Below are 53800 nucleotides of genomic sequence, written 5' to 3' on the forward strand. Positions count from 1 at the left end.
TCCAGCCGCCCAGGCTGGACCCACTCTGGCCAACCACCGATCATCCCCGCCTGCACCGAACGAGAGCCTAGATATTTGCGGGACAGGACACTAGCCGCGCGGCGGCCGCGGCCGGTTCTTCTGCCAGATCGCCAGCAGGATCAGGCCGTAGGCCACGATCCGCAGGCCGTAGATCGCCGGGCTGTCCTCCGACGCGGGCGCCATGACGCCCAGCGCGATGCGGTCGGCCGCCTCCAGCCAGAAGGACAGCGCGAACCACAGGAAGAAGCGGTCGCGCGTCTGCCGCCAGAAGCGGAAGAAGAACAGGCCCGCCACGAGCCAGCCGGTGGCGATCGCGCCCGTCAGCATCTGCTCCATGGTCAGTCTTCCTCCCAGATGAGGCCGAACAGCAGCAGCAGCACCGCGATCAGCGCCGCGACCAGCCGCGGCATGCCGAGGTCGACCTCGACCGGGAACACCACCCGGTCGAGCACCAGCAGCACGTTGTTGACGCTGAGCGCGCCGAAGCACAGCGCGCTCCAGAACAGCAGCCGGGCACCGCTGGCGCGCCAGCTGCGCCACAGCAGCACCAGGCACATGATCGACGTGAACGCGCAAAGCGAATAGATCACCGTGGCCATGCCGGCTATTCCTTCCGGAAGCGGAACGCATCGGCGAACTGCTGCGCGCGCCGGTCGATGCGGGAGTGGATGAGCCGTGTGACGGCGACGAGGTCGTGCGCGTACGCGGCGGCGAGCTGGTCGACCAGGTCGCGCAGCTCGGCCGCCGGCGCATAGCGGATCGCGCCGGGCCGCTCGGCCGCGGTCGCGATGCCGCTGGCGCGCAGCAGGGCCAGCAGTTCCGCGCCGCTCTGCTCGGCCACGTACAGCCGCCGGGCGAGTTGCGAAGCGCCCCAGGCCTCCTCGGGGTCCGCGCGCAGGAGCAGGACCGCCTCGAGGTAAGGCACCGAGGGAATGCTGGTGAGGATGAACCGGCGCAGCTCGGCCGGCAGCTCGCTGGAAGTCATTGTTGTTGCCTGCTCAGGCGCCGCCGCGCTGGTTTTCCCCCTTGCACCTTGTGCGCGCCCCTGTACATTGGCCGTGAATGTAGCGCCTGCCGCGCGTCGACGCTGCTCAGCAGGGATGATTTCACGAGCGTTGGAGCCCTTCGGGGCTCGCTTTTTTGGACGATGCGGCCGAAATGACTACGCCGCCACTGCCTCCCCTGCGCCTGTTCCTCGCCCTCTGGCCGCCGCCCGAAGTGGCCGCCGCCTTGCGGACACGGGCGCAGGCCTGGCACTGGCCCGCCAGCGCGCGGCGCACCCCGCCGGAGCGCCTGCACATCACGCTGCATTTCATCGGAGCGGTGCCCGCGGCGGACGTCCTGGCGCTGCAGGAGGCCCTGGACGTGCCGTGGACGGGTTGCGAACTGCTGCTGGACCGGGCCGAGGTCTGGCCGGGCGGGATCGCGGTGCTGGAAGCGACGCACGTTCCGCAAGCGCTGGGCGCGCTCCATGAAGCCCTGGGAGACCGGCTGCGCGAACGCGGCCTGCCGGTGGAATCACGCCGCTATCGGCCCCACGTGACCTTCGCGCGCAAGGCAACGGGCGCGCGACCGCCGGCGGAGCTCGCGCCCCTGCGCTGGACCGCCGGGCCCGCTTACCTGCTGATGCAATCGCTGCCGGGCGGCGAGGGCTACGTGCCGCTTCAGCGGTTCGGCTGACCCGAAGCGCGGCGCGCGCCCTCGATGGCACTGCGCGCGGCGATCTCGGCGCCGAGCGCCTGGTCGAGAGGCGAGCGGCACAGGCCGGCGTGCTGGTAGTGCAGGTTCTCGTAGAGCTCGGCGGTCGCCGGCGAAGCCTGGAGCACCGCTTCCAGGGCAGCGTCGTAGGGGACGGCGCGCAGCACCTCGGCCAGGTGTTCCACCACCCCCCGGTACTGCTGCGGGTCGACGGGCTCCGCGCTGCGGTCCAGACGCTCGAGCATGCGCGCCAGCATGACGAGATTCTTGGAAACGGTCGTGTTCATGCTTCCGAACTGAGGCTGGCGCGCCGTCTTTACAAGGGGCTGGGGAACGGCCATGGAAAAAGGGCCTGCCGGCTGGCAGGCCCTCGCGGTGGCTGGCCGACGTCGGGACGCGACATCGGCCGTCGAAACGCTGCCGCCGCTGCGGACCCCGGCGCTCAACCATGCCCCGGGTGGGTGTCCTCGAAATCAGGCTTGGCGGGGTCGGCTGGCGGCTTGCGGGCGGTGTCCGCCATGGCGGCATCGCGGATGGCGAACAGTGCCTGGAGGTCGCGCTCCATCTCCGCGTCGGGAGGGGGCTGCTGCGCGGGGGAGCCGCCGCGCTCCGCCGGCGTGGCCTGCAGGGGACCCGCGGGTGGTGCGGCGGGGTTCCAGCTCTTGGGATCGGGCATGTCGGCCACCTTGACCCCGGCGAACTCCCAGCCCAGGCTCAGGAGCCAGTCGCGGCAGCGCGGCTCGAAGCGCGAGAGCTCCTTCTCGAAGCTGTCCTGGAACGGGAAGACGTAGGGCAGCAGGCGGTCGTGCGCCTGCTTGACCACGAAATTCACGTGCAGGCCGCGCCTCCCGGTGCGGGTGACGGCGGAGAGCATGCGGCATTCGATCCAGTCGGAGGGGATGCCGTGCTTGCGCATGGTGTCGCGCAGGATCACCTGCACCAGCTCGCGCCGCGGCGCGTTGCGGCCGCCCTGCCCGTCCTGCGAGTCCGGTTCGTCCTCGTAGAACTGCGTGCTGGATTGCGTCGCCGGCCCGACCTTTTCCTTCTTCTCGTCCTTGCCGGGGGGGCTGTTCTTGAAAATGCGATCGATCAGGCCCATGCGGCCATTCTGCTTCATTCCCTGAGCTGGAAGCGCATGCGCGTGCCTGCCAGCTCCAGCACGTCAGCGTCCGTCAGCTGCACCGGCTCGGCGCCGAAGGCGGTGCCGTTGATCGTGGGTGCGGTCGTGCCCCCCAGCTGGTTGACGAAGAAGCCGCCGCGCCGGTGCGCGACGGACACCACGCAGACCCCCGGCTTGCCGAAGGTGGTGACGGCCTTCACCACCGGCATTTCCAGGCCGGCGGAGGACCCGTTCATCACGGAGAAGCTCGCCTGCAGCTGCGGCGGGTCGACGCTGAGCATCTGCGTGCCGCCGAAGGCGCTGGTGGGCTCCTCGCTGGCCTGCAGGTACTTGATGCGGTACGGGCCGATGGCGATCACGTCGCCGTCGTGGAGCCTGGTGCGCTCCTTGACCATGCGGTCGTTGACGTAGGTCCCGTTGGTGCTGCCCAGGTCCTGGAGGTAGACGTCGGCGACGCCCACCAGTTCGAAGGCACAGTGGTTCCCGCTGACGACCATCGTGTCCAGCACGATGTCGTTGCCCGGTTTGCGTCCCAGCGTCGTGCGGTCCTTGTGCAGGAACACGTGCTTGACCTCGACGCCCTTGACGCTTGCTATCAGCTGCGGCATGAACCACCTCCAGCCGTCCGCTGCGGCCGAGTCCCCATGCTAGCGAAGCCGGGCACCCCCCACAAGCGGAAACAGCTAGATGTATCCGACGACCTGCGGGACGTGGCGCAGATGCAGCGCCAGGCCGAGGGCGGCCATGTGGTTGCCGTTGCGACCGAGGATGCGCTCCGCCAGGGGCAGGAACACCGTTTCCTCGTAGCGGGCGTGGCGCAGGAAGGCCCGCACCAGTTCCTCCATCACCTCCGCGTCGACCTCGCTGCGGTTGCCGCGGGCGGCAGCGCGCACCGCGGGCTCCAGCCGCTTCCACAGGCCTTCCACCTCCCGGTGTTCGGCGGTGAGGCGCTCGATCATGCCGCGCACGGCCTTGCGTTCATTGGCGTTGGCGCTCTGCATCACGGCGGGGAAGAGTTCCGCCTCCTCCTCGGCGTGGTGCGGGATGATGGTCTGGCGGAACAGGTCCAGCGTGGTCTGCGCCATCTGGCGCGCGTGGTTGGCCGCATCCACCAGTTCGGGCAGCCGGGCGCTGCCTTCGAGCTGGGTGACGATGCCCAGGTGGCACCGCGTGAACGAGGTGAGCGGCGTCTCCAGCGTGGCGCCCTCGTCCGCGGCGTGCGCCGGGACGATCGTGGGCTCGTTCGCGGAAGTGCGCTGCAGCTCGCTCGTCGCGATCGGCTCGGGAGGAACACTGCTCATGGGGGGATGGCTCCTGGGTGCTTGATGCGGCGATGTTGCCGCCGACCCCGCTGGCCCAGTTGACACACGTCAAGCGACACGTTCGGGCGCCCCTGCACCATGACGGCAGAAGATCACGAAAGGAGTTCCCGCATGTTCCGCCACATCCTGCTCGCCACCGACGGCTCTTCCGCTTCCGAGCACGCCGCCCAGCTGGCGGTGGAACTGGCCCGCGTCCACAAGGCGCGCCTGACGGCGCTGTACGTGGTCGATCCCTACCCCTACCTGGGCGTCGGCGAGGCCAACCCGCTCGGCTTCCAGGCCTACATGTCCGCCGCCCTGCAGCACGCGGCCGAAGCGCACGCCAAGGTCATGGGCCTGTGCGGGCAGGCCCCCGCGGTGGAATTCCAGGCCCGCCTCGCGGAGGACGTGGCCGCCGCCACGGGCATCGTGCAGTCCGCCCGCCAGGTCGAAGCCGACCTGATCGTGGTCGGCTCGCATGGCCGCACGGGCGTCGCCCGCCTGATGCTGGGCAGCGTCGCCAGCAAGGTGGTCGCGGAGTCGCCGATCCCGGTGCTCGTCGCGCGCTGAGACCCGGCGAAGCCGTCATCGACCTGGCGTAGCCGGCGCCGCTTCCACGGCGAAGCCGTCATCCCCGCGCAGGCGGGGATCCATCCCCGCTACGCCTGCACCGTCGCGCCCGCCTCGCGCAGGCGCCCCAGCACGTCGTCCCACCGCTGCGTGTGTTCCGCGTGCAGCCGGCTGCCGGCCTCCAGCACGGGCTGGAACTTCCAGCCCTTCACCTGCGCCGCCTCGAACCACTCGCGCGTGCGCTGATCCACGATCCACACCGGCGTGCGCCAGGCGCCCCACGGCTCCGCGGTCCGCGCCATGTCGGGCCGGCCGGCCAGCGCGCCCGCCGCATAACTCAGGAGACCGTAGCGGCGCGGCGTCGAGGGCTGCCGGGGGCCGTCGTCGAAGGTCTCGAAGGTGGTCTTGTCTTCCAGCGCCGCGGGCAGCAGCTCGCGGGCGACCAGGTGATGGCCGCCCTCGTGCCCGTTGCCGCTTTCCGCATGCAGCAGGGGCCGCAGCTCGAAGCCCGTGAGGCCGCTCGCGCGCAGGCCCTCCGCGGCCTGGGGACCGACCACGTATTCGCCCGTCCAGTCGTCCACGTGGCTGATGGCGGTGCCCGCCACCGGCTTGCTCAGCCAGATCTTCTGCGGCAGCCGCACCGACCAGCGGCTGGCGGTGGGATGCAGCGTATCCGAGTGGTAGGCCGCCATGGTGGCCTTGGAATCGGCGCGGGTCTGGGTGATGGTGGAGCGGCACACGGCCTCGAAATGCGTCGCCGCGGCGAGGTCCGCGGGGCTGCACTGCATCTCGCGCAGGAAGCTCACGGGCTCGCCGTCGGCGAGCTCCAGCAGCCGGGGCAGCACGGGCCCGGAGGCATCGAAGAATTTCGGGAAGAGGAATCCGAGGGCGGGATGCGCCTTGGCCCCCAGGGCGCGGGCGAGCGCCTCGTCCGCGGCGAGGCGCCGGGCGAGGCCGGGGCTGCAGGGTCGCAGCGCGAGCATGACTTTCATGGGGCGTGATGGTAGCGGCAGCGGCCCCACGGCCGCGTCGGCGGATGCCGCATGCGACACTTGCGCCCGCCAAATGCCAGCTTCGCACCGCATCCCCAGCCCCGTGGCCATCGCGCTGGCCGGCCTCGTCTCCCTCGGTGTCGCCATGGGGATCGGGCGCTTCGCCTTCACGCCGCTGCTGCCGATCATGATGGCCGAGGGCAGCGTCAGCATCGCGGGCGCCAGCCTGCTGGCCAGCGCGAACTACCTCGGTTACCTGCTGGGCGCGCTGGCCTGCACCTTCCAGCCCTGGATCGCGCGCCGGCTCGGGTGGAGCACCGGGGTCGACGCGCCGCGGATGGTGCGCGCGGCGCTGGTCGCCACCGTGCTGCTGACGCTGGGGATGGCCCTGCACGTGCCCGCCGCCTGGACGGCGCTGCGCTTCGCGGCCGGCGTCGGCAGCGCGGTGGCCTTCCTCTACACCTCGTCCTGGTGCCTGGAGCAGCTCGCGCGCCGGCACGAGCCGGCGATGGGGGCGCTGATCTACGTCGGCCCCGGCGCGGGCATCGTGGCGAGCGGCCTGGCCGCGACCGGCCTGGTGGCCGCGGGCGCGCCGGCGAGCATCGGGTGGGTGACCTTCGCCCTGCTGGCCGTCGTCCTGACGGCGGCCGCCTGGAAGGTGTTCGACAGCCGGCACGGCGTCCCGGCGCCGGCGCTGACGGCCTCGGGCTCGCCGGACGCCCCTGCCGCGCCCATGGCAGGCGGCACGGAACTGGCCGCCCTCGCCTTCGCCTACGGCCTGGCCGGCATCGGCTACATCATCACGGCCACCTTCCTGCCGGTGATCGCGCGCCAGGCGCTGCCCGGGTCGCACTGGCTGGACCTGTTCTGGCCGCTGTTCGGCGCCGGCGTGATGGCCGGGGCACTGCTGGCGTCCCGCCTGCGCGGCGCAGCCGACCTGCGCGTGCGCCTGGCGGCCTGCTACGCGATCCAGGCGGCGGGGGTGGCGGCCAGCCTCGTGTCGCCGACGCTCGCCGGCTTCGCCCTCGGCAGCCTGCTGCTGGGACTGCCGTTCACGGCGATCACCTTCTTCGCCATGCAGGAGGCGCGCCGGTTGCGGCCGGCCAGCGCGGCGAGCTTCATGGGCCTGCTCACCGCGATGTACGGCGTGGGCCAGATCGCCGGGCCGCCGCTGGCCGCCTGGCTGGTGGCGCGCAGCGGAAGCGCCGCGCGCGGGTTCTCGCTGTCGCTGTGGATCGCCAGCGGCGTGCTGGCGGGCGGCGCGGTGCTGTACCTCGCGCTCGCGCGCGCCTACCCAGTGCGGCGCTGAGCGTCAGCGCTGCGCGAGCTGCGCCGGGCGCGCCCGGCTCAAGGCCGGATAGGGATTCACCGCCTCGCCCTGCCACCACTTGGGCGGCGTGCCGAGCCGGAACACCGCGAAGTGCAGGTGCGGCGTCTTCCGGTCCGCGTTGCCCGTCGTGCCCACGTAGCCGATCAGGTCGCCGCGGCGGACGTCCAGGCCTTCCCGCAGGCCCTGCGCGTACCCCTGCAGGTGGGCGTAGTAGTACGCCAGCTGCGACTGCGGGTCGTACTGGTAGACGGTCAGCCCGCCCGGCTTGCTGGTGAACAGCTTGGCGATGCGGCCGTCGTCCACTGCCACCACCGGCGTGCCGGCGGGCGCGAGGATGTCGATCGCCTCGTGCGGGCGGCTGCCGCGGCTTTGCTCGTAGTTGTCCGCCAGCGCGGTGGGCACGATGCCGGCGACGGGCACTGCGAGCGGACGCTGCGCCAGCAGCCGCGCGCCCTGCGGATCGCCGGGGTTGCGCACGGCGGGCAGGTCGGCCGCGGAAACCTTCTGCGGCGCCGTGCCGGAGGTGCCCGCGGGTTGCGCAGCGGAGGACGCACCGCCGCTGCCGGCGGGCGGGAAGGCCTGCCACATCTCGGTCATCGCGGCGGTGCCCTGCCCTCCTGGCGCCTGCCCGGGAGCAGCTGCAGCCGAGGGCTGCTGCGCGTTCGCCTCCGGCGGCGCGCCCATCGCGCTGGTCTGGGCGGCAGGCGATTCGCTGGCGGCCGGCGGGGCCGCGGCGACCTCTGACGCGCTGGCGTTCTCCGCCGGCGGCGTGGCCGCAACCGGCGGCGTGGCCCCGGTCGGCGGCGTGGCCGCGGCCTGCGGCGCATTGGCGCTGTCGGTGCCGTGCAGCACCGTGTCATCCGGCAGCGAGGCCCGCGGGGCCTGCACGGTGGTCTGCGGCGGCGACTGGTCGCAGGCCTGCAGGCCCAGCGCGGCGACGGCCGCCAGCAAGGTCAGGTGCCACCTCCTCATGACTGCACCTCCACCGCCATTCCCGGGCCGGCGATCGTCGACAGGCGCAGCACGTCCCAGTTGGTCAGGCGCACGCAGCCGTTGGTGGTCACGCGCGCCATCTGCGAGGGTTCGGCGGTGCCGTGGATGCCCGCGTGCTCCTTGCTCAGGCCCAGCCACATCACGCCCACCGGGTTGTTCGGGCCGGGCGGCAGCTTCAGTTTCTGGTCGCTCTTGGGATTGCGCAGCAGCGACGGGTCGTAGCTGTAGTCGGGGTTCTTCGCCTTGCTCACGATCTTGAGCGGGCCGAGCGGCAGCGGCGGATCGCCCAGGCTGATCGGGAAGGCACCCAGCACCTTGTCGCCGTCGCCCAGCACGTACAGCACCTTGTCGGACTTGTCGATGCGCAGCGAGGTGGCGCCCGCGGGCGCGGCGGTCGCGAGGCCCACGTCGGTCACCACGATCGCCTGCCCGGCCTGCAGGGTGCGGCCCTTGTTCAGCGCCGCCAGCAGCTTCGGGCTCATGTGGAAGCGCTCGGCGATCGCCTCCTGCATGCTCTGGTAGCCCAGCGAGGGCAGCTGCGCCTCCTGCTCCGGGTCGGCCGGCAGCTGCACGTACGGCCCGTTCACGTCGCCTTCGGTCAGCACGTAGGTGGCGAACGCGGGCGCGTTCTGCTGCGCAAGCGCCTGCCAGGTCGCCTCGTCCATCCTGCCCGTCGTGGGCAGGCCGCGCGAGAGCTGGAAGGCCTTCACCGCGCGTGCCGTGTTGGAGCCGAAGCTGCCGTCGATCTCGCCCACCGAGAACCAGGCGCGATCGAGCATCACCTGCGCGCGGATCACCGCCGGCCCCTTGGCGCCTTCGGCCAGCACCGGGGTGGCCGTGTCCGCGTTCCACTCCTGGATGTGCTGGCTGGCGTCGGCGGGGAAGTTCGCCGGCACGGCCGTGGCCGGGGCGGAGGACCTGGCGTGCGTGTTCTTGTGCTGCGCCGCCGCCGGCGCGGTTGCCGGCAGGGCGGCAAGGCCCAATGGCAGCGCCAGCGCGAGCGCGCGCAGGAGGGGGGAATGCTTGGGCATGGCAAGGCTCCGGTATGGAATGCCTTACCGTAGCGCTGGAAGGCCGGCGCGCTTGTAGTCGTGCAGCGAAGGGAGCAGTCGGCGAAAGCTGGCTGGGGCGAACCCCAGCCGGCGACCGAGCCGCTCAGCGCCCCTGTGGCTCCTTCTCCACGTCCGCCAGGAAATCGCTGGAACTCAGCTCGCTGAGCGTCCCGGCCTCGTGCAGCCAGCGCGGGTAGCGCTTGCGGAAGTCCGCCACCAGCGCCGCGAGCGGCACGTCGTCGTAGCGCCCGCGGTCTTCCAGGTACTCCATGTGCCGCTGGCCCGACTTGTCGAAGGGGTGGTAGATCGAATCGGTCTGGCCGTCGAACTCCAGCGGATGCAGGCCGAAGCGCTCGCACAGCGTGAGGTTGAACGCCGGCGTCGCCTTCACCCAGCGGCCGTCGAGCCACAGGTCCGCATAGCCGTGCCAGGTGAAGATGTCGGTCTCCATCGTCTCGCGCATGCGCTGGGTCGACAGGTGGTTGCGCACGTCGGCGAAGCCCATGCGGGCCGGAATGCCCGCGGCGCGGGACGCCGCGGCCAGCAGCGCCGCCTTCGTCACGCACCAGCCGTAGCCGATCTCCAGCACCGTGCTGGCACGCATGCCGTGCGGGCTCAGGTCGATGCGGTACGGGTCGTAGCGGAACTGGTCGCGCACCGCGTAGTACAGCGCCACGGCGCGCTCGCGGTCGGTGGCGCCGCGGGCGTGTTCGGCCGCGAAGGCGCGCACCGCGGCGTGGCCGCTGTCCACGAGGTCGGAGGGCGCGAGGCAGGAGTGGGGATCGTCGATCGGCATGCGGGGCTCAGGCAAAGCGCACCGAAAGCGGCGCGAGGGGTGGATCGAATGCGGCGCGCCATTGCTCGCCGCGGTGCACCGGCCAGGCGTCGGTCCAGGTGCCCGTGGTCACGACGTCGCCGGGCAGCAGGTCCGGCGCGCCGGGGCAATCGCGCAGCGCCGAGAGGAAATGCGCCAGCGCGTGCAGGGGACCCTCGAGCACGTTGGCGCCGGTGCCCTGGTCGATGCGGTCGTCGCCCTTGAAGAGCGTGATGCGCGCGGCGGCCAGCTGCGCGTCGAAGCCGGCGCCGTCCCGCGGCAGCGCCTCGACGGGGATCCTGCGGCCCACCAGCAGGCGGCCATGCAGGCCGCTGTCGGCCACGGTGTCGGCGGCGGTGAACTTCCAGTCCTTCAGGTGCGACTGCACGATCTCGAAACCCGGCGCGATCCATTCCACGCAGGCCAGCAGCTGGTCGAGCGTCGCGCGCGCCGGCGGCGTGGCCTTCAGGCCGAACACGCACTCCGGCTCGATGCGCGGCTGGCAGGTGCCGGCCAGCGCGATCTCGCCCTCGCCCTCGCAGAAGGACAGCGTCGTGTTCCACACCGTGCCCCAGATCGGCGCGTAGACGCCGTAGCGCTCCCAGAGCGTGCGGTTGGTGAAGCCCACCTTGTAGCCGCGCGGCTGCTCGCCCCGGTGGATGCGCAGCTGCCGCACGGTGAGGGCACGCTCGTACGCCTCGCCCACGTCGAGGCCGCAGCCCGCCGGCCACAGCGTGCCGTCGTCCAGGTGCCGGAGCAGCAGTTCCGCCTTCATGGGCGCAGCTTAACGCGCCACGACCGGCTGCCGCCCGCCGAGGTGCATGCCCCCATCGAGCAGCAGCAATTCCCCCGTGGTGGTGCGCGCGCCGTCCACCAGCCACACGATGGCCTCGGCCACGTCCTCGGGCGTGGAGGCGCGCTGCAGGGGTGCCGTCTTTTCGACGGTGGCCTTCAGGCGCTCGAAGCCTTCCTGCCCGATGCCGTCGACGAACCAGCGGCTGGTGATCAGGCCGGGGCACACCGCGTTGACGCGGATCTCCGGCGCGAGGTTGCGCGCCAGGTGCAGCGTCATGGCGTTCATCGCCCCCTTGGAGGCGATGTAGGGCAGCGAGGAGCCGATGCCCAGCGAGCCCGCGATCGACGACACGTTGACGATGCAGCCTCGCGTCGCCTTCAGGTGCGGCACGCAGGCGCGCACCATCTGGAAGCTGCCGACGGTGTTGACGGCGTAGATGCGCTGGAACGCTTCGAGGTCGAGCGCGTCCCAGCCGGCGGACTCGCCGAACACCGAGATGCCGGCGTTGTTCACCAGCGCGTCGATGCGGCCCCAGCGCTCCGCCGCCGCCGCGGCCAGGGCGCGGCAGTCGGCATCCTGCGCCACGTCGCCGCGCAGCAGCAGCGTGTCGGCACCGGCGGCGCGGCAGGCTTCCTCGGTCGCCTGCGCCTCGGCCTGGCTGCGCGAGTAGTTGATCACCACGTCGTAGCCGCGGCGCGCGAGGCCCTGCGCGGTGGCTGCGCCCACCCCCGTGGCCGAGCCGGTCACGAGGGCGACTTTTCGCGCGCCGCTCATGGCTTGCCCACCTGCGCCATCGCCGCCTTGCGGTCCGCCTGCACCTTCTGCGCCGCCTGCCGCTCGCCGAGCATCGCCAGGTAGGGCTTGTAGTCCAGGCCCTGGGCCAGCAGCAGGTCCTCGCCGTAGATCGTCTTCGTGGCCAGGCCCACCAGCGGCAGGTCGGTGAAGGCGCTGCAATCCGCCATCGTGAAGGTGTCGCCGGCCGCGAAGGGCGCGAACTTCAGCAGGCGCTGGACCGCGCCTGTCCTCTGCTCCACCTCCTTGCGGATGCGGGCGGAATTGCTTTCCGACAGCGGCGGCGCGCCGAAGAAGGCCGAGGGATAGAGCTGGCGCGCGGCCATCTCCAGGTGCCAGTCGAGGAAGGTCACCAGCTCGCGCACCTTGGCGGCGGCGAACGGGTCGCGCGGCAGCAGGGGCTTTTGCGGATACGTCGCCTCCAGGTATTCCAGGATCACCTGGCTTTCGCACAGGCAGCCTTGTTCGGTCGAGAGATATGGGATCTTGCCCAGCGGCGAGGCCGCCAGCAGCGCCTCGCCCTTCTCGCGCACGCCCTCGTGCCGCTCCTCGAAGGGCACGCCCTTTTCCAGCAGGGCGAGCTTGACCTTGTTGTAGTAGTTGCTGATGGGAAAGCCGTGCAGGGTCAGCATGGGACGCTCCTCATTCGATCTTGGCGCCCGATTCCTTCACCACCTTGGCCCACTTGGCGGTCTCGGCCTGGATCAGGCTGGCGAGCGCGTCGGGCGTGCCGGGGTTGGCGTCCAGCCCCAGCTTGGCGAGCTTCTCCTTCACGTCCGGCATGGCCATCACCTTGAGCGTCTCCGCGTTGATGCGCATCTGCACGTCGCGCGGGATGCCGGGGGAGCCGAGCAGCGCGAACCACGAGGTGGCCTCGAAGCCGGGCAGGCCCGACTCCGCGATGGTCGGGATGTTCGGCGCGGCGGGCGACCGGTGCGCGCTGGTGACGGCGATCGCCTTGATCTTGCCTTCCTGCACCAGGGGCAGCGCCGAAGGCATGTTGTCGAAGATCATCTGGATGCGCCCGCCGATCAGGTCGGGGATCGCCTCGGCGCGGCCCTTGTACGGGATGTGCTGCATCTTCACGCCGGCCAGCGTGTTGAACAGCTCGCCCGACAGGTGGATCGAGGTGCCGCTGCCCGAGGAGCCGAAGAACAGCTGCTGCTTCTTCGCCAGCTCGATCAGCTCCTTGACGTTGCCGGCCGGCACGTTGTTGTTCACGACCAGCAGGTTCGGCGTGGAGGCGAGGAAGCTGATCGGCGTGAAGTCCTTGACGTTGTTGTACGGGATCTTCTGGTACAGCGACGGGTTGATGGCATGCGTGCCCACGGTGCCGATCACCAGCGTGTGGCCGTCGCCCGGCGCCTTGGCCACCATGTCGGCGCCGATGTTGCCGCCGGCGCCCGGCTTGTTGTCCACCGTGATCGGCTGGCCCAGGGGGGCCCACTTCTCGGCCAGCACGCGCGCCAGCGTATCGGGCGCGCCGCCGGGCGGGAAGGTGACCACGATGCGCACGGGCCTGGTGGGCCAGGCGCCGGCCTGGGCGTGCGCCTGCGGCACGCCGGCGGCGAGGACGAGGCCGGCCACGGCGGCGACGGCGATGGCGGGCAGGCGCGAACGGTGCATGGGAAAGGTGTCGTTGGTTGGCATGCAACCATTCTCCGGCGCGGCGCGTGCGCTGCAAATGCTCGTGTCCCCTAGTCCCGGCGGGGACACCGGTATCCTCCCTCCCATGGCCCCGACCGTCCCCACCTCCGAAGAGCTCGCCCTGCTGGAGCCCTTCACGCGGCTCGGGCTCGATCGCATCGCGCTGGTCGCCACCGCGGCCGAGGCCGCTCGTGCGGCCGACACCCTGCTGCGCGCGCCGGCCTGGGGCTTCGACACCGAATCGCGGCCGACCTTCGTCACCGGCCAGGCCTCCGAGGGCCCGCACGTGATCCAGCTCGCCACCCTGGAACAGGCCTTCGTGTTCCAGCTCCACGACCCGGAGTGCCGCGGCGTGGCCGGCGAGCTGCTGGCGCGCGCAGGCATCGTCAAGGCAGGCTTCGGCTTGCGCGACGACAAGCGGCGCATCGTCGACAAGCTCGGCGTCGAGCCGCGCGACGTGCTGGACCTCGACACGCTGTTCCGCCAGCGCGGCTACCGCAAGCAGGTGGGCGTCAAGACGGCGGTGGCGGTGCTGTTCGGCAAGCGCTACCAGAAGTCCAAGCGCGCGGCCACCTCCAACTGGGCCCAGCGCTCGCTCACCGAATCGCAGCTGCTGTATGCAGCCAACGACGCCTGGGCCGCCCTGTGCGTCTATGAAGCGCTGCGCATGCAGCCCGCGGGCCAGCGGCGCTAACGGCGGGCGAGGACTTCCTGCACCTTGCGCAGCAGCACGTCGATCAGCACCGGCTTGCGCAGCAGCTCGAACTTCTGCGCCACCAGGTCGGTATCCATCGCCTCCTGTGCGTAGCCGGTGATCAGGATCACCTTCAGGCCGGGACGGGTCGCGCGCGCGGCGTCGGCGAGCTGCTTGCCGCTCACGCCGCCGGGCAGGCCGATGTCGGTCAGCAGCAGGTCCACCGGGCCGAGCGCGTTGAGCAGCTGCGCGCCCTCCGGGCCGCTCGCGGCGGCATGCACGGCATAGCCGAGGCCCGAGAGCGTCTCCACCGCCAGCGTGCGCACGATCTCGTCGTCCTCCACCACGACGATGATCTCGCCGCGGCCCTGCACCAGGTCGGCCGGCGCGGGCTGCACGAGCGGGCCGTCCGCCGCATCGCCCTCGTACCGCGGCAGCAGGATGGACACGCTGGTGCCCTCGCCTTCGCGGCTCTCGATCAGCGCGAAGCCGCCCGACTGGCGCGCGAAGCCGTACACCATGGACAGCCCCAGGCCGGTGCCCTGCCCGATCGGCTTGGTGGTGAAGAAGGGGTCGAAGGCGCGCTCGATCACGTCCGGCGGCATGCCCGTGCCCGTGTCGCTCACCGACAGGCGCACGAAGTCGCCCGCATCGAGCGTGTCGGCGGGCCCCACCTGCGTGCGCGGGAGCGTCGCGTTGGCCGTCCGCAGCGTCAGGCTGCCGCCCTGCGGCATCGCGTCGCGGGCATTGATCGCCAGGTTGAGGATCGCGCTTTCCAGCTGGTTCGGGTCGCAGCGGATCGGCCAGACGCCCGGCGCGAGATCGGTCGCCAGCGTGATCGACTCGCCGCAGGTGCGCCGTACCAGTTCGCGCAGCGATTGCACCAGCGCATTCAGGTCCACCTGCTGCGGCGCCAGCGGCTGCTGCCGCGCGAACGCCAGCAGCCGGTGCGTCATGGCGGCCGCGCGCTGGGCGGAATTCATCGCCATGTCGACGAAGCGCGGAATGTTGCCGGTGCGGCCCGTGGCCTCGAGCTTGCGGATCACGTCCAGCGCGCCGACGATCCCCTGCAGCATGTTGTTGAAGTCGTGCGCGATGCCGCCGGTGAGCTGGCCGATGGCCTCCATCTTGTGGGCCTGGCGCAGCTGTTCCTCGGCGTGCAGCAGCTGCTCGGTGCGCAGCTGCACCTGCCGCTCCAGCTCCTCGCGCGAGCGGCTCAGCACCTCGCGCGCGTCCACGATGTCCTGGATGTCGGTGCAGGTGCCGAACCAGCGCACGATGCCGCCCGCCGCGTCGCGCAGCGGCTGCGCGCGCCCGAGCACCCAGCGGTAATGGCCCGAGCGGTGGCGCAGGCGGTATTCGATGTGGTACGGCTCGCCGGTCGCGAGGCTGTGGCGCCACACGGCCCACGCGCGCTTCTGGTCCTCCGGGTGGAACATGCCGCTCCATGCCTCCCCGTCGGTGGTGCCGTAGGGCACGCCCGTGTACTCGTACCAGCGGTCGTTGTAGTAGTCGTGGAAGCCGTCGGCGCGCGTGGACCAGATCATCTGGTCGATCGAGTTGGTGATGGCGCGGAACTTGGCCTCGCTTTCGCGCAGGGCCTCCTGCGCCGCCACGCGCTGGGTGGCGTCGGTCGCCTGGATGAAGATGCCGGTGATGCGCGCGGCGTCGTCGCGCACCGGCTGGAACACGAAGTCCACGATCCGCTGCTGCAGCGCCCCGCCGCCGGCGCCGCGCAGCTGCACCGTCACCTCGCTGCCGACATAGGCCTCGCCCGAGGCGTACACGGCGTCGAGCATCTGCACGAAGCCCTGGTCGGCCAGCTCCGGCAAGGCCACCCCCACCGTGCGACCCACCAGGTCGCGCTCGCCCACCAGGCGCAGGTAGGCCTCGTTGGCGAACAGGTATTCGTGCCGCGGACCGCCCAGCCACGCGACGGCGGCGGGCGCGTCGCGGAACAGCCGCTCCAGTTCCTGCAGGCCGTAGCGCGAGGGGCCGGCGGCGACCGCGGCGACGCGCTGGTCGGTCGCGGTGTTCACTGGATCATCCTCAACAGGCGCCCCAGCAGGTCGTTGACGATCTCCTGCACCGGGTCGCTGCGCGGCACCTCGCGCGGCTTCGGCCGCGGCCGCGGGATGTCGAATTCGGCTCGCGCGTCGACGGCGCGGCTGCGCAGCGCCTGCGTGAAGAAGTCGCCCACGATCGGCAGCGCGCTGCGGGCGCCCGGGCCCCAGCTGTCGCCCATCGTGAGGCGCTGGTCGTTGAAGCCGACCCAGGCGCCCGCCACGAGCTGCGGGTGGATCAGGATGAACCAGCCGTCGGTGTTGTCCTGGGTGGTGCCGGTCTTGCCGGCCACGTCGGCCTGGATGCCGTAGCGCGTGCGGATCGCGTTGCCGGTGCCTTCGTCGACCACGCCGCGCATCACGTTCACGAGCTGCAGCGCGCGCGGCTTGGGCATCACCTCCTCGCCCTTGGGGCGGGTGAACAGGGCGAGGGTGTGGCCCTTGCGGTCCTCCACCCGGGCGATCAGCTGCGGCTCGCCCAGGTAGCGGCCGTTGTTGGCCAGCGTGCCGTAGGCGGTGACCATCTCGCGCAGCGTGACCGGGCTGGTGCCCAGCGCCAGCGACAGCACCGGCTCGAGCTTGCTCTCGCGCACGCCCAGGCCCTGGGCGAGGTCGATCACCTTGGCGGGGCCCACCCGCTGCATCACCTGCGCCGTGATGCTGTTGCGCGAGTGCACGAGGCCGTCGCGCAGCGTCATCGGCTGGTTGCTGGGCGGCGTGGTGTCGCGCGGGCTCCAGACGGCGCCGCCGCGGTCGCGGAGCGCCACCGCCTGGTCGATGAACACGTCCTCGGGCGTGAGGCCCTCGGCGAACGCCGCGCCGTAGACGAAGGGCTTGAAGGTGGAGCCGGGCTGCCGGCGCGCCTGGTTCACGTGGTCGAACTGGTCGACGGCGAAATCGCTGCTGCCCACCCACGCCAGCACCCGGGCGCTGCGCGGATCGATGGCCAGGAAGCCCGCCTGCAGCAGCGCGCGCTCCTCGCCGCGGCGGCGGCCGCGGTCCACGATGCCCTGCAGCTGCCCGAGCTGGCGCGCCACCGCCTGGTTGGCGGCCTTCTGCAGCCGCGTGTCGATGGTGGTGCGCACGACCAGGCCGTCGGCGTAGATGTCGAAGTCCTCGCGGTCGGCCCAGGAGATCAGCCACTTGCGCACCTGCTGCGCCACGTGCGGCGCGATGCCGATCGGCTCGGTCTGCCGCTCGAAGTCGATGCGCAGCGGCCGTGCCGCCAGCACCTCGGCGCGCTTCGCATCGAGCTTGCCGTACTTCGCCATCTGGGCCAGCACGGTGTTGCGGCGCTCGCGCGCGCGCTCCGGGTTGAGCACCGGGTTGTAGTAGCTCGTGCCCTTGAGCATGCCGATCAGCGTGGCGCTTTCCAGCACGTCCAGCTTGTCGGCCGACTTGTCGAAATACGTCCGCGCGGCCATCTCGATGCCGAAGGCGTTGTACAGGAAGGGCACGGTGTTGAGGTAGACCTCCAGGATCTCCTGCTTGGAGTAGATCGCCTCGATCTTCAGCGCCGTGATCGCCTCCTTCACCTTGCGCGTGACCGAGGCGGCGCGGCCGATCTCCTGCGGGTACAGGTTGCGCGCGAGCTGCTGCGTGATGGTGGAGCCGCCCTGGCGCACGCCGCGCAGCGTGTTGAGGACCGCGCCGGCGGTGCGGCGGAAATCGATGCCGTGGTGTTCGTAGAAGCGGCGGTCCTCGGTGGCGATCAGCGCGTCCACCACCGGCTTGGAGATCCGGTTCAGCGGCACCCACTCGCGGTTGACGCGCTTGAACTCGGCGAGCACCACGCCGTCGGAGGACATGACGACCGTCGGCACCTCGGACTTGGCCTTGCGCAGGTCGGAGATGCTGGGCGTGTAGGGGATGAGCACCAGCACGTACGCCAGGAACAGCGTGGGCAGCGCCAGCGCCGCGCGCACGGGGTGGCGCCGCGCGAGATCGCGCAGGCGGTGCGACAGAACGACGGCCCAGGCCTGGGCCCGGGCAAGGGCCGGGGACATCCGCTGAAATCTAGTGAGGGGTGTGGCTGAGCGATGTAGGACTCGGGCGCGTGGACACAGTTCAGCTGCCTGCGTAAGCCGATGTTCGACTCAGCCGCCGGCGCGCTTGACCTTGTGGCCGCGCTGCTGGAGCCAGGCCATCACCTTGTCCACATGGTCGCCCTGGACCTCGATCGTACCGTCCTTGACCGTGCCGCCGCAGCCGCAGGCGGTTTTCAGCTCCTGGCCCAGCCGTGCCAGCGCTGCCGCGTCGCCGGGAGCGCCCCGCACCACCGTGACGGCCTTGCCGCCGCGTCCCTTGCTCTCGCGCAGCACGCGCACGATGCCGTCGGAGGGCGGGGGCGGCGCCGCCTTGCTGCAGCTGCACTGGGCCAGGGGACGGCGGCAGGCGGGGCACATGCGGCCGCCTTCGGTGGAGTAGACGAGGCCACCGGTGGGGGATCGGGACTTCACGGGGCTGGAGTCTGCGAGGTTTTCGTAGGCTGGAGGTGGAGCGACAGCGAAACCCCAGCGCTTATCGCGCCAATGCTGGGGTTTCGCTGCGCTCCACCGCCAGCCTACCATCGACCGCGACGCGGCCGAAGTGATAGACGGTGTCGTTCAGGTAGCGGGCGACGGCGTCCACGTCCTCGTCGGTCCACCGCAGGCGCGACTCGCCCTCCCAGTGGCGCACCCACGTGCGCAGCGTGTCCCAGTCGCGCGCCTGGCGGCGGTCGCGCCAGTGCATCTGGGTGGTATGGCATTCGACGCAGTGCGTGGTGTACAGCAGCTGGCCGCGCGAGGGCGAGGCCTGGGCGTGCGCGCCGGCGGCACATGCGACCAGCAGCAGCGGGAGAAGACGCAGGGAAGGCATGCTTCCATGCTAGGCAGCGGCGGGCGCCGCCCCTTGCGGCAGATCAACGCCTGCGACCGGTGCGCGCCAGCAGCCACTCGACGAACACGATCGCGCCGGCGATGCCCAGCGCCCACAGCGCCACGGAGGAGTCGATGGACAGCGTGGCGTACGCATCCGAGGCCCGGCTGTACGCCTGCACGCCCTTTTGCGCGCCGTGCACCAGCGGCGCCATGTCCGCCGCGCCGCGGGCCTGGGCGGCCGGCAGCCCCGTGGCCGCGGCGAGGGGCTGCACCGAAGTGGCGACGAAATGCAGGATGTTCATGGAAGCCCCCAGATGGTGCCGTGGTGCGCGTTCGTCAAGGTAGCAGGGGACGGCGCGCTTGCCTATCAGCCTTTCGGCGACCGAGCGGGCGAGGTGTGCCAAAAGTCGCTCGACCGCGGCATGACCATCGTCACCCTCGCGGCGCAGGGCTGCCCTTCATCCGCATTCAGGACGATGGCAGGCATCGGTGCCCCACCCTATGCTGGCAACGAGGTTCTGTCGGAAGTTGGGAGCTGGCGATGAGCGAAGTCCTGAGCCTGACCGTGGCCAGTGCCGACGGCGGCGAACACAGGCACGACCTGGAAGGCACCGGCCACCTCGTGGTCGAGTGCCGCGACGACCCGGCGCTGCCCGGCCACTGCGTCCTGCGTTTCACCCGGCCTTCCACCCCGGCGCCCCTGGGGTGCCAGCCGCTGCCCGCTTCGCAGGCGCAGGCGGCGAAAGCGCTGGTGCACCTGCTGGCCACCGGCAGGCTGCGCGCCGACCCTTCCGCGCTCGCGCTGCAGCCCGGCGAGTGCGGCCGCCTCACTTTCGGCGGCGCGCGCGCGAGCCTCGGCTCGGGGCACCTGCACCTGCTGGTGGAGCGCTACTGCGGCACCGTCGGCGCACGCTTCGGCGCCCGGCTGCGCGCCTGGCTGCCGGCCCTGGCCGGCCGCAGCGCCACCGTCGACCGCGAGGGCAAGCTGCACAACCTGCTGCGCGCCAGCGCCGACGATCCGGTGATGCGCGACCTGCAGGACAGCCTGTTCGACGAGCTCTACTGGGATCCGTCCCTGCGCGCGGCCAGCCGCCTGGGCATCCGCTCGCCGCTGGGCGTGGCCGTGGTGCACGAAAGCTGGCTGCGCGGCGCCTGGACGCCGCTGCGCGATCGCGCGAGCGCCGGCGGCAGCGTGCAGCAGGTGGGCGAGCACGAGTGGCTGCGGCGCTACGTCCAGCTGCGGCGCGACTGGCTGGCCACGCATCCGAACCCGCTCCTGCGCGAAGCGGTCGCGTGCATGGACACCTTCCGGCACCTGATGGACCAGGAAGCCTGGGCGCTGCCGCTGCCGCTGGTCGTCAACGGGGAGGAAATCTCGCCGGCCACCCTGGCCGCCCCGCCGCACGGCTGCCACGAAGGCCCGGAGCCGGGTACGCGCGAGCTGGCGGTGCATTCGCCGCTGCAGCGCGGGCTGGACGTGCGGCTGGTGCAGCTCGCCCTCTCGGACCAGGGCTGCGAGCTGCGCGCGGACGGCGTCTGGGGGCCCGTCACGGCGCGCTGCATCCGCGCCTTCCAGCGCGCCAGCGAGCTGCCGGAAACGGGCATCGCCGATGCCGCGTTGATCCAGAAGCTGCTGGCGCTGGAAAACTAGGAGCCTGGGCGGCAGAGAAACGGGCCTGCGTTGGGCCTGGAAGCCCGCCATCCGTCGTTACAGGCTCCTAGTCGCCGGCCCGGGCCGAATCCGGCAGGGCCATGTAGCCCACCGCGCCTTCGCAGCCCGCGGGATAGGCCTTGCGGTCCGGCTCGCCGGGCTGCAGGTCCGCCTCGGAGCGGAACAGGCGGCCGAACAGGCGCCGGCTCTCCGCCGTGAGCCCGTCGACGAAGTAGCGATGCCCGCCGCTGCCGGTCTGCGCGTTCGAGAAGCTGACGTAGCGGAAGCCGGCGCCCTGCAGCAGCTCGCGGCCGGGATCCGTGCCCAGCTTGGCCTGCTTGCGCCCGTCGGCCAGGAAGGCGCCGGCCAGCACCGTGTCCGCCCGGTTGAAGGTGACGTAGGTGCGGCCCTTGGGGCGCAACTGGTGCAGCCAGCCGCGGTGCCCGTCGGCGCGCACGCAGGGCGCGAGCAGCACCACGTTGTACGCCGCGCCGATGGCCTCGCCGGCGCCCGGCACCTCCAGCGCGTACTGCAGCAAGTGGGCGCCGAGGCCGTGGGCCGCGATCGTGAACGGCTGCGTGTTCGAGATGAGGCGGCAGGTCGCCAGCATGCGCAGGAACTTGGCCAGCGCATCCACCGATTCCTGCGCATTCACCTTCGCCTGCCGGTAGCGGCGGGCGAGCTGCTGGCCTTCGGCGTCCACGCGGTTGGAGGACTTGAGGCCGGCGAGATCCAGTTCCTCCGCCGGTGCATCGGGCGCGGCCAACCTGGGCACGGGCTCGCCGTCGCACAGCAGGCCTTCGGACGGCCACGAGAAGCCGATCACCTCGGCGCCGTATTCCGCCTCCAGCGCGGCGCAGCGCGCGAAGCACGCCGCCGGAGCGCTGCCGTGGCCGTGCAGGTACAGCAGCAGGGGCCGGCCGCCGCCGAACAGGGGCAGCAGCAGGTCGAAGGCGTCGCGCTCGGTCACGTCGTCGTCGATGCGCGAGAGCGCCCACCGGCCGGCAGCGTCGCGCGCCACCGCGGCGACCGCGATGCGGTTGCCGCCGGGCGTGAAACTGCGCTGGAAGGCGGACGGGTCTGACTGCGCGACGACGTCGCGGTTCGTGAACACCAGCATGGGAGCCTCCTGCGGGTGCCGGCAGTGTGCGCGCCGCGCGGTCTTTTGTCCTCCTCCGAAAAGCCGGGGCGGCGTCAGGGGGGTTCTCCCTAGAACCGCCCGGCTGCGCCGGGGCTAGATTGCAGTCCGAGTCGCCGTATCACCCCTTCATCGCGACCAGGAGACCACCATGCTTCGTCCTTCCCGCCGCTCGCTGCTGGCCGGCGCGTTCGCCGCTGTCGCCCTCGCTGCTGCCGCCCTGCCCGCCGCGGCACAGAACTATCCCGCGCGCCCGATCACGCTGATCGTGCCCTGGGGCGCCGGCGGCGGCACGGATGCCACGGCGCGCATCCTCGGCAGCCTGATGGAAAAGGAACTGGGCCAGCCGGTGACGGTGGTCAATCGCACCGGCGGCAGCGGCGTGGTGGGCCACGCCGCCATCGCCGCGGCGCCGCCCGACGGCTACACCATCGGCCTGGCCACCGTCGAAATCGGCATGATGCACTGGCAGGGCCTGACGGAATTGAGCGGCGCCTCGTACACGCCGATCGGCCTGGTCAACGCCGACCCGGCCGGCGTGCAGGTGCGCGCGGACGCCCCCTACAAGAACGTGCAGGACCTGCTGGCCGCGATCAAGGCCAACCCCGGCAAGTTCAAGGCCTCGGGCACGGGCCAGGGCGGCATCTGGCACCTGGCCCTGGCCGGCCTGCTGCGCGACCAGAAGATCGATCCGGCCAGCGTGTCCTGGGTGCCGAGCAACGGCGCCGCGCCCGGCCTGCAGGACATGGTGGCCGGCGGCATCGAGATCGCGCCGGTGTCGCTGCCGGAGGCGCGCTCGCTGATCGATGCCGGCAAGGTCAAGAGCCTGGCCATCATGGATGCGAAGCCGGCGGCGCTCTACCCGAACGTGCCGACGCTCAAGGCCTCGCTGGGCAGCGACTGGACCATGGCCGCCTGGCGCGGCATCGTCGCGCCCAAGGGCATCCCGAACGACGTGCGCGAGAAGCTCGCGGGGGTGGTGCGCAAGGTCGCCAACAGCAAGGACTACCAGGACTTCATGCACAGCCGCGGCTTCGGCGTGGTGTACGCCGGGCCCGAGGACTTCGGCAGGTTCATGGCGAAGTCGGACGCCGAACTGGGCGCCACGATGAAGGCCGTGGGCATCGCGAAGTGAAACTGAACGACGCCGTTTTCGGCGTCCTGCTGATGCTCCTGGGGGCGGCCGTGCTGGTCGGGGTCCAGGGGTATCCCAAGATCCCGGGGCAGCCCGTCGGCCCGGCCCTGTTCCCCGGCCTCATCGCCGCGGGCCTGTGCATCGGCGGCGTGCTGCTGATCGCGCGGGGCTGGCGCGAGCGTGCGGCGCACCGCTGGCTGGCCTGGGACGACTGGGTGCGCTCGCCGCGCCATGTGCTCTCGCTCGCGGTGCTGCTGGCATCGGTGGTGTTCTACATCCTGGCCGCCGAGAAGCTCGGCTTCCTGCTCACCGCGCCGGTGATCCTGGCCAGCCTGTTCCTCGTGCTGCGCGTGCCGCCGCTGCGGGCGGTGACGATCGCGCTGGTGGCCACGCTGCTGATCCACTTCGCCTTCTACAAGCTGCTGCGCGTGCCGCTGCCCTGGGGCGTGCTGAAAGGGATCGCCTGGTGACGACCTCCGCCGCCGTGCTGCAGGCGTTCGCAATGGTGTTCGAGCCCGGCACCCTGCTGGCAATGGTGCTGGCCTCCCTGTTCGGCCTCTTCGTCGGCGCCGTGCCCGGACTCACGGCCACCATGGCCACGGCACTGCTGGTGCCGGTCACCTTCTTCATGCCGCCGATCACGGCCATCGCCACCATCGTCACGGCCACCGCGATGGCGATCTTCTCCGGCGACGTGCCCGGCTGCCTGCTGCGCATCCCGGGCACGCCGGCCTCGGCGGCCTACACCGACGAGGCCTACGCCATGACGCGCAAGGGCCAGGCCGAACTGGCGCTGGGCGCCGGGCTGGTGTTCTCCGCGGTGGGCGGCCTGTTCGGCACGGCGGTGCTGATCCTGGCCGCGCCGGCGCTGGCCGAATTCGCGCTGCACTTCAGCTCGTTCGAGTACTTCTGGCTGGTGCTGCTGGGGCTGACCTGCGCCGTGTTCATCACCAGCGACGAGCCGCTCAAGGGCGTGATGACGCTGTTCCTCGGCCTGCTGGTGGCCTGCGTGGGCCTGGGCAACCCGGCGGGTTATCCCCGCTTCACCTTCGGCAGCGCGGAGATGACCGGCGGCATCGGCATGATCGCCATGATGATCGGCATGTTCGCGATCTCCGAGGTGATCCGCTTCGTGGTGGACACGAGCCCGCCGGCCGAACTGGTGGTCGAGAAGGTCGGCAACGTGATGAAGGGCCAGTGGGAACTGGCGAAGAAATACCCGCTGCAGATCCTGCGCGGCAGCGCCCTGGGCACCGCGGTGGGCGCCCTGCCCGGCGCGGGCGCCGACATCGCGGCGTGGATGTCCTACGCCATGAGCAAGAAGCTGTCGAAGGAGCCGCAGAAGTTCGGCACCGGCCACGTCGAGGGCATCGTGGAATCGGGCTCGGCGAACAACAGCGCGCTGGCCGGCGCCTGGATCCCGGCGCTGGTGTTCGGCATCCCGGGCGACTCGATCACGGCCATCGTGATCGGCGTGCTGTACATGAAGAACATGAACCCGGGGCCGACGCTGTTCACGACCAACCCGCAGAACATCTATGCGGTGTTCCTGCTGTTCATCCTGGCCAACATCATCATGGTTCCGATGGGCCTGCTGTGCATCAAGGCGGCCAAGCGCATCCTGCTGGTGCCGCGCAACGTGCTGATGCCGCTGATCCTGCTGTTCTGCATCGTCGGCACCTTCGCCATCAACAATTCGACGTTCGAAGTGACCGTGATGCTGGTCGCCGGCATCGTGGCCTACGTGCTGGAGGCCAACCGCTTCCCGATCGCGCCGGCGATCCTGGGCGTGGTGCTGGGCGGGATGCTGGAGGAGAACTTCATCACCTCGATGATCAAGTCCAACGGCAACCTGGCGGCCTTCGTGGAGCGGCCGATCGCGGCGGGGCTGGCGGTGGTGACGGTGCTGGTGTGGTTCGTGCCGCCGGTGCTCAAGGCCTTGCGGCTGCGGCGGGCGGAGGTGCCGGCCTGAGGGTGGCGAGCATTTGACCCTGGTGCTGACCCGGTAGGCTGGTGGTGACCGAAGGGAACCCCAGCGCCGCGCGACCACCGCTCAAGCGCTGGGGTTCGCGCGCTGACGCGGCTCACCGCCAGCCTACGAACGCGGCATCGCCACCCCCAGCTTCTGAGCCCACGGCTGCAGCGCCTCCAGGATGCCGGCATGCAGCGCCACGCCCTGCGCCTGCTGCTCGCGCGCCAGCGCGAAGCCCTTCTCCCCCGGCAGCCGCACCGGCCGGCCCGCGCGCGCCGGGCGCGAGGCGTGGCATTGCGCCGCGACCGCGTCCATCTGCCGCACGAAATCCGCGCGGCCGGCGAACGCCTGCGGGTCCAGGATCTGCAGGAACACCGTGGCGCCCCAGCCCTGCTTCGGATCCGCGCGGCCGAAACCCGCCAGGCCGCCCGTGAGGGCCTCGACCGTGAGCGACAGGCCGTAGCCCTTGTGCCCGGAGTCCAGGCCGCCCAGGGGCAGGATCGTCCCCTTCGGTTCCCGGAACAGCACCGAGGGGTCGTCGGTCGGCTGGCCGTGGCCGTCGATCACCCACGCCGCCGGCAGTCGCCCGCCCTCGTCGTGCAGGCGCTTGGTCAGGCCGTTGGTGGTGGCGGAGGTGGAGATGTCGGTGACGATCGCGTCGCCGCTCTTGGGGATGCCGATGGAGATCGGGTTCGGCGTGAACACCGCATCCAGCCCGCCGAAAGGAGCGACGCTGGCGGAGTTCGCGTCCGAGGAGGCCAGGATCATCATCAGGCCGCGGTCCGTCGCGCGCCGGTGGAAGGCCGCCAGGCAGGCGATGTGGTGGCTCTGGCGGATCACCACCGTGCCGGTGCCGCACTGCTGCGCCTTGGCCGCGGCGGCCTCCATGGCCTGCAGCACCAGCCAGGGGCCGGGCAGGCGCCGGCCGTTCCAGGTGAGCGTGGCGGGCGTCTCGCGGATCACCTCCGGCGCGCCCTCGACGCGCATCGAGCCGGACTCGACCTCGCGCAGGTACGAGGGCAGCAGTTGCAGGCCGTGGGTGGTGTGCCCGAGCAGGTCGCCCTCGACCAGGATGTCGGCGACGCCCTGCGCCTTGTCTTCGGGCATGCCGGCCGCGCACAGGAGCGAGCGGGCGAAGGCGAGCAGGTCGGCGGCAGCGTGGCGGGGGGAGGACTGGGGCATGGAGCGGCGGGGCCGAGGTGAGGCTGCCGAGTCTAAGGCGAACACTCCGTTACCGACACCCCCGCCGCGCGCCGCGCGCACCCACAATCCCCCCACAACAACGGCAGAGCACACCCCTTCACCCATGTTCGCATCCCCCCTCTGGGTCTGGCTGTCCTTTGTCCTCATCGCGGTGCTGCTCCTGGTCATCTACTCGATCCGGTGGCATCGCAGCCCGATCCTGCAGGTCAGTTCCGAGTCGCCGATCGACCAGCTCATGCCCTCGCTCTCGGGGCTGACGCTCAGCACCGCCGTGGACGGCAACACGGTCGACGTGCTGCAGAACGGCCGCTTCTTCGACGTGCTGATGGAGCGCATCCGCGCGGCGCAGCACACGGTGCACTTCGAGACCTTCCTGTGGAAGCCGGGCGAACTCGCCAACCGCATGTTCGCGGCGTTCATCGACCGGGCCAGGGCCGGCGTCACGGTCCGCATCCTGCTCGACGCCCAGGGATCCAAGACGATCGACAAGGACATGGTGCAGCGCCTGCGCGAACAGGGCTGCAAGGTGAAGTTCTTCCACAAGAAGTCGCTCTACACCATCGGCGTGCTCAACGACCGGGACCACCGCAAGCTGTGCGTGATCGACGGGCGCGAGGCCTTCGTCGGCGGCCACTGCGTCACCGACGAGTGGCTGGGCGACGCCGAGGACGGCCAGCACTTCTCGGACGTGAGCGTGTGGCTGCACGGGCCGATCGTGCACAGCATCCAGGGCGCATTCAGCGAGAACTGGGCCGGCGAGACCGGCGAGCTGTTCGTGGGCGACGAAGTCTTCCCGGTGCTGGAGCGGGTGGGCGACATCCCCATCCACGCGGCCTTCGCCAAGCCCGAGAACTCCGCACCCGCGGTCAAGATCCTGCACCACGCGGTGCTGTGCCTGGCCAAGAAGCGGATCTGGATCCAGAACCCCTACTTCATTCCCAAGGTCGAGGCCATAGCCGCGCTGGCGGCGGCGGTGCGGCGCGGAGTCGACGTGCGCGTGCTGATGCCCGCCGCGAGCGGCTCCGACAGCCCGATGGTGCAGCACGCCGGCCACCGCCACTTCGAGCAGATGATGCGCCACGGCGTGCGGCTGTTCGAGTATCCGCACACGCTGCTGCACCAGAAGCTGATGGTGGTGGACAGCTGCTGGTGCGCCGTGGGCTCCACCAATTTCGACGACCGCTCCTTCGACACTAACGACGAGATCACGCTCGGCATCCTGGACCGCGGCATCGCGGCGCAGTTCGAGCAGATCTTCGAGCGCTACGGCCAGCGCGCCGAGGAGATCCAGCTGGAGAAATGGCGCAAGCGCGGCGTGCTGCACAAGATCAAGGACAACGCGGCGTACCTGCTGAACGACGTGCTTTAGGAGCACCGGCAGCAGCCAGGCGCGCCTCGGAGAGAATCGGGCCATGTCCCGCCTGCTCGCCGAAGACCTGCCGCCCGAAGCCCTGGCGATCCTCAAACGCGCCACGCGCCTGACTTCGCCCTGCGGCGACGGCGACATGGTGTGGCACGCCTGGGGCGACGGCGACCCGCTCGTGCTGCTGCATGGCGGCAGCGGCAGCTGGACGCACTGGATCCGCAACATCGAGCCCCTGGCGGCCGCCGGCCGGCGCGTGCTCGTGCCCGACCTGCCCGGCTTCGGCGATTCGGCCAGGCCGCCCGGCAACGGCGATGCGGATGGCGTGGTGCCCGTGCTGGCCGAGGGCCTGCCCTACCTGCTGGGGATGCAGGCCGTCGACGTGGCGGGCTTTTCCTTCGGCGGCCTCTGCGGCGGGCTGCTCGCGGCCGCCCACCCCGAAATCGTCCGCCGGCTCGTGCTGGTGGGCGCCCCGGGCTTCGGGCTGCGCGAGAAGCGCCTGACGCTCGTCGCCTGGCAGCACCTGGACGACCCGCATGCGCGCACCAACGCGCACCGGCGCAACCTCGCCACGCTCATGCTGCATCGGCCGGAATCGGTCGACGCGCTGGCCGTCGCGGTGCAGGCGGCCAACGTGCCGCACGACCGGATGCGCCGGCGCAAGCTCGCGATGACGGACATCCTGCTGCGCCACCTGGCCGCCATCGCGTGCCCGCTCGACGCCATCTACGGCGAGCACGATGCGCTCTACAGCGGCGGCATGCTCGAGGAGCTGGAGCGGCTGCTGCGCGCGGCGCCGCAATTCGGGCGCCTGGTGCGTATCCCGCAGGCCGGACATTGGGTACAGTTCGAGGCGGCCGCGGCCTTCGATGAAGCCCTACTCCAACTCCTGGCGTGAGGCAAGCCCAAGACAGACGTGAACCGATCACATTTACACCGGTATCGAGCCGTCTTCCGGCGTTGCCGGACGTTCATAGACTCTCCTCCACCTAATGGAGGACAGCGCATCATGGACGCAGCAACCCAGACCCTGGCCACCTTCACCCTGTCCCGCCCGCCCGCGGCGGTCGCCGGCGACCCGCGCGCCGTCGCGCGCTGTGCCTGGCGCGTGCTGGAGGAGATCGATTACGGCCTCATCCTGCTGAGCGCGACCGGCGAGCTCCAGCATGCCAACCAGCTCGGGTGGAGCGAGCTGACGCGGGCGCGCTTCCTGCGCGTGGACGACGGGCTGGTGATCGGCGAGACGCCGGCCGTGACGCAGGAACTGCGCCGCGGGCTGCAGGCCGCGGCGCTCGGCCGGCGGCACATGCTGATGCTGCGCGAAGGCGGCGACGTGCTGCCCGTGACCTGCGTGCCGCTGATGCCCACCGAGGGCAGCGGCACCCCGGTGCTGCTGATGCTGGCGCGGCAGACCGCGACGCGCAACCTGAACGTCGGCTTCTTCTCGCGCACGCACGGCCTCACCGCCGCCGAGGAATCGGTGCTGCGCCACCTGTGCGAGGGCCTGCAGGTCAAGGAGATCGCGCGCGTCAAGGGCATCACGCCCTCCACCGTGCGCACGCACCTGCGCTCGCTGCGCGAAAAGACCGGCCTGCGGCACATCCGCCTGCTCGCGCAGCGCGTCGCGATGCTGCCGCCGATGCTGCCCACCAATCCGACCCTGCCCGGGGGACCCGGGCGCATGGTGCATCAGTGAGGAGGGACCTCCGCCTCTCCGGCGATGCCGCGGAAGCGGAGGGCCTTCCATTCGCCGCCGGCTCGCGCCACACCGAGGCGCTGGCCGCGCGCGGAACGCTGCGCAGCTTCCGCCGCGGCATGCTCCTGATCCAGGAGGGCGACATCGGCAGCACGCTCTACATCGTGCGCACGGGCCGCCTGCGCGCCTACGCGGCCGACCCCAAGGGCAAGGAAATCACGCTGGGCCTCTACGGCCCCGGCGAATACGTGGGCGAGATGTCGCTGGACGGCGGGCCGCGCTCGGCCAACGTGGAGACGCTGGAGACCACCACGTGCGCCGTGATCACCCGCGAGACGCTGCTGGCGTACATCGCCGAGGAGCCGGATTTCGCGCTGGAGATGATGGCGCGCCTGATCCGCCGCGCCCGCCTGGCCACCGAGAGCACGCGCAGCCTGGCGCTGATCGATGTCTACGGACGCTTCAAGCGGTTGCTGGAGCAGTTGTCCGAGCCGCCGGCGCCCGATGGCAGCCGCATCCTGCGCGAGCGCATCACCCACCAGCAGATCGCCAATCACCTGGCCTGCTCGCGCGAGATGGTCAGCCGCCTGATGAAGGACCTGGAGGTGGGGGGGTACGTCGGCAAGCAGGACGGGCGGATCGTGCTGTTCCGGGAGTTGCCGGCGCGCTGGTAATCGCCTGCGCACCGGTCCAGGTCCGCGGCGCACTCCCGTAGGCTGGCGGTGGAGCGCCAGCGAAACCCCAGCGATGCGCAGCGCTACCCGCGCGCGCTCCTCCTGGCCCGCATCCACCACCCCACCAACACCACGACGAGCACCAGCGTCAGCACGTTGTCCGCCACCTCCACCGGCGCGATCGACGCCTGCCAACTCCACCCGAACGATCGCGTTCCCACCTGCGCCAGCGCGACCTGGATCAACGCCGCCAATGCATCGGCCGCCAGGAAAGCCTTCCACGGCATGCGCAAGGAGCCGAAGATGAAGAACAGCGTCCCCCGCTGCCCCGGCAGGAAACGCGTGACGAAGGACATCGTCGCGGCATGCCGCCGCATCCCCTCCTCCAGCCCCGGCAGCCGCTGCGGCGGCACGAAGCGCGCCGCCCACGGCCGCCGCACCCAGCGAGCGCCGTAGTGATGGCCGAACCAGACGCTCAGCGCATCCCCGGCCAGGATCGCGAGCCAGGCCGTGGCCGCGACGGCCACCGGGTCCAGGCCGCCGGAGCGCAGGCCCAGGCCCGCCGCGGCGAGGAGGACGATGTCCTGCGCCCAGGGAGCGCCGAGGCCACCCGCCGCGACGAAGAGGAACAGCACCGCATAGGCTGGGCCGCCGTGCAGCGACGCAAGGAGGTCGAGGGCGATTTGCTGGAACATGGGCCTGCTACCTTCCGCCAGACGCACACCACTGCTTTTCGCAGGGGACGCCATCGTTGTTGCCGTCCATCTGGACGCCGGGACAGTTGCGCAGGAAGAAGGTCGCTTCCTCGCAGGAGTGCATCTGGGAACACAGGGTCCGGCCGTCGCAGGTGAAGGCCGGAGTGCCTGCCCGCTGCGCGGAGAGGGGCTGGCTCGAATTTTCGGGCTCGACCGAACTCTCGATGGCGCGTGCGGCCTGCCGTTCGCCGTACACGCCATACCCCACGCGGCCCAGCACAGCCAACAGCACCAGGGTCACGAGCACGGGCACCTTTCCTGAAACAGAACGCCGGTCAGGCCGGGCGAACTGCCTCTGCACGACGCCATGGCTGCCGCGCGCGCGATCCTCCTGCAGCGCCGCCGCTTCCTGCAGCTGCCGGCGCACCTCCACGGCCTTCTTGCGCCCCTGCCGATCGAGCGCCACCTCGAACGTCAGGAGCTCCTCGCTTGCCGGCCGCGGCGAAGGCAGCGCGGAACCGTGCACGAAGACATCGTCACCGCCCTCGGCCGGCCGGATGAAGCCGAACCCGCGCTGCTCGTTCCAATCCCGCAGTCGTCCCGTGAAGCGCATCCCGGCAGCCGGTGGCGATCAGAGCGCGCGGCCCAGCCGGGCCACGCCTTCCTTGATCTTCTCGACATCCGCCGTCGCGAAACTCAGTCGCAACGTCGACGGATCCGCATCCTTCGCGAAGAAAGGCGCCCCCGGCACGAAGGCCACGCCCTGCTCGATCGCGCGCCTGGCGAACTCGCCGGCATCCTTCACCTTGCCGCCGGCGCCCGTGAGGCGGGCCCAGAAGAACAAGCCGCCCTTGGGCTCCGTGAACTCGATCGCATCGCCCAACTCGCGCTTGAGCGCCTGGGCCATCGCATGCGAACGCTCCGCGTACTTGCGGCGCACGTTGGCCAGCGTCGCCGGCATGCGCCCGCTCTTGAGGTATTGCGCCGCCGTCGCCTGCGCGAACGTGCTGGTGTGCGCGTCGCTGAACTGCTTGCACATCGTGGCCTTGGCCAGCAGCTCCGGCTGCGCGATCAGCCAGCCCACGCGCAGGCCCGGGCTCAGCACCTTGCTCATGCTGCCGCAATGGGCGATCCACTCGCGGCTGCCCGGCACGTCCTTCGAGAGGGCCAGCATGCTCGGGGGCGGCGCCTCGCCGAAGTACAGGTCGCCATAAGGGTCGTCTTCCACGACCAGCACCTGGTGCTTCACGGCCAGTTCCAGCACCCTGCGCCGCCGCTCCAGCGACAGCAGCGCGCCGCTCGGGTTGCCGAAGGTGGGGATCAGGTACACGAACTTCGGCCGGTGTTCGACGATCAGCTGCTCCAGCCGGTCGACCTGCACGCCCCGCGCGTCGATGGGCGCGCTCTGGATGTCCGCGCCATAGAGGCGGAAGCACTGGATGGTGGCCAGGAAGGTCGGCCCCTCGACGATCACCTTGTCGCCGGGGCTCACCATCGTCTTGCCGATCAGGTCCAGCGCCTGCTGGCTGCCGGTGGTCACGATCAGCTGCTGCGGCTCGATCTCGGCCACGCCCTTGCCGCGCTCGAAGGCGGCGAGCTGCGTGCGCAGCGGCTCGTAGCCCTCGGTGGCGCCGTATTGCAAGGCGCCGCCCGGCTCCTCCGCCAGCGCCTTCTGCGAGGCCTCGCGCAGGCCCTCCACGTCGAACATGGCGCTGTCCGGGAAGCCGCCGGCGAAGCTGATGATCCCGGGCTTGCCGAGCAGCTTGAACAGCTCGCGGATGGCGGAGGTCTCGACGTTGTCGAGGCGGGAGGCGAATTTCAGGGGCATGGGGGTTTCTTCCGGCTGGCGAAGCGAATCGCCGCATTTTCGCCTAGTGCCAGGCCGCCTTCACCCGCTCGAGGGCCTGCTCCACCTGGCGCGTGAGGCGCGACGAACCGACGGCAGCCAGCACGAGGCTGTGCGTGGCACGCGTCATGGCGACGTAGAGGAGCCGCAACTCCTCGACGCGGTTCGCCTCGGCCGCGTCGATGCGGTCGAGGCCGACGAGGAACACGCAGGGGAATTCCAGGCCCTTGCTGCTGTGGAACGTGGTCAGCATGACTTCGCCGCCGGACTCCTGCCGTCGCCCGCGTTCACCCTTGGGCGGCGTGCAGGGCACCCCTTCCGATGCGAGCGCGGCGCGCACGCCGTCCAGGCACGCGCGGTAGCGGGCGAGCACGGCGACCTCGGCGGGGTGGCGGCCCTGCGCCAGCAGCTCGCGGACCTGCTGCGCGATGCCGCTCGCCTCTTCCCGCCCGCTGTCGAAGCAAAGGAAGGTCGGCAGCGGGCCGCTGCGGCCGGCGGACTGCGGCATCACGAGGGGCATGTCCTCGGCCGCCAGCGGCTTTGCCGCATCGAGGACGCCCTGGGCGCATTCGACCGCCAGCGCGAGCACCTCGGTGGTGTTGCGGTAGTTGATGCGCAGGATCTTCGTGCGCCCCTGCGCCTCGATGCCGAGCTTCGCGAAGCTGGTCTTGCGCCCCTTGCGGTGATAGATGGACTGCGCATCGTCGTACAGGACCAGCAACGATTTCGTCGCCGGGTCCACCATCTGCACGGCCGCCGCGAGCCACTCGTCGGCCAGGTCGTGCGCCTCGTCGATGAGCAGCGCCGTGTACTGGCCCTTCGGCACCCGCGCAGCGGTGATGCCTTCGCAGGCCAGGCGCGCCAGGGCGTCGTAGTCCTCGCCCGTGAGCCTGCCGCTGGCGATCGGTCCGAGCTGGTAGGTGCGGATCAGGTCCATCGCCCAGGCATGGAAGGTTGCGACCTGCACTTCGGGGCCGACGCCCTTGAGGCGCAGCATGGTCTCCAGGCGCGTCGCCAGGTCGCGGTTGTAGCAAAGCACGAGGATCGGCTTGTCGGGCCGCGCCGCGGCGGCGAGCTGCACCGCGCGGAACACCAGGATCATGGTCTTGCCGGAGCCGGCCGGCCCGTGGATCACGCGGTGCCCCTCGCCCAGGGTGCGCGCCACCATTTCCTGGTGCAGGTCCATCACCTGCAGCACGTCCTGGACCACCAGGCGGGAGGGCGAATCGGCCAGCGGCAGCACCTGCTGCGAGCCGATGCGCAGCTCCGGGAACAGCAGGCCGCGCACGATGTTCATCTGCGGCAGCGACAGCTGGTGCTGCCACCGCACGTTGAACATGCCCCACAGCTTCTCCTGCAACGCCATGGGGTCGACATCCTCCGCCAGGTCGTCCCACAGCAGCACCTTGTGGGGCTCGAACACGCCGGCGAAGCCGGCATCCCCCTCGACCTCCTTGCGGCGGATCCCGTTGAGGACGGCGCCCCAGCCCCAGGGCAGCAGCAGCTGGCCGCGGTGGCGCCCTTCCGGCTGCAGCAGTTCGGGATACTTCTGCAGCTGGTGCGTCAGCTCCAGCATGTAGCTGCGCGCCTGGGCGACCGGGTGGAGGGTGCTGACCCGCCCCCGCTCCGTCTCGATCAGCACCCGCATCGGGTTCGCGTCGAGGATCGTGCGCCGCTTCCAGTCCTTCACCTCCAGGACCAGCAGGCCGCGGCTGGGGTGCAGGATCACGACGTCCGGCTCGCGGCCGGACCCCATGATCGGGATGTTGTGCCAGACCGTGTAGTCGTCTTCCAGGGTGCGCGCCAGCGCTTCCAGCAGGCGCTTTTCCCCGCCCCGCGTCCGGTCGATGACCTTCGTCTTGCCCTGAGGAAATATGGCCACCCCGAGAGACCTCCCGCAGGAAGTCTAACGGTCGCGGCCGCGGGCTCCCGCGCTCAGCGCGGCTTGTCGCTGTCCTCGTGCGCCGCCGCGATGTCCGGCGATGCGATCGGCCTGTCGTCGTCGACCACCTTCAGCTCGCGCTGCTCGCCCCAGCCCTGCGAGGCCATCGCGCGCTCGGGAGCGCGCTCCACCGTGCCTTCGCCCTCGAGGTCCGCCGGCCTGCGCTCCGGCGGGAAAAGCTCGCCTTCCCGCCGCACGTCCATGTTGTGGCCGGCCCCCATCTCCGCGCGGGCGGTGCCGAATCGCTGCTCGAGGCTGCCGCCCCGGCGCTCGGCGACCAGGTCGCGCAGCGGCGGCTCGCCGGCGCGGTGGACGAGGGTGACGTCGGCGGGATTCAAGCCATGCAGCACGTCCTGCGCGTGCTGCGCCTCGGACTCGTCGGCGCTTTCCACCAGCACCACGTACAGGCCCTGCTCCACGGCGCGGCTGTACGTGTCGGCGTGCGGCGCGTGCCGGCCGGCGCCGAACAGGCGCTCGAAGAACGAGAACTTGCCGACGACGTCGTGGTCGCGGCGCTCGGTGCCCGCATCGGGCTCCGCCATCGGCGTGCCGTCGGCGTGGCGGTGCTCGACGTGCACCTCGCGGCGGTCGAACCCCGCTTGCACCAGTCGCTCGGCGGCCTGCTCGGCCCCCGCGCGGTCCTCGAATGTACAGATCGCGGTATGCATGCGAACCTCCTGTTCGTGGGCGCGGGTCCATGCTCGCGCCGGGGGCCGTCCGGGTCAACCCCGGTCCGACGGGAGCGGCATCAGCCGTTCGGCTTGTCCTTGTCCGAGTAGCGCAGCCCCGGGGCGCGCTCCACGTCCGGATCGCGCAGGTCCGGGCCGGCGGTCGGCGCCAGGCGATGCGAGGCCAGGGCGTGCTCGCTTTCCATGTTCGAGGAGGTCGCCGTGCCCTCGTAGGGCTCGCGGTTGCGCTCCACCATGCCGGCGTCTCCCTGGCGCATGCCGACGATGTCGCGCAGCGGCCGCTGCTCGGGGCGCGGCACCACGTTCAGGTCGCCGGCCTGCAGGCCGTTCAGCATCGTGCGCGCCCGCTCGGCCTCGGCCTCGTCGTGGGCGTCCACCACCACCACGTAGCTGCCGCGTTCCACGTGCTGCGCATAGGTGTCGGCGCGGCCCGAATCGCGCCCGAACAGGCTGGCGAAGAAGTGGCCGAAGGAAGACAGCACGCCGCGGTCCACCGCGATCTCGCGCTCCATCCCGTCCCAGCGGTCGTTGGCGTCGCGGTGCTCGTCGTACAGCTCCTTGTGCTCGATGTGCACGTCGTGGCGCGCGAAGCCCGAGCGGACGAGTTCGTCCCTGGCCTGTTCGGCGCGGCTGCGTTCGTCGAAAGCGCAAATGGCGGTATGCATGGTGTGTTTCCCCTTTTCTATGGCACTCCTGACTATGTAGGTCCGCCGCCGCGCTTCGCATGTCGTCCCGCCGAGGTCCGGCGGGTAGGTGCGGGACTACCCTGTAGCCCAGGCTTGGCGCGCTGCCTCATGCTCTGCCGCCTGGAGGCCCCGCGATGATCGAGAAGCACCTGGACATCCCCACCGCCGACGGCGCCATGAACAGCTTCGTGGTGCATCCGGAGGAAGGCGGGCCGCACCCCGTGGTGCTGTTCTACATGGACGCGCCGGGCAAGCGCGAGGAACTGCACGACATGGCACGGCGCCTGGCCAGCGTCGGCTACTACGTGGTGCTGCCCAACCTCTACTACCGCCGCACCCGCGAATTCGAACTGAAGGAGCGCACGCCGGAGGCGATGAAGCCCATGTTCGAGCACATGGACAGCCTCACCAACGCGATGACCGTGCGCGACACCGCCGCCATGCTGGACTTCGCCGATGCGCAGCCCGAGGCCGATGCCAAGCGCGTCGGCGCCGTGGGCTACTGCATGAGCGGCCCGTTCGTGTTCGCGGCAGCCGCGGCCTTCCCCGAGCGCATCGCCGCGATCGCCTCGATCCATGGCGCGCGCATGGTGACCGACCGCGACGACTCACCCCACCTGATGGCGCCGCGCATCCGCTGCGAGACCTACGTGGCCTGCGCGGAAACGGACATCTGGGCGCCGCCGGAGGCGGTGGCGAAGCTGCAGGCCGCGCTGGAATCGGCGGGGACGCCGCACCGCATCGAGTGGTATCCCGGCGCGCAGCACGGCTTCGTGTTCCCGAAGCGCGCGGGCATCTACGACCAGCCATCGGCGGAGCGGCACTGGGAGCGCCTGTTCGCCCTCTTCGACCGCAAGCTGCGGCGCGTCAGCGCTCCAGCTTGAGGAACAGGTCGCGGTCCGGCGCGAAGTTGGCGTACAGCGGCAACAAGGCCCCGCCGAGCGCGCGCGCGTCCGAGCCGATGGCCCCCGCGTGCAAGGTCGGGCGGGCCACGCCCTCCCAGCTGTAGGCCCCCAGCGCGGCGTCCAGGCGGTCCAGCAGCGCGGCCAGCAGGGTGCGGCCGAAGGAGCCGTCGATGACGATGCCGTCCAGGTCCAGCAGGCAGGCGGCGTTGTGCACCGCCACCGCGATGGCCGGCGCGGCCTGTTCCAACCAGCGCCGCGTGTGCTGCTCCCACGGCGGCTGCAGTGCGCGCTCGTCGATGGCCGCCGCCGGGTCCAGGCCCGCCTCCCGGTAGAAGGCTTCCAGGTTGAACAGCGAGGCCACGCTCAGCAGCTGCGGCGGCGTCGCTTCGCCCGCCGCGGCTTCGCGCAGCGCCAGCGAGCCGACCGCGCCGGCGTTGCCGTGCAGGCCGCCGCGCAGGTGGCTGTCGATGACCAGTCCGCCGCCGATGAAGGTGTCGACGAACACGTAGAGGAAGCTGCGCACGTTGCGCCCGATGCCGGCCACCAGCTCCGCGACGCAGGCCGCGGCCGTGTCCTTGACGAAGTGCACCGGCAGCCGGGTGGCGCGGGCCACGCGCTCCGACAGGTCCACGTGGTTCCACTTGTCCGCGATGGCCGGATCCACGCCCAGCAACTGGTGCCAGCCGCCCAGCGACAGCGGCGCGGCGATGCCGATGCCCTGCAGGCGCTCGCGCCGGGCCGCGGGCAGCGCCTTGCGGAAGGCCTTCACCTGCTGCGTGATCTCGGGCAGCAGCGTGTCCGGGTCGGGGAAGACGTAGCGCAGCGACGCCCGCTCGCGCACTTGCCCCGCGAAATCCAGCAGCAGCAGGTCCATGCTGCGGCGGCCCACCTTGATGCCGATGGAGTACGCCCCGTCGGCATCCAGCGCCAGCGGCACCGAAGGCTGGCCGACCTTGCCGCGCACCGGGTCGCCCTTGGCCAGCAGGCCGTCGTCGAGGAGTCGCTTGGTGATCAGCGAGACCGTCTGCGGAGTCAGGCGGGTGAGTCGCGCCAGGTCGGCGCCGGCCATGGCGCCATGCTGGCGCAGCGCCTGCAGCACCACCCGCTCGTTGTACTGGCGCACGCCGCCCTGGCTGGAGCCGTGCGGCCGCAGCGGGGAGCCGGAGGCGACGGCGTCCATCACGAAGCTCAAGCCAGGCACTCCTGCGGCAGTTCCTCGGGGCGCCGGGCCCCCGTCATGACGGCGACGGTGTCGCTCATGGAAATCCTCTTCGGGTCGACGACCGCGGCGCGCTTGCCCAGGCGGGCGATGTGGATGCGGTCGGCGATCTCGAACACGTGGGGCATGTTGTGGCTGATCAGGATCACCGGCAGGCCCTTGTCGCGCACGCGCCGGATCAGCTCCAGCACCATGTTGCCCTCCTTCACACCCAGCGCCGCCGTCGGTTCGTCCATGATCACCACGTGGCGCGCGAAGGCGGCGCTGCGCGCCACCGCCACGCCCTGGCGCTGGCCGCCGGAGAGCGTCTCCACCGGCTGGGTCATGGAGCGGATGCCGATCTTCAAATCGGCCATCGCGGCGCGGGCCTCCTCCAGCATGCGCTTCTTGTCCAGCACGCGCAGCAACCGGCCGATGGCGCCGAAGCGCGTGAGCTCGCGCCCGAGGAACAGGTTCTCGGCGATGGTCATCGCGGGCGCCACCGCGAGCTCCTGGTACACGGTCTCGATGCCGGCGCGGCGCGCGTCGCTGGGGCTGCGGAAATGCACCGGCTGGCCATCGAGCAGGATCTCGCCCGAATCGGGCACGGTAGCGCCCGAGAGCGCCTTGATCAGGCTCGACTTGCCGGCGCCGTTGTCGCCGATCACGGCCAGGATCTCGCCGGCGCGCAGTTCGAAATCGGCGCCGTCGAGGGCGGTGACCTGGCCGTAGCGCTTGACCAGGTTGCGGGCTTGCAGAACGACAGGGGGCTTCATCAGCGGCCTCCGCGGCGGGAGAGTTGGTCGGTGGCCACCGCGAGGATGACCAGGATGCCGGTCACGAGGACCTGGTAGATGGAGGAGACCCCCATCAGCGTGAGCCCGTTGCGGAACACGCCGACGATCATCGCACCGATGAGCGAGCCGAGGATCACGCCGCGGCCGCCGAACAGGCTCGTGCCGCCCAGCACCACCGCGGTGATCGCGTCGAGGTTCTCGGTCTGGCCCGCGTTGGGGTCGCCCACGCCGGTGCGCGCCACCGACAGCAGCGCCGCCACGCCGTACATCAGCCCCGCGAGCGCATAGACGCCCATCAGCACGGTCTTGACCGAGATGCCGGTCAGGCGCGCGGCCTCGCTGTTGTTGCCCACCGCGTAGACGTGGCGGCCCGGCGCCGTCTCGCGCAGCGCCAGCCAGGCGAGGAAGTACAGCGCCAGCATCAGCAGCACGCCGTAGCTCACCTCGGCGCCGCCGAGCGAAAAGGTGTTGCCCAGCACCGTGAGCGCGTCGGGCAGGCCCGTCACCGTCTGCGAATTCGAATAGAGCTGCGTCAGCGCGAAGGCGATGTTCATCGTGCCCAGCGTCACGATGAAGGACGGCAGCTTGATGCGCGTGACCAGCAGGCCGTTGGCGATGCCGAACAGCGTGGTCACGGCCAGCCCGCAGGCGATGGCCAGCGGCGCCGGCAGGCCGGACTCCACCGCCAGCTTCGTCATGACGATGCCGCCCAGCGCCATCACCATGCCGCAGGACAGGTCGATGCCGGCGGTGAGGATGATCAGCGTCTGGCCGATCGCCAGCAGGCCGACCACCATCACCTGCTGCGCCACCAGCGCGAAGTTCTGCGCCGTGAAGAAGCGGTCGCTCTGCAGGGCGAAGAACAGGCAGGCGGCCACCAGGGCGAGGAAGGGGCCGAGCTCCACCAGCGACGGCAGGTGGAAGTGCCAGGGCTCGCGGGCCACCGCGGCGGCGGCTTCGCTGGCGGGCGCGGCGGGAACGAGGGGGGCCTCGTCGTGCGGGAGGGCGTGGCTGTCCATGGCGTCGTTCCTCACTTGCCCCAGCACAGTTCCAGGCCCCTGGCGGTGTCGGTGGTCTGCACGCCGGGCAGCGGCTTGTCGGCGATCAGCGTGACGCCGGTGTCGGTGTAGCCGCTGACCTTCTTGCCGGTCTTCGCGTAGTCGATGCCGGCCTCGACGCCCATCGCCGCCATCTTCAGCGGGTACTGCTGCGCGGTCGCCGCGATCATGCCGGCCTTGACGTTGCGCACGCCGGCGCAGCCGCCGTCCACCGAGACGATCATCACGCCCTTGTCCTTGCCGGCCTTCTTCAGGGCCTGGTGGGCGCCGGCGGCGGCCGGCTCGTTGATGGTGTAGACGAGGTTGATGTCCGGGTTCTTCTGCAGGCAGTTCTCCATCGCGGTCTGCCCCTTGGCCTGGTCGCCGTAGCTGTCGGCCATGCAGACCACCTCGGGCGCGCTGCCCAGCGTGGTGGCCTTGGCGTCGGGGGCGGTGAGGCCGAATCCCTTGAGGAAGCCGTTGTGACGCTGCGCGCCGACCGGGTGGCCGGGGAACAGGTCCAGCGTCGCGATCTTCACCGGCTTGCCGGCGAAGGCCGCCTTGGCGTATTCGCCGATCACCATGCCGGCCTTGTAGTTGTCGGTGGCGAACAGGGCGTCGGTGCCTTCCGCCGGGTCGGTCGGGCTGTCGAGCGCGATCACCTGGACGCCCTTGGCGCGCGCCTTCCGGATCGCCGGCAGGATGGCCTTGGCGTCGCTGGGCGTGATGAGGATGGTCCTGGCACCGGCGTTGATCATGTTCTCCAGGGCCGTGACCTGGCCGGCGTTGTCGCCGTCGGTCTTGCCGGCCCCGGTCAGCAGCTTGCCGCCCTTCGCCTGCACGGCCTGCTGCGCACCCTCCTTCATCTTCACGAAGAAGGGATTGGTCTCGGTCTTGGTGATCAGGCCGATCACCGGGGGTTGCTGGGCGGCAGCGCCGGCGGCGAGCGCGGCGGCGGCGAGGGCGAGGAGGGGCGTGCGCATGGGGTATCTCCTGGAGCGGGCGGGTGGAACCGGATTGCGCGAATTCTGGCTGGCGTGGTTTAATAAATCAAGTTGATTGACTTATGGAAAACCCCATGATCCTCGTCCTTGGAGAAGCCCTGCTCGACGTGTTCGCCGGTGCCGACACGGCCACCGGCCTGCTCTTCGACGCGCGCGTCGGCGGCTCGCCCTTCAACGTGGCGGTGGGGCTGGCGCGGCTCGCGCGCCCGGTGGCCTTCGCCGGCGGCGTGTCGACCGACCGCTTCGGCGAACGCCTGCTGCAGGCCCTGCGCGCCGAAGGCGTGGACGTGTCGCTGGTGCAGCGGCCGGTCGCGCCCACGACCCTGAGCGTGATCAGCGCCGACGCGGCGGGCGTGCCCACCTATGCCTTCCACGGCGACCAGGGCGCGGACCGGCAGCTCTGTGCCGCACCGCTGGAGCACCTGCCCGCCGCGATCCGCGCCGTGCACGTGGGGTCCTATCCGCTGGTGGTGGAACCCATCGCCAGCAGCCTGCGCCGGGTCGTCGAAGCCTCCCGCGCGCAGCGGCTGATCGCCTGCGACCCCAACGTGCGCCTGAACGTCGAACCCTCGGTGCTGCGCTGGCGCGCCGCCGTCGAATGGATGGTGCAACGCACGCACCTGCTGAAGATCAGCGCGGAGGACGCAGGCCTGCTCTATCCCGATGTGCCGCTGGACGCGCTGGCCCGCCGCTGGCTCGCCCAGGGCGTCGCGCTGGTGGTGGCGACCTGCGGCGGGGACGGCGCGCTCGCGTGGACCGCGCGGGCGCAAGGCAGCGCCCGCGCGCAGGAGGTGACGCTGGTCGACACGGTGGGCGCGGGCGATACCTTCCAGGCGGCGCTGCTCGCGTGGCTGGGGGAGAACGAGCGCCTGCAACCGCAGGCGCTGGCAGCCCTGTCGGGCGAAGAGCTCGGATCGGCGCTGCGCTTCGCGGCCCGGGCCGCGGCGATCACCTGCGGCCGGCGCGGTGCCGACCTGCCGCGCCGCGCCGAACTGTGAGGCGGCAGCAAGGCCCGCACGCCTGCGTCGCCACGCGCTTGGTGGCGCCCATCCGCGCCCCTATACTCCGCGAAATGAACGAACTGGTACATCCGAGAGCGCGCGCGGCGGGCCCTTCCCGCGGCAGCGCGCCGAGGGAGACGACGCGCACCAACGACCCGGAACGCACCAAGGCGAACATCCTGCAGGTCGCCGCGTCCGAGTTCGCGGAGAAGGGCCTGGCGGGCGCGCGCATCGACGAAATCGCAGCGCTCACGCAGACCAGCAAGCGGATGATCTACTACTACTTCGGCAGCAAGGAGGGCCTGTACCTGGCGGTGCTGGAGGAGTCGTACAAGCGCGTGCGCGACATCGAGGCCGAACTGCACCTGCGCGACCTCGAACCGGAGCAGGCGCTGCGCCGGCTGGTCGCCTTCACCTTCGACCACCACCTGCAGCACGAGGACTTCATCCGCCTCGTGATGAACGAGAACATCGCGCGCGGCCAATACCTCGCGCAGTCCACGCGGATCCAGGAACTGAACGTGCCCGCCGTGGAAGCGATCCAGCACCTCTATGCGCGCGGCATCGCCCAAGGGATCTTCCGCCCCGGACTGGACCCCGTCGACATCCACGCGTCGATCTCCGCGCTGAGCTTCTTCAACGTCTCCAACCGCCACACCTTCGGCCTGATCTTCAAGGTCGACACGACCTCGGCCGCTTACATCGCGCACCGGCGCGACAACGTGGTGGAGATGATCGTGCGGTTCATGCGCGCGCCCTGAGCGCACCGCGCCCGGGGACCCCGCCACCCTGCCGTGGGCCCCGGGTATTCCCCCAGCGGGACAACTAACCAGTCCGTACAAAATCCGGCGCCAGGAGCCCGCCCATGCTGCAAGCCCTTCTCGATCGCCTCGCCCGCGCGCTGTCCGCGGTGATGGTGCTGTTCCTGGCCGCGATGGTGGTGCTGGTCTTCGGCAACGTGGTGCTGCGCTACGGTTTCAATTCGGGCATCACGCTGTCCGAGGAGCTTTCGCGCTGGCTGTTCGTGTGGATGACGTTCCTCGGCGCGCTGGTCGGCCTGCATTCGCACCACCACCTCGGCACCGACAGCCTCGTCTCGCGGCTGCCGCTCGCGGGCAAGAAGTTCTGCCTCGGGGCCAGCCATGTCCTCATGCTGTACCTGTGCTGGCTGATGCTCGCCGGCTCGTGGCAGCAGACCGTGATCAACGCCGGCACCACCAGCGCCGTGATGGAAGTGTCGATGGCCTGGTTCTACGGCGCCGGCCTGTTCTTCTCGGTACTGGCCTTCCTGTTCGTGCTGAACGACTTCTGGAAGCTGGTTTCCGGCCAGCTGTCCGAAGCGGAACTGGTGGGCATCACGGAGTCCGACGCCATGCCCACCGGCGAGCCGCACCCCCGCCCCGCCGCCGGCAAGTAAGCCGATGACGATCACGATCTTCCTCGGCGCCCTGCTCGGCGCCATGGCTCTCGGCGTGCCGATCGCCTTCTCGCTGCTCGCCTGCGGCGCGGCGCTGATGTGGCACATGGACATGTTCGATCCGCAGATCCTGGCGCAGAACACGATCGAGGGGGCCAACAGCTTCCCGCTGCTGGCGGTGCCCTTCTTCATGCTGGCGGGCGAGATCATGAATGCCGGCGGCCTGTCGCGCCGCATCGTGCATTTCGCCATGACGCTGGTCGGCCACGTGCGCGGCGGCCTCGGCTACGTGGGCATCATGGCCGCGATCATCATGGCGGCCCTGTCCGGCTCCGCGGTGGCGGACGCCGCGGCGCTCGCGGCCCTGCTGCTGCCGATGATGAACCGCGCCGGCTACGACACGGCGCGGTCGGCGGGCCTGCTCTCGGCCGCCGGCATCATCGCGCCCATCATCCCGCCCTCGATCGGCTTCGTGGTGTTCGGCGTCGCGGCCAACGTGTCGATCTCCAAGCTGTTCATGGCCGGCATCGTGCCGGGCCTGATGCTGGGCGTGGCGCTGTGGGTCACCTGGTGGTGGCTGGTGCGCAAGGACAGGATCCAGGCCGCGCCCAGGGCCAGCCGCGCCGAGGTGGCCGCCGCCTTCAAGGACGCGACGCTGGCCCTCGTGATGCCGCTGATCGTGGTGGTGGGCCTCAAGTTCGGCGTGTTCACGCCCACCGAGGCGGCCGTGGTGGCGGCGGTGTACGCGCTGGTCGTATCGACCCTCGTGTACCAGGAACTGAAGCTGCCGCAGCTCTATCGCCTGTTCGAGGCGGCGGCCAAGACCTCCGCCATCATCATGTTCCTGGTGGCTGCCGCGATGGTCTCGGCCTGGATGATCACGGTGGCCAACCTGCCGGCCGAAGTGGTCTCGCTGCTGCAGCCGCTGCTGGACCGCCCCACCCTGCTGATGCTGGCCATCATGGTGCTCACGATGGTGGTGGGCACGGCGATGGACATGACGCCCACCATCCTGATCCTCACGCCGGTGCTGATGCCGATCGTCAAGGCCGCGGGCATCGACCCGGTGTACTTCGGCGTGCTGTTCATGATCAACAACGCCATCGGCCTGATCACGCCGCCGGTGGGCACCGTGCTCAGCACCGTGGCCGGCGTCGGCAAGGTGAGCATGGACGACGTCACCCGGGGCGTGTGGCCTTTCATGGTGGCGCAGTTCGCGGTGATGTTCCTGATGGTGTTCTTCCCGCAGCTGGTGATGGTGCCGGCGCGCTGGTTCTATGGCTGATCCCAACCCCTCCCAAGGAGACAGAAAAATGAAGCGATTCTTCCTGCAGGCCGTGGTGGCCGCCGTGGCGCTCGGCGCGTTCGGCCTGGCCCAGGCGCAGACGCGGACCATCAAGTTCGCCAACCAGAACGCCAAGGGCCACCCCATCGTGCTGGGGATGGAGCGGTTCGCCGAGCTGGTGGACAAGAGGTCCGGCGGCAGGCTGAAGGTGCAGGTCTATCCCGGCGGCGCGCTGGGCAGCGACCAGGCCAACGTGTCGGCGCTGCAGGGCGGCACGCTGGAGATGGCCTCCATGAACTCGGGCATCTTCGCCAGCCTGGTCAAGGAATTCGCGATCTACGACTTCCCCTTCCTGTTCGGCAACCCGAAGGAAGCCGACGCCGTGGTCGACGGCCCCTTCGGCCAGGCCCTGCACAAGAAGCTGGAGGAAAAGGGCATCGTGGGCCTGGCCTACTACGAGCTCGGCTTCCGCGAACTCACCAACAGCAAGCGGCCGATCCACAAGGTGGAGGACATCGCCGGCCTGAAGCTGCGCGTGATCCCCAACCCGATCAACGTCGACTGGGTCAAGGCGCTGGGCGCCAACCCCACGCCGCTGCCCTTCCCCGAGCTGTACGCCGCGCTGGAACAGGGCGCCGTCGACGGCCAGGAGAACCCGGTGGCCACCATCAAGGGCGCCAAGCTGTACGAGGTGCAGAAGTACCTCACGCTCACCAACCACCAGTACAACCCGCAGTCGGTCGTCGTCAGCAAGAAGTTCTGGGACACGCTCGCCCCCGCCGACCGCAAGGTCCTGGAGGAAGCCGCCCACGAATCCGCGCAGTACGAACGCACGCAGTCGCGCGCCATGCTGCAAAGCGGCCTGGAGGACCTGAAGAAAGGCGGCATGCAGGTGAGCGAACTGCCGCCGGCGGAAGTCGCCAAGCTGCGCGACAGGATGAAGCCGGTGATCGACAAGCACGCGGCCAGCGTCGGCGAAGCCACCGTCAAGGCGATCATGGCCGAACTGGCCAAGGCGCGGAAGTAAACGGCCGGCATGCCGATCGACGGACACACGCAGCTGATCGCCCACCTGGGCTGGCCGACGCACACGTTCAAGGCCCCGATGATCTACAACCCCTACTTCGAGTCGGTGGGGGTGAATGCGGTCGTCGTGCCCATGGGGTGCAAGCCGGAGAACTTCGCTTCGGTGCTGCCCGCCGTCTTCGCGCTGGAGAACGTGGCCGGCGCGCTGATCACCATGCCGCACAAGGTGAGCGTCGTCGACCTGGTCGACGAGGTCACGCCCACGGTGAGGGTCGCGGGCTCCTGCAATGCCGTCAAGCGCCTGGCGGACGGGCGCCTACTGGGCGACATGTTCGACGGCGAGGGCTTCGTGCGCGGCCTGCAGCGCAAGGGGCTCGCGCTGCGCGGCGCCGGCGCGCTGGTGGTGGGCAGCGGCGGCGTCGGCTCGGCGATCGCGGCCTCGCTCGCCCAGGCCGGTGCCGGCACGCTGGCGCTGTACGACGTGGACGCGGACGCGGCCCACGCGCTGGCGCAGCGCCTGCGGACGCACTTCCCCGCGACGGCCGTGCGCACCGGCGGGTGCGACCCGGCCGGCTTCGACCTCGTCGTCAACGCCACGCCCCTGGGCATGAACCCCGGGGACGCGCTGCCGGTCGACGTGCAGCGCCTGGATGCGCGCACCTTCGTCGGCGAGGTGGTGATGAAGGCCGAGACGACGGCCTTCCTCGCCGCGGCGCAGGCCCGGGGCTGCCGCGTGCAGGTCGGCACCGACATGCTGTTCGAGATGATCCCCGCCTACCTGGAGTTCTTCGGCTTCCCGACGACGACGGCGCAGACGCTGCGCTCGGTGGCGCGCCTGGCGTACTGACATGAGCGGCCTGCGGGGCCCCTCGGAGCTGCGGGCGGTGGGGCGGTCAGGCTTCGCGCAGCCAGCGCAGCGCGGCCTCCGGGTCCTCGAAGAAGCGCACCCCCTCGGCCTCGCGCGGGTCCGCGCCGGCGCCCAGCACGGCGATCCGGCGCAGGCGAGCCAGCCGGCGGGCGGCCTCGGCGGCCAGCCGCAGCTGCTCCCGCGCATCCAGCGGCGCCCGCAGCCCGCGCAGATCGAACAGCACCGATTCGCGGGGCCAGGAGGCGCTGTCCACCTCCAGGACCTGCAGCAGCGAAAGAAGGCGCCCGAGTGTCGGCTCGCCGATGACGCCGACACGGGTGCAATGCGCCTCGTGGGCGATCGAGACATCGAACCTCATGCCGCACTACTGTGCGACCAAGGGCGGCAAACTGCTGTCCACTAATTGGGCGAGCGGGCGCTGAAACACGTGTTGCGGACGCCACCGCCCGCTTCACATGCCGTTGCCCACCGTTACGGGAACTCCGCCTCAGAAGCCCGCGGCGAGGCCGTCACGCCGTGAATCCGAGGCGATCACGTAGCCTTCGCGCGACGGATCGCCCATGCGCCAGATAAACTGGCCGGCGCCGAAGTCCTGGTAGCTGTCCTCGATCACGTCGATGCGATGGCCGCGCTGCACGAGCTCCTGCACCGTGGCCTTGTCCATCTGGTGTTCGACGTTGATCTCCAGGCCCGTGTTGAAGCGCCAGCGCGGGGCGTCGCAGGCGGCCTGCGGGCTTTGCCCGTAATCGACCATGCGCACCAGCGTCTGCAGGTGGCCCTGCGGCTGCATGTTGCCGCCCATGACGCCGAAGCTCATGACCGGCTGGCCGTCCTTCGTGAGGAAGGCGGGGATGATCGTGTGGAAGGGCCTCTTGCCGGGGGCGACCTGGTTGGCGCCGGGCTGCAGGCCGAAGCCGTGGCCGCGGTTCTGCAGGCTCACGCCGAAGGTGGGCTCCACGCAACCCGAGCCGAAGCCCATGTAGTTGCTCTGGATGAAGCTGATCATCATGCCGTTCTCGTCGGCCGCGGTCAGGTAGATCGTGCCGCCCTTGACCGGGTTGCCGGCGCGGAAGTCCTGCGCGCGCTTCATGTCGATCAGCTTCGCGCGCGACGCGAGATAGGCGTCATCGAGCATCTGCTCCGTCGTGACCTCCATCGCGCCGCGCTCGGCGACGTAGCGGTACACATCGGCGAAGGCGAGCTTCATCGCCTCGATCTGCAGGTGCTGCGAGTCGGCGCCATCCACCTTGTGCGCGGCGAGGTCGAAGTTCTTCAGGATGCCCAGCGCGATCAGGGCCGCGATGCCCTGCCCGTTGGGCGGGATCTCGTGCAGCGTGTAGCCGCGGTAGTCCTTGGAGATCGGCGTGACCCATTCGGGCTTGTACGCTGCGAAGTCCTGCACCGTGTGCACGCCGCCGTTCTCGCGCGAAAAGCGCGCCAGCGCCTGCGCGATCTCGCCTTCGTAGAATGCCGACCCCTTCGTTTCCGCGATGGCGCGCAGTGCGCGCGCCGCGGCCGGGAAGCGGAACAGCTCGCCCACGCGCGGGGCGCGGCCCCAGGGCAGGAAGCTCTGCGCGAAACCGGGGAGCTGGCCCAGCTCCGGCGTCGCCGCTTCCCATTTCTGCTGCACCACGATCGGCATCAGGTAGCCGCGTTCGGCGATCTCGATGGCGGGCTGCAGCAGGTCGGCGAAAGGCAGCTTGCCGTAACGCTCGCTCAGCGCCACCCAGGTGGCGACCGCGCCGGGCACGGTGGCGGAGTCGATGCCGCGCTTGGGCGGGTTCTTCGCCTCGGCGCCGTACTTGCCGCGGAAGTACTCCGGCGTCCAGCCCGCGGGCGCGCGGCCCGAGCCGTTGATGCCCTGCAGCTGCTTGCCGTCCCACAGGATCGCGAAGGCGTCGCTGCCCAGGCCGTTGCTCACCGGCTCGACGATCGTCATGGCGGCGGCGGCGGCGATGGCCGCGTCGACGGCATTGCCGCCCTTCCACAGCATGCGCAGGCCCGCCTGCGCGGCGAGCGGATGCGAGGTGGAGACGGCGTTCCGCGCGAACACCGGCACGCGCGTGGTCGGATACGGGTTGTGGAAGTCGAATTGCTGCATGCTCATTGCTCCGCGGTGATGTGGCGCTCGGTGACGATCTTCTTCCACTTCGCGCGATCCTTCTCCAGCATGGCGGCGAACTGCCGGGGCGTGCCGCCCACCGGCTCGATGCCCAGGCGCGCGAGGCGGTCCTTGACCTCCGGATCGTGCAGCGCCTGGTTCAGCGCCGCATTGACCTTGGTCGTGATGTCGGCGGGCAGGCCCTTGGGGCCGTAGAAGCCGAACCAGGTGACCGACTCGAAACCGGGGATGGTCTCGGAGACCGCCGGCAGGTTCGGCAGCAGCGGCGAGCGCTTGGCGCTGGTGATGCCCAGCGCGCGCAGGCGCCCTTCCTTCACGTGCGGCAGGCCGCTGGGCAGCGAATCGAACAGCACGTCGACCTTGCCGCTCACCAGGTCGGGAATCGCCAGCGCGGTGCCCTTGTAGGGGATGTGCACCAGGAACAGGTCGGCCTGCGCCTTGAAGTATTCGGCGGTGAGGTGGACGATGGTGCCGTTGCCGCTGCTCGCGTAATTGAGCTTGCCCGGGTTCTTGCGGGCGTAGTCCACCCACTCCTTGACCGTCCTGGCCGGCGCGGTGTTCGGCACCAGCATGATGTTGGGTGCGTCGCCGGCGTGGACGATGGGCGTGAAGTCGTGCACCGCGTCGTACGGCAGCTTGGTCGAGAGCAGCGGGCCGACGCTGTGCGTGCTGGTCGTCGCCAGCAGCAGCGTGTAGCCGTCCGGCGCGGCCTTGGCGGCCAGGTCGGAGCCGATGGCGCCGCCGGCGCCCGGCTTGTTGTCGACGACGATCGTCTGGCCCAGCCGCTCGCCCATCTTCTGCGACAGCGAGCGGGCGAAGATGTCGGTGGCGCCGCCGGCCGGGAACGGCACGACGAGGCGGATCGGACGGTTCGGGTAGCCCTGCGCATGAACGGCGGGCACGGCCAGCGCGGTGGCGGCCAGGAAAAGGGACGCGAGCAGCTTCATGCCCCGATGATAAGACCGCCACGGCAAAGCAAAATCGAATAATGCTTTAACGAAGCTAAAGCGATGCTTTAGCATGGCGGCATGAGCAGCATCCGCGTCCTGAGGACCTTCGCCGCCGTGGCGGGCGAGGGATCGTTCGCCGCCGCCGCCGCCCGCGTGGCGCTGACGCAGGCCGCCGTCGGCCAGCAGATGCGCGCGCTCGAGGCCGACCTGCGCCGGCCCCTGTTCGAGCGGCAGGGCAAGACCGTGGTGCTCAACGAAGCCGGCCGCGAGCTGGTGCCGCAGGTGCGGCGGCTGCTGGCGCTGTACGACCAGATGCTCGCGCCCGCCCACGCGTCCGATGCCATGGCCGGCACCGTGCACCTCGGCGCGATCGTGTCGGCCGTGCGGCCGCTGATCCAGGCCACGCTGGCCCTGAAGGCGCGGCACGCGGCGCTGGATCTGCACGTCTCCGCGGCCAAGTCGATCGACCTCATCGCCAGCGTGCAGGCGGGCGCGCTCGATGCCGCCGTGGTCGTGCGCGAGCCCGGCGCACCGGAGGAGATCGCCTGGTCGCCCCTGTATGCCGAGCCCATGGTGCTGCTGGCGCCGCGGCGGCTGGAGGAAGCGAACCCGCGCGCGATCCTGCAGTCGCAGCCCTTCATCCGGTTCGACCCGACCCAGCACACCGGATTGCTGGTGGAGCGCACTCTCGCGCGGCTGCGCGTGAAACCGCAGGAATTCCTGGAGCTCAACGCGCTGGAAAGCATCGTGGAGCTGGTGCGATCGGGCCTCGGCGTGAGCGTGGTGCCGCTGCTGCGCGATGCGCGCTGGCAGGCGGACGCCAAGCTGCGCGTGCTGGAGATCCCGCGGGCGGAGGAACGCCGGATCGCGGTGGCGCAGCGGCGGGATTCGGGCAAGGCGCGGGTGGTGGCAGCGGTGGTGCGGGAGCTGCGCGGCTGAGCGCTGGGGTTCGCGCGGGCGCGCTCACCGCCAGCCTACACTCGCGCAATGAACGACGAGGACGTCGAACCCTTCTTCGCCACGCTCAGAGCGGCCAACCCGATGCCGCAGAGCGAGCTCGAATACAGCACCGTGTTCGAGCTGCTGGTGGCGGTGCTGCTGTCGGCGCAGGCCACCGATGCGGGCGTGAACAAGGCCACCCGGCGCCTGTTCCACGTCGCCAACACGCCGCAGCGCATCCTGGCACTGGGGCAGGAGGGACTGGAGGAATACATCAGGACCATCGGCCTCTACCGCTCGAAGGCCAGGCACCTGATGGAAACGTGCCGCATCCTGGTGGAGCGGCACGGCGGCCGGGTGCCGCGCGAGCGCGAAGCATTGGAGGCCCTGCCCGGCGTCGGCCGCAAGACCGCCAACGTGGTGCTGAACGTCGCCTTCGGCGAGGAGGCGATGGCGGTGGACACGCACATCTTCCGCGTCGGCAACCGCACCGGCCTGGCGCCGGGGCGCAACCCGCTCGAAGTGGAGCAGCGCCTGATGGAGCGCGTGCCGCCGGCCTACCGGGTCGACGCGCACCACTGGCTCATCCTGCACGGGCGCTACGTGTGCGTGGCACGGCTGCCGAAGTGCTGGCAGTGCGCGGTGGCCCGCTATTGCGACTACGAACCGAAGACGCCGCCGCCGGCCCTGCGCGCCTGAGCCGGCCCTGCGCGCGCGAGGGTGTCACAATGGGCCGAGGACGTATCGAGGCCGGCATGGAACAGGACAAGCAAGACAGGGAACTCAGGGAAACCGTCGAGATCCACACCCAGAGCATCCAGGGACTGGTGGACAACCAGCTGATGCTCGCCGCGCAGGTGCAGGTGCTGCAGGCGGCGCTCGCCACCATGCTGCTGCACCACGGCGATCGCGCGCAGCTGCTGCGCACCTTCAAGGGCTACATGAAGATCTCCAAGGAGTCGACGCCGCAGCTGTCGCGGCACATGGAGGCGCTGGAGGGCGGGATGCTGGCGTTGCTGGGGCAAGGCACGGAGCCCAACTCATAGGCTGGTGGTGAGCCGCGAAGCGCGCGAACCCCGGCGCTTCGCGATGCTGCGGTCGCTGGGGTTCGCAAGGCTCACCACCAGCCTATCCACCCCCCGCGTCAGGCCGACCACTCCCCGAACACGAAGGTGAACACGCGCGGCCGGGTCTCGCCGGGCCGCGTCATCTCCAGGTGCAGTTCCTTCGGCCGCGGATGGATCGCGACGAACTTCAGCACGCCCGCGCGGTGGCCGACCAGGCCGGTCGGCTCGCCTTCCCAGGCCAGCGGCTTGACGCGCACGCCGTCGCCCACCAGCACCACGTCGTCCAGCACCTCGTCTTCCAGGCGCTTGCCGAGCGCACTGAACGCGATGGCGAAATCCCAGACGCTGCTGTCCGCCTCGAGGTTGCCGGGCGTCACGGCCACGGTCACGCCGTGCACCTCGCTGGTCTGCGTGACCGCCGGCCACGCGGCCACGCCCACCGACACCAGCAGGGCGATGATCGCGGCGAATTTTCCGAATCCCATGCCTGCACGGTACTCCGGGTGCGCCGCCCGCGCTTGACGGCCATCAAGGCGCACTGGCGGCGACGCTGCCGAAGCCGCCCCAGCCGCCCCCGAGCGCCTGGATCAGCGACACCGCCGCCAGCTGGTGGTCGATCTGGGCCTGCACCAGGGCGCGCCGCGCCGCGGCGGCATTCTGCTGGGCGGTGATGACCTCCGTGTACCCCACCTGCCCCGCCTGGTAGCGATTGAGCACCTGCTGCTCCACCAGGTCCGACGCCCGGCTCGCCTGCGCCCGCAGGCCCTGCTGCTGCGTGAGCACGCGCAGGGCCGAGAGCTGGTCCTCGACGTCCTGGAACGCCGTCAGCACGGTCTGCCGGTAGCGCGCCGCGGACTCGTCGAGCGCGCCGCGCGCCTGCTCCACCCGCGCCCGCGTCGCGCCGGCATCGAAGATCACCTGCGCCAGCGAGGAGCCGAGCGCCCAGACCAGGTTGGAGACGCTGAACAGGTCGCCGATGGTGGCGGCGCTGACGCCGATGGAGCCGGTCAGGTTCAGGCTCGGGAAGAAGGCGGCGCGCGCGATGCCGATCTGCGCATTGGCGCGCGCCACGCTGCGCTCCGCCGCCGCGATGTCGGGCCGGCGCTGCAGCAGCATCGAAGGCACTTCCTGCGGGATCGCCGGCACCTTCACGCTCCACTTCGGGTCGACGGGGAGGCTGAAGTTCGCCGGCGCCTTGCCCACCAGCACGGCGATCGCGTGTTCGAAGGCGGCGCGCTGGCGCTCCAGCGTCAGCAGGTCGGCCTGGCTGTTGGCGAGCTGGCTCTCGGCCTGCAGCACGTCGGTGCGGGCGACCACGCCGGCCTCGTAGCGGTTGCGCGTGATCTGCAGGCTGCGCGTGTAGCCGGCCAGCGTCTCGGCCTGCAGCCTGTGCAGCACGTCGGTCTCGCGCAGGCCGAAGTAGTTGGCCGCCAGCTCGCCCTGCGCCGCCAGCCGCGCCGAGGCCAGGTCGGCCTCGGCGACCTGCTCGCCGGTGCGCGCGCTGTCGACGGCCAGGCGCAGCCGCCCGAACACGTCCGGCTCCCAGCTCGCGCCGATGTTCCACTGGTAGCTGCTGCGCGAAGGCGTGTCGGGGCCGCCGGTGCGGCTGCTGCGCACGTCCAGGTCCACCCGCGGGAACAGGCCGGCGCGCTGCTCGCGCGTCAGCGCCCGCGCCTGCGCGTAGGCGGCCACGGCCGCGGCGACGTTCTGGTTGGAAACCTCCACCTGCCCGGCCAGGTCGTTCAGCACCGGATCGTCGAACAGCTCCCACCAGGCGCCGCGCTCCAGGGCGTCGGCCGGCGCCGCGGTCACCCAGACGCCCCGGCCTTCCTTGAAGGCCACCGGCGTGTCGACGGCGGGGACCTCGTAGGTGGGCGCGAGCGGCAGCCGGGCGCAGCCGGCCAGCACCAGGCTGGCGGCGAGGACGGTCAGGAGGGGACGGGGACGAAGCGGCATTCTTGCGGGGGTCCAGGCGTTCAGGCGTTCAGGCGCTTTGCGGTTCGGCGTGCCGCGCGAGCTGGTCTTCGATCGGGCTGCGCCGGCGCAGTTTGTCCAGCAGCAGGTACACCACCGGCGTCGTCAGCAGCGTGATCACCTGGCTGGCGATGAGGCCGCCGATGATCGCGATGCCCAGCGGCCGCCGCAGCTCCGCGCCCTCGCCGAAACCGACGGCCAGGGGCAGCGCGCCCAGCATGGCGGCCAGCGTGGTCATCAGGATCGGGCGGAAGCGCAGCAGCGAGGCCTCGCGCACGGCTTCCTCCGGCGACAGGCCGCGCGAGCGCTCGGCGTCGAGCGCGAAGTCGATGATCAGGATCGCGTTCTTCTTCACGATGCCGATGAGCAGGAACAGGCCGATCAGCGCCATGATGGAGAACTCCATCTTGAACAGCAGCAGCGCGAGCACCGCACCGATGCCCGCCGACGGCAGGGTGGAGAGCACCGTGAGCGGATGCACGAGGCTCTCGTACAGCACGCCCAGCACGATGTAGATCACGACCAGCGCCGCCAGGATCAGCAACGGCTGCTGCTGGTTCGTCTCCTCGGCCGCGCGTGCCGTGCCCTGGAAGCTGCCGCGCACGTTGATCGGCACGCGGATCTCGTCCTGCGCCCGGGCCACCGCGGCCTTGGCCTGGTCCAGCGTGAAGCCTTCGGCGGTGTTGAAGGAGATGGTGGTGGCGAGTTCCGCGTCCTGGTGGTTCACGGAGGTGGCGGTGGGGCGTTCGTAGAAGCGCGCGATCGCCGACAGCGGC

Annotated in this window: 60 protein-coding genes (1 of these 60 cut by a window edge); 22 read left to right on the top strand and 38 right to left on the bottom strand. The window is 70.8% G+C overall.

Features of this window, described 5'->3' with window-relative positions:
- Positions 1 to 90: 90 nt before the first annotated feature.
- Genes WG923_RS17490 through WG923_RS17500 form a run of 3 tightly spaced genes read right to left on the bottom strand, consistent with a single transcriptional unit; the run spans position 91 to position 1006 of the window.
- Entirely contained in the window at positions 91 to 357 is a 267-nt protein-coding gene (locus WG923_RS17490; protein WP_340352264.1) for a DUF5985 family protein, read from the bottom strand.
- Between the two features lie 2 nt (positions 358 to 359).
- Entirely contained in the window at positions 360 to 620 is a 261-nt protein-coding gene (locus tag WG923_RS17495; RefSeq protein WP_340352265.1) for a DUF5985 family protein, read from the bottom strand.
- A gap of 5 nt (positions 621 to 625) precedes the next feature.
- Complete coding sequence (locus WG923_RS17500; RefSeq protein WP_340352266.1) at positions 626 to 1006, bottom strand: hypothetical protein; 381 nt, start codon at positions 1004 to 1006, stop codon at positions 626 to 628.
- Between the two features lie 173 nt (positions 1007 to 1179).
- Here WG923_RS17500 and thpR point away from each other — a divergent pair, with 173 nt between their 5' ends.
- Positions 1180 to 1701, top strand: coding sequence for an RNA 2',3'-cyclic phosphodiesterase (thpR, locus tag WG923_RS17505; RefSeq protein WP_340352267.1), 522 nt, complete (start codon positions 1180 to 1182; stop codon positions 1699 to 1701).
- Here the strand turns inward: thpR and WG923_RS17510 are convergent.
- The 4 genes from WG923_RS17510 to WG923_RS17525 form a co-directional block, all read right to left on the bottom strand.
- Positions 1686 to 2006: a hypothetical protein gene (locus WG923_RS17510; protein ID WP_340352268.1), complete on the bottom strand. Its 321-nt coding sequence runs from the start codon at positions 2004 to 2006 to the stop codon at positions 1686 to 1688. The genes thpR and WG923_RS17510 overlap by 16 nt on opposite strands.
- Before the next feature lie 155 nt (positions 2007 to 2161).
- Positions 2162 to 2818 (bottom strand): hypothetical protein, encoded by a 657-nt coding sequence (locus WG923_RS17515; protein ID WP_340352269.1) that lies wholly within the window; start codon positions 2816 to 2818, stop codon positions 2162 to 2164.
- A 14-nt stretch (positions 2819 to 2832) separates the two neighbouring features.
- Positions 2833 to 3447 carry an FHA domain-containing protein gene (locus tag WG923_RS17520; protein WP_340352270.1) on the bottom strand — a complete coding sequence of 205 codons (615 nt, stop codon included), beginning with the start codon at positions 3445 to 3447 and terminating at the stop codon, positions 2833 to 2835.
- A 75-nt stretch (positions 3448 to 3522) separates the two neighbouring features.
- Entirely contained in the window at positions 3523 to 4140 is a 618-nt protein-coding gene (locus WG923_RS17525; protein WP_340352271.1) for a hemerythrin domain-containing protein, read from the bottom strand.
- A 132-nt stretch (positions 4141 to 4272) separates the two neighbouring features.
- Here WG923_RS17525 and WG923_RS17530 point away from each other — a divergent pair, with 132 nt between their 5' ends.
- On the top strand, positions 4273 to 4710 hold the full coding sequence (locus tag WG923_RS17530; protein WP_340352272.1) for a universal stress protein: 438 nt from the start codon (positions 4273 to 4275) through the stop codon (positions 4708 to 4710).
- Positions 4711 to 4799: 89 nt separating this feature from the next.
- On the opposite strand, the gene WG923_RS17535 is transcribed toward WG923_RS17530, so the two are convergent.
- Positions 4800 to 5702, bottom strand: a complete 903-nt coding sequence (locus WG923_RS17535) for a hypothetical protein (RefSeq protein ID WP_340352273.1) — start codon at positions 5700 to 5702, stop codon at positions 4800 to 4802.
- 73 nt (positions 5703 to 5775) lie between these two features.
- On the opposite strand from WG923_RS17535, the gene WG923_RS17540 reads away from it, so the two are divergent.
- Positions 5776 to 7011, top strand: a complete 1236-nt coding sequence (locus WG923_RS17540; RefSeq protein WP_340352274.1) for a YbfB/YjiJ family MFS transporter — start codon at positions 5776 to 5778, stop codon at positions 7009 to 7011.
- Positions 7012 to 7014: 3 nt separating this feature from the next.
- On the opposite strand, the gene WG923_RS17545 is transcribed toward WG923_RS17540, so the two are convergent.
- The 7 genes from WG923_RS17545 to WG923_RS17575 all read right to left on the bottom strand — a co-directional run bounded on the left by WG923_RS17545 (position 7015) and on the right by WG923_RS17575 (position 13129).
- Positions 7015 to 8004, bottom strand: a complete 990-nt coding sequence (locus WG923_RS17545; RefSeq protein WP_340352275.1) for a M23 family metallopeptidase — start codon at positions 8002 to 8004, stop codon at positions 7015 to 7017.
- The gene (locus tag WG923_RS17550) at positions 8001 to 9056 is read right to left on the bottom strand and encodes a L,D-transpeptidase (protein WP_340352276.1); all 1056 of its coding nucleotides are present in this window, start codon (positions 9054 to 9056) and stop codon (positions 8001 to 8003) included. The genes WG923_RS17545 and WG923_RS17550 overlap by 4 nt, the downstream gene beginning before the upstream one ends.
- Positions 9057 to 9180: 124 nt before the next feature.
- A complete protein-coding gene (locus tag WG923_RS17555; protein WP_340352277.1) occupies positions 9181 to 9873 on the bottom strand; it encodes a transglutaminase-like domain-containing protein in 693 nt (230 codons plus the stop codon).
- A 7-nt stretch (positions 9874 to 9880) separates the two neighbouring features.
- Positions 9881 to 10666, bottom strand: a complete 786-nt coding sequence (locus WG923_RS17560; RefSeq protein WP_340352278.1) for a 2-keto-4-pentenoate hydratase — start codon at positions 10664 to 10666, stop codon at positions 9881 to 9883.
- A gap of 9 nt (positions 10667 to 10675) precedes the next feature.
- Positions 10676 to 11461 carry an SDR family NAD(P)-dependent oxidoreductase gene (locus WG923_RS17565; protein WP_340352279.1) on the bottom strand — a complete coding sequence of 262 codons (786 nt, stop codon included), beginning with the start codon at positions 11459 to 11461 and terminating at the stop codon, positions 10676 to 10678.
- Positions 11458 to 12111, bottom strand: coding sequence for a glutathione S-transferase family protein (locus tag WG923_RS17570; protein ID WP_340352280.1), 654 nt, complete (start codon positions 12109 to 12111; stop codon positions 11458 to 11460). Before WG923_RS17570 ends, WG923_RS17565 begins: the two co-directional genes overlap by 4 nt.
- 10 nt (positions 12112 to 12121) lie before the next feature.
- Complete coding sequence (locus WG923_RS17575; protein WP_340352281.1) at positions 12122 to 13129, bottom strand: Bug family tripartite tricarboxylate transporter substrate binding protein; 1008 nt, start codon at positions 13127 to 13129, stop codon at positions 12122 to 12124.
- 82 nt (positions 13130 to 13211) lie between these two features.
- Between WG923_RS17575 and WG923_RS17580 the strand changes: the two genes are divergently transcribed.
- Positions 13212 to 13820: a 3'-5' exonuclease gene (locus tag WG923_RS17580; protein WP_340352282.1), complete on the top strand. Its 609-nt coding sequence runs from the start codon at positions 13212 to 13214 to the stop codon at positions 13818 to 13820.
- On the opposite strand, the gene WG923_RS17585 is transcribed toward WG923_RS17580, so the two are convergent.
- From WG923_RS17585 to WG923_RS17605, 5 genes are all read right to left on the bottom strand, one after another.
- A complete protein-coding gene (locus tag WG923_RS17585) occupies positions 13817 to 15859 on the bottom strand; it encodes a hybrid sensor histidine kinase/response regulator (RefSeq protein ID WP_340352283.1) in 2043 nt (680 codons plus the stop codon). The two genes, WG923_RS17580 and WG923_RS17585, sit on opposite strands and share 4 nt — an antisense overlap.
- On the bottom strand, positions 15856 to 17889 hold the full coding sequence (locus tag WG923_RS17590) for a penicillin-binding protein 1A (protein ID WP_340352284.1): 2034 nt from the start codon (positions 17887 to 17889) through the stop codon (positions 15856 to 15858). The genes WG923_RS17585 and WG923_RS17590 overlap by 4 nt, the downstream gene beginning before the upstream one ends.
- Positions 17890 to 17979: 90 nt before the next feature.
- Entirely contained in the window at positions 17980 to 18342 is a 363-nt protein-coding gene (locus WG923_RS17595; protein WP_340352285.1) for a translation initiation factor Sui1, read from the bottom strand.
- Positions 18343 to 18403: 61 nt separating this feature from the next.
- Positions 18404 to 18742, bottom strand: coding sequence for a c-type cytochrome (locus WG923_RS17600; protein ID WP_340352286.1), 339 nt, complete (start codon positions 18740 to 18742; stop codon positions 18404 to 18406).
- 43 nt (positions 18743 to 18785) lie between these two features.
- Entirely contained in the window at positions 18786 to 19046 is a 261-nt protein-coding gene (locus tag WG923_RS17605) for a hypothetical protein (RefSeq protein ID WP_340352287.1), read from the bottom strand.
- Positions 19047 to 19285: 239 nt separating this feature from the next.
- On the opposite strand from WG923_RS17605, the gene WG923_RS17610 reads away from it, so the two are divergent.
- A complete protein-coding gene (locus WG923_RS17610) occupies positions 19286 to 20395 on the top strand; it encodes a peptidoglycan-binding protein (RefSeq protein ID WP_340352288.1) in 1110 nt (369 codons plus the stop codon).
- A 67-nt stretch (positions 20396 to 20462) separates the two neighbouring features.
- Here WG923_RS17610 and WG923_RS17615 read toward each other — a convergent pair whose 3' ends face one another.
- Positions 20463 to 21515 (bottom strand): alpha/beta hydrolase, encoded by a 1053-nt coding sequence (locus WG923_RS17615; protein WP_340352289.1) that lies wholly within the window; start codon positions 21513 to 21515, stop codon positions 20463 to 20465.
- A gap of 169 nt (positions 21516 to 21684) precedes the next feature.
- On the opposite strand from WG923_RS17615, the gene WG923_RS17620 reads away from it, so the two are divergent.
- The 3 genes from WG923_RS17620 to WG923_RS17630 are packed head-to-tail and all read left to right on the top strand — an operon-like array spanning position 21685 to position 24640.
- Positions 21685 to 22668: a tripartite tricarboxylate transporter substrate binding protein gene (locus WG923_RS17620; protein WP_340352290.1), complete on the top strand. Its 984-nt coding sequence runs from the start codon at positions 21685 to 21687 to the stop codon at positions 22666 to 22668.
- Entirely contained in the window at positions 22665 to 23138 is a 474-nt protein-coding gene (locus WG923_RS17625) for a tripartite tricarboxylate transporter TctB family protein (protein ID WP_340352291.1), read from the top strand. Before WG923_RS17620 ends, WG923_RS17625 begins: the two co-directional genes overlap by 4 nt.
- A 32-nt stretch (positions 23139 to 23170) precedes the next feature.
- Positions 23171 to 24640: a tripartite tricarboxylate transporter permease gene (locus WG923_RS17630; RefSeq protein WP_340352405.1), complete on the top strand. Its 1470-nt coding sequence runs from the start codon at positions 23171 to 23173 to the stop codon at positions 24638 to 24640.
- 123 nt (positions 24641 to 24763) lie between these two features.
- Here WG923_RS17630 and WG923_RS17635 read toward each other — a convergent pair whose 3' ends face one another.
- On the bottom strand, positions 24764 to 25822 hold the full coding sequence (locus WG923_RS17635) for an Ldh family oxidoreductase (protein WP_340352292.1): 1059 nt from the start codon (positions 25820 to 25822) through the stop codon (positions 24764 to 24766).
- Positions 25823 to 25946: 124 nt separating this feature from the next.
- On the opposite strand from WG923_RS17635, the gene WG923_RS17640 reads away from it, so the two are divergent.
- From WG923_RS17640 to WG923_RS17655, 4 genes are all read left to right on the top strand, one after another.
- A complete protein-coding gene (locus WG923_RS17640; protein ID WP_340352293.1) occupies positions 25947 to 27212 on the top strand; it encodes a phospholipase D-like domain-containing protein in 1266 nt (421 codons plus the stop codon).
- 43 nt (positions 27213 to 27255) lie between these two features.
- Positions 27256 to 28104 carry an alpha/beta fold hydrolase gene (locus WG923_RS17645; protein WP_340352294.1) on the top strand — a complete coding sequence of 283 codons (849 nt, stop codon included), beginning with the start codon at positions 27256 to 27258 and terminating at the stop codon, positions 28102 to 28104.
- Positions 28105 to 28215: 111 nt separating this feature from the next.
- Complete coding sequence (locus tag WG923_RS17650; protein ID WP_340352295.1) at positions 28216 to 28902, top strand: helix-turn-helix transcriptional regulator; 687 nt, start codon at positions 28216 to 28218, stop codon at positions 28900 to 28902.
- A complete protein-coding gene (locus WG923_RS17655) occupies positions 28899 to 29576 on the top strand; it encodes a Crp/Fnr family transcriptional regulator (RefSeq protein WP_340352296.1) in 678 nt (225 codons plus the stop codon). Before WG923_RS17650 ends, WG923_RS17655 begins: the two co-directional genes overlap by 4 nt.
- Before the next feature lie 83 nt (positions 29577 to 29659).
- Here WG923_RS17655 and WG923_RS17660 read toward each other — a convergent pair whose 3' ends face one another.
- The 6 genes from WG923_RS17660 to WG923_RS17685 form a co-directional block, all read right to left on the bottom strand.
- A complete protein-coding gene (locus tag WG923_RS17660; RefSeq protein ID WP_340352297.1) occupies positions 29660 to 30271 on the bottom strand; it encodes a DedA family protein in 612 nt (203 codons plus the stop codon).
- Between the two features lie 7 nt (positions 30272 to 30278).
- Complete coding sequence (locus WG923_RS17665; protein ID WP_340352298.1) at positions 30279 to 30884, bottom strand: excalibur calcium-binding domain-containing protein; 606 nt, start codon at positions 30882 to 30884, stop codon at positions 30279 to 30281.
- 18 nt (positions 30885 to 30902) lie between these two features.
- On the bottom strand, positions 30903 to 32093 hold the full coding sequence (locus WG923_RS17670; protein ID WP_340352406.1) for an aminotransferase-like domain-containing protein: 1191 nt from the start codon (positions 32091 to 32093) through the stop codon (positions 30903 to 30905).
- Between the two features lie 49 nt (positions 32094 to 32142).
- Positions 32143 to 33999 (bottom strand): 3'-5' exonuclease, encoded by a 1857-nt coding sequence (locus WG923_RS17675; RefSeq protein WP_340352299.1) that lies wholly within the window; start codon positions 33997 to 33999, stop codon positions 32143 to 32145.
- Between the two features lie 53 nt (positions 34000 to 34052).
- Positions 34053 to 34727: a hypothetical protein gene (locus WG923_RS17680; protein ID WP_340352300.1), complete on the bottom strand. Its 675-nt coding sequence runs from the start codon at positions 34725 to 34727 to the stop codon at positions 34053 to 34055.
- 80 nt (positions 34728 to 34807) lie between these two features.
- Positions 34808 to 35413, bottom strand: coding sequence for a hypothetical protein (locus WG923_RS17685; protein WP_340352301.1), 606 nt, complete (start codon positions 35411 to 35413; stop codon positions 34808 to 34810).
- A gap of 155 nt (positions 35414 to 35568) precedes the next feature.
- Here WG923_RS17685 and WG923_RS17690 point away from each other — a divergent pair, with 155 nt between their 5' ends.
- The gene (locus WG923_RS17690; protein WP_340352302.1) at positions 35569 to 36318 is read left to right on the top strand and encodes a dienelactone hydrolase family protein; all 750 of its coding nucleotides are present in this window, start codon (positions 35569 to 35571) and stop codon (positions 36316 to 36318) included.
- Here the strand turns inward: WG923_RS17690 and WG923_RS17695 are convergent.
- Genes WG923_RS17695 through WG923_RS17710 form a run of 4 tightly spaced genes read right to left on the bottom strand, consistent with a single transcriptional unit; the run spans position 36302 to position 40354 of the window.
- Positions 36302 to 37519 (bottom strand): ROK family transcriptional regulator, encoded by a 1218-nt coding sequence (locus WG923_RS17695; RefSeq protein ID WP_340352407.1) that lies wholly within the window; start codon positions 37517 to 37519, stop codon positions 36302 to 36304. The genes WG923_RS17690 and WG923_RS17695 overlap by 17 nt on opposite strands.
- 8 nt (positions 37520 to 37527) lie before the next feature.
- A complete protein-coding gene (locus tag WG923_RS17700; RefSeq protein ID WP_340352303.1) occupies positions 37528 to 38313 on the bottom strand; it encodes an ATP-binding cassette domain-containing protein in 786 nt (261 codons plus the stop codon).
- Positions 38313 to 39353: an ABC transporter permease gene (locus WG923_RS17705; protein ID WP_445322940.1), complete on the bottom strand. Its 1041-nt coding sequence runs from the start codon at positions 39351 to 39353 to the stop codon at positions 38313 to 38315. The genes WG923_RS17700 and WG923_RS17705 overlap by 1 nt, the downstream gene beginning before the upstream one ends.
- A gap of 11 nt (positions 39354 to 39364) precedes the next feature.
- Entirely contained in the window at positions 39365 to 40354 is a 990-nt protein-coding gene (locus tag WG923_RS17710) for a sugar ABC transporter substrate-binding protein (RefSeq protein WP_340352304.1), read from the bottom strand.
- 95 nt (positions 40355 to 40449) lie between these two features.
- On the opposite strand from WG923_RS17710, the gene WG923_RS17715 reads away from it, so the two are divergent.
- The 6 genes from WG923_RS17715 to WG923_RS17740 all read left to right on the top strand — a co-directional run bounded on the left by WG923_RS17715 (position 40450) and on the right by WG923_RS17740 (position 45951).
- A complete protein-coding gene (locus tag WG923_RS17715; protein WP_340352305.1) occupies positions 40450 to 41373 on the top strand; it encodes a carbohydrate kinase family protein in 924 nt (307 codons plus the stop codon).
- Positions 41374 to 41447: 74 nt separating this feature from the next.
- Positions 41448 to 42137 (top strand): TetR/AcrR family transcriptional regulator, encoded by a 690-nt coding sequence (locus WG923_RS17720; RefSeq protein ID WP_340352306.1) that lies wholly within the window; start codon positions 41448 to 41450, stop codon positions 42135 to 42137.
- A 104-nt stretch (positions 42138 to 42241) separates the two neighbouring features.
- The gene (locus tag WG923_RS17725) at positions 42242 to 42793 is read left to right on the top strand and encodes a TRAP transporter small permease (RefSeq protein ID WP_340352307.1); all 552 of its coding nucleotides are present in this window, start codon (positions 42242 to 42244) and stop codon (positions 42791 to 42793) included.
- 4 nt (positions 42794 to 42797) lie between these two features.
- Positions 42798 to 44078 (top strand): TRAP transporter large permease subunit, encoded by a 1281-nt coding sequence (locus WG923_RS17730; protein WP_340352308.1) that lies wholly within the window; start codon positions 42798 to 42800, stop codon positions 44076 to 44078.
- A gap of 28 nt (positions 44079 to 44106) precedes the next feature.
- The gene (locus tag WG923_RS17735) at positions 44107 to 45105 is read left to right on the top strand and encodes a TRAP transporter substrate-binding protein (protein ID WP_340352309.1); all 999 of its coding nucleotides are present in this window, start codon (positions 44107 to 44109) and stop codon (positions 45103 to 45105) included.
- A gap of 9 nt (positions 45106 to 45114) precedes the next feature.
- Entirely contained in the window at positions 45115 to 45951 is an 837-nt protein-coding gene (locus tag WG923_RS17740; protein WP_340352310.1) for a shikimate dehydrogenase family protein, read from the top strand.
- Between the two features lie 46 nt (positions 45952 to 45997).
- On the opposite strand, the gene WG923_RS17745 is transcribed toward WG923_RS17740, so the two are convergent.
- The 3 genes from WG923_RS17745 to WG923_RS17755 all read right to left on the bottom strand — a co-directional run bounded on the left by WG923_RS17745 (position 45998) and on the right by WG923_RS17755 (position 49041).
- Positions 45998 to 46330 carry a hypothetical protein gene (locus WG923_RS17745; protein ID WP_340352311.1) on the bottom strand — a complete coding sequence of 111 codons (333 nt, stop codon included), beginning with the start codon at positions 46328 to 46330 and terminating at the stop codon, positions 45998 to 46000.
- Positions 46331 to 46459: 129 nt separating this feature from the next.
- Positions 46460 to 48073 (bottom strand): gamma-glutamyltransferase family protein, encoded by a 1614-nt coding sequence (locus WG923_RS17750; RefSeq protein WP_340352312.1) that lies wholly within the window; start codon positions 48071 to 48073, stop codon positions 46460 to 46462.
- Between the two features lie 2 nt (positions 48074 to 48075).
- Positions 48076 to 49041: a Bug family tripartite tricarboxylate transporter substrate binding protein gene (locus WG923_RS17755; RefSeq protein ID WP_340352313.1), complete on the bottom strand. Its 966-nt coding sequence runs from the start codon at positions 49039 to 49041 to the stop codon at positions 48076 to 48078.
- Positions 49042 to 49122: 81 nt separating this feature from the next.
- On the opposite strand from WG923_RS17755, the gene WG923_RS17760 reads away from it, so the two are divergent.
- Genes WG923_RS17760 through WG923_RS17770 form a run of 3 tightly spaced genes read left to right on the top strand, consistent with a single transcriptional unit; the run spans position 49123 to position 51029 of the window.
- Complete coding sequence (locus WG923_RS17760) at positions 49123 to 49983, top strand: LysR family transcriptional regulator (protein ID WP_340352314.1); 861 nt, start codon at positions 49123 to 49125, stop codon at positions 49981 to 49983.
- Between the two features lie 48 nt (positions 49984 to 50031).
- On the top strand, positions 50032 to 50682 hold the full coding sequence (gene nth / locus WG923_RS17765) for an endonuclease III (protein ID WP_340352315.1): 651 nt from the start codon (positions 50032 to 50034) through the stop codon (positions 50680 to 50682).
- Between the two features lie 29 nt (positions 50683 to 50711).
- Positions 50712 to 51029, top strand: coding sequence for a hypothetical protein (locus tag WG923_RS17770; RefSeq protein ID WP_340352316.1), 318 nt, complete (start codon positions 50712 to 50714; stop codon positions 51027 to 51029).
- A 98-nt stretch (positions 51030 to 51127) separates the two neighbouring features.
- On the opposite strand, the gene WG923_RS17775 is transcribed toward WG923_RS17770, so the two are convergent.
- The 3 genes in view from WG923_RS17775 to WG923_RS17785 are tightly spaced (at most 43 nt apart) and all read right to left on the bottom strand, a layout consistent with a single transcriptional unit that may run on beyond the window.
- Complete coding sequence (locus WG923_RS17775) at positions 51128 to 51535, bottom strand: hypothetical protein (RefSeq protein WP_340352317.1); 408 nt, start codon at positions 51533 to 51535, stop codon at positions 51128 to 51130.
- A 43-nt stretch (positions 51536 to 51578) separates the two neighbouring features.
- A complete protein-coding gene (locus tag WG923_RS17780; RefSeq protein WP_340352318.1) occupies positions 51579 to 53006 on the bottom strand; it encodes an efflux transporter outer membrane subunit in 1428 nt (475 codons plus the stop codon).
- A gap of 28 nt (positions 53007 to 53034) precedes the next feature.
- Positions 53035 to 53800, bottom strand: partial view of an efflux RND transporter permease subunit gene (locus WG923_RS17785; protein WP_340352319.1) — the end only. It continues 2474 nt past the right edge of the window; 766 of the gene's 3240 nt are visible here — the last part of the coding sequence; its start codon lies beyond the right edge, outside the window — the gene reads right to left on this strand; it ends in the stop codon at positions 53035 to 53037.

This window comes from Ramlibacter sp. AN1133 (assembly GCF_037890035.1).
In the GTDB taxonomy this organism is placed as follows: Bacteria; Pseudomonadota; Gammaproteobacteria; order Burkholderiales; family Burkholderiaceae_C; genus Ramlibacter.

Bases quoted from the DNA above. Each gene is read 5' to 3' on its own strand.
- WG923_RS17535 (WP_340352273.1), bottom strand. From the start codon at position 5,702: ATGAAAGTCATGCTCGCGCTGCGACCCTGCAGCCCCGGCCTCGCCCGG.
- WG923_RS17555 (WP_340352277.1), bottom strand. From the start codon at position 9,873: ATGCCGATCGACGATCCCCACTCCTGCCTCGCGCCCTCCGACCTCGTG.
- WG923_RS17515 (WP_340352269.1), bottom strand. From the start codon at position 2,818: ATGGGCCTGATCGATCGCATTTTCAAGAACAGCCCCCCCGGCAAGGAC.
- WG923_RS17550 (WP_340352276.1), bottom strand. From the start codon at position 9,056: ATGCCCAAGCATTCCCCCCTCCTGCGCGCGCTCGCGCTGGCGCTGCCA.
- WG923_RS17775 (WP_340352317.1), bottom strand. From the start codon at position 51,535: ATGGGATTCGGAAAATTCGCCGCGATCATCGCCCTGCTGGTGTCGGTG.
- WG923_RS17540 (WP_340352274.1), top strand. From the start codon at position 5,776: ATGCCAGCTTCGCACCGCATCCCCAGCCCCGTGGCCATCGCGCTGGCC.
- WG923_RS17680 (WP_340352300.1), bottom strand. From the start codon at position 34,727: ATGCATACCGCGATCTGTACATTCGAGGACCGCGCGGGGGCCGAGCAG.
- WG923_RS17750 (WP_340352312.1), bottom strand. From the start codon at position 48,073: ATGCAGCAATTCGACTTCCACAACCCGTATCCGACCACGCGCGTGCCG.
- WG923_RS17545 (WP_340352275.1), bottom strand. From the start codon at position 8,004: ATGAGGAGGTGGCACCTGACCTTGCTGGCGGCCGTCGCCGCGCTGGGC.
- WG923_RS17500 (WP_340352266.1), bottom strand. From the start codon at position 1,006: ATGACTTCCAGCGAGCTGCCGGCCGAGCTGCGCCGGTTCATCCTCACC.
- WG923_RS17720 (WP_340352306.1), top strand. From the start codon at position 41,448: ATGAACGAACTGGTACATCCGAGAGCGCGCGCGGCGGGCCCTTCCCGC.
- thpR (WP_340352267.1), top strand. From the start codon at position 1,180: ATGACTACGCCGCCACTGCCTCCCCTGCGCCTGTTCCTCGCCCTCTGG.
- WG923_RS17745 (WP_340352311.1), bottom strand. From the start codon at position 46,330: ATGAGGTTCGATGTCTCGATCGCCCACGAGGCGCATTGCACCCGTGTC.
- WG923_RS17695 (WP_340352407.1), bottom strand. From the start codon at position 37,519: ATGGACGCCGTCGCCTCCGGCTCCCCGCTGCGGCCGCACGGCTCCAGC.
- WG923_RS17510 (WP_340352268.1), bottom strand. From the start codon at position 2,006: ATGAACACGACCGTTTCCAAGAATCTCGTCATGCTGGCGCGCATGCTC.
- WG923_RS17685 (WP_340352301.1), bottom strand. From the start codon at position 35,413: ATGCATACCGCCATTTGCGCTTTCGACGAACGCAGCCGCGCCGAACAG.
- WG923_RS17580 (WP_340352282.1), top strand. From the start codon at position 13,212: ATGGCCCCGACCGTCCCCACCTCCGAAGAGCTCGCCCTGCTGGAGCCC.
- WG923_RS17490 (WP_340352264.1), bottom strand. From the start codon at position 357: ATGGAGCAGATGCTGACGGGCGCGATCGCCACCGGCTGGCTCGTGGCG.
- WG923_RS17610 (WP_340352288.1), top strand. From the start codon at position 19,286: ATGAGCGAAGTCCTGAGCCTGACCGTGGCCAGTGCCGACGGCGGCGAA.
- WG923_RS17620 (WP_340352290.1), top strand. From the start codon at position 21,685: ATGCTTCGTCCTTCCCGCCGCTCGCTGCTGGCCGGCGCGTTCGCCGCT.
- WG923_RS17690 (WP_340352302.1), top strand. From the start codon at position 35,569: ATGATCGAGAAGCACCTGGACATCCCCACCGCCGACGGCGCCATGAAC.
- WG923_RS17735 (WP_340352309.1), top strand. From the start codon at position 44,107: ATGAAGCGATTCTTCCTGCAGGCCGTGGTGGCCGCCGTGGCGCTCGGC.
- WG923_RS17630 (WP_340352405.1), top strand. From the start codon at position 23,171: ATGGTGTTCGAGCCCGGCACCCTGCTGGCAATGGTGCTGGCCTCCCTG.
- WG923_RS17725 (WP_340352307.1), top strand. From the start codon at position 42,242: ATGCTGCAAGCCCTTCTCGATCGCCTCGCCCGCGCGCTGTCCGCGGTG.
- WG923_RS17520 (WP_340352270.1), bottom strand. From the start codon at position 3,447: ATGCCGCAGCTGATAGCAAGCGTCAAGGGCGTCGAGGTCAAGCACGTG.
- WG923_RS17760 (WP_340352314.1), top strand. From the start codon at position 49,123: ATGAGCAGCATCCGCGTCCTGAGGACCTTCGCCGCCGTGGCGGGCGAG.
- nth (WP_340352315.1), top strand. From the start codon at position 50,032: ATGAACGACGAGGACGTCGAACCCTTCTTCGCCACGCTCAGAGCGGCC.
- WG923_RS17530 (WP_340352272.1), top strand. From the start codon at position 4,273: ATGTTCCGCCACATCCTGCTCGCCACCGACGGCTCTTCCGCTTCCGAG.
- WG923_RS17570 (WP_340352280.1), bottom strand. From the start codon at position 12,111: ATGCTGACCCTGCACGGCTTTCCCATCAGCAACTACTACAACAAGGTC.
- WG923_RS17780 (WP_340352318.1), bottom strand. From the start codon at position 53,006: ATGCCGCTTCGTCCCCGTCCCCTCCTGACCGTCCTCGCCGCCAGCCTG.
- WG923_RS17590 (WP_340352284.1), bottom strand. From the start codon at position 17,889: ATGTCCCCGGCCCTTGCCCGGGCCCAGGCCTGGGCCGTCGTTCTGTCG.
- WG923_RS17600 (WP_340352286.1), bottom strand. From the start codon at position 18,742: ATGCCTTCCCTGCGTCTTCTCCCGCTGCTGCTGGTCGCATGTGCCGCC.
- WG923_RS17740 (WP_340352310.1), top strand. From the start codon at position 45,115: ATGCCGATCGACGGACACACGCAGCTGATCGCCCACCTGGGCTGGCCG.
- WG923_RS17650 (WP_340352295.1), top strand. From the start codon at position 28,216: ATGGACGCAGCAACCCAGACCCTGGCCACCTTCACCCTGTCCCGCCCG.
- WG923_RS17755 (WP_340352313.1), bottom strand. From the start codon at position 49,041: ATGAAGCTGCTCGCGTCCCTTTTCCTGGCCGCCACCGCGCTGGCCGTG.
- WG923_RS17560 (WP_340352278.1), bottom strand. From the start codon at position 10,666: ATGAAGGCGGAACTGCTGCTCCGGCACCTGGACGACGGCACGCTGTGG.
- WG923_RS17495 (WP_340352265.1), bottom strand. From the start codon at position 620: ATGGCCACGGTGATCTATTCGCTTTGCGCGTTCACGTCGATCATGTGC.
- WG923_RS17640 (WP_340352293.1), top strand. From the start codon at position 25,947: ATGTTCGCATCCCCCCTCTGGGTCTGGCTGTCCTTTGTCCTCATCGCG.
- WG923_RS17615 (WP_340352289.1), bottom strand. From the start codon at position 21,515: ATGCTGGTGTTCACGAACCGCGACGTCGTCGCGCAGTCAGACCCGTCC.
- WG923_RS17660 (WP_340352297.1), bottom strand. From the start codon at position 30,271: ATGTTCCAGCAAATCGCCCTCGACCTCCTTGCGTCGCTGCACGGCGGC.
- WG923_RS17705 (WP_445322940.1), bottom strand. From the start codon at position 39,353: ATGGACAGCCACGCCCTCCCGCACGACGAGGCCCCCCTCGTTCCCGCC.
- WG923_RS17665 (WP_340352298.1), bottom strand. From the start codon at position 30,884: ATGCGCTTCACGGGACGACTGCGGGATTGGAACGAGCAGCGCGGGTTC.
- WG923_RS17565 (WP_340352279.1), bottom strand. From the start codon at position 11,461: ATGAGCGGCGCGCGAAAAGTCGCCCTCGTGACCGGCTCGGCCACGGGG.
- WG923_RS17575 (WP_340352281.1), bottom strand. From the start codon at position 13,129: ATGCCAACCAACGACACCTTTCCCATGCACCGTTCGCGCCTGCCCGCC.
- WG923_RS17700 (WP_340352303.1), bottom strand. From the start codon at position 38,313: ATGAAGCCCCCTGTCGTTCTGCAAGCCCGCAACCTGGTCAAGCGCTAC.
- WG923_RS17635 (WP_340352292.1), bottom strand. From the start codon at position 25,822: ATGCCCCAGTCCTCCCCCCGCCACGCTGCCGCCGACCTGCTCGCCTTC.
- WG923_RS17605 (WP_340352287.1), bottom strand. From the start codon at position 19,046: ATGAACATCCTGCATTTCGTCGCCACTTCGGTGCAGCCCCTCGCCGCG.
- WG923_RS17710 (WP_340352304.1), bottom strand. From the start codon at position 40,354: ATGCGCACGCCCCTCCTCGCCCTCGCCGCCGCCGCGCTCGCCGCCGGC.
- WG923_RS17525 (WP_340352271.1), bottom strand. From the start codon at position 4,140: ATGAGCAGTGTTCCTCCCGAGCCGATCGCGACGAGCGAGCTGCAGCGC.
- WG923_RS17645 (WP_340352294.1), top strand. From the start codon at position 27,256: ATGTCCCGCCTGCTCGCCGAAGACCTGCCGCCCGAAGCCCTGGCGATC.
- WG923_RS17715 (WP_340352305.1), top strand. From the start codon at position 40,450: ATGATCCTCGTCCTTGGAGAAGCCCTGCTCGACGTGTTCGCCGGTGCC.
- WG923_RS17770 (WP_340352316.1), top strand. From the start codon at position 50,712: ATGGGCCGAGGACGTATCGAGGCCGGCATGGAACAGGACAAGCAAGAC.
- WG923_RS17730 (WP_340352308.1), top strand. From the start codon at position 42,798: ATGACGATCACGATCTTCCTCGGCGCCCTGCTCGGCGCCATGGCTCTC.